A 56,019-nucleotide genomic window follows, 5' to 3' on the forward strand; every position below is an offset into this window, starting at 1 on the left:
TTCACCCGTCGGCGCAGCGGACACAGGTGGTCGCCGCCGGACGGATCTCCAGGCGTTCGGGCGGAATCATCCCGCCGCAGCCTTCGCAGCGCCCGTACCGGCCCTGTTCGAGTCGTTCCAGCGCCCGGTCCAGTTCTTCCAGGTGCTCGCGCGCCTGCGCCATGAGAGCGGCCACGTGGGCCCGTTCGAAGGCGGTGGTGCCACCTTCCGGATCGTGCTCGTCGTCGACGGCGATCAGGGCGTTCGCCGCCACGATCCCGTCGAAGTCGCGGCTGAGCGCGGCCAGGCGCGCGAGCGTGTCCGCACGGTCGGCCGCCAGGCGTGCCCGGATCGCGTCGACCGCCACGGCGTCCTCCCGAAGCGGGCCGGCTCACTCCGAGCCCTTGCCGCCGCCCGGCAGGAATTCCTGGATCTTCGCCTTGATCCCCTGGCGGACCACGGCGCCCCGGTCGCTGTCCCCGTGCAGCACGGCCGAGGCCGCGGCCTTGGCCTGGTCGAACGTGGCGTGCGGCGGGATCGGGGGCACGGCCGGGTCGGTACGGAAGTCGATGACGTAGGGGCGGTCCGCCGCCAGCGCGTTGCGCCAGGCCTGTTCCACACCCTCCGGGGACTCGACCCGCTCGCCCGCCAGCCCGATGTCCACGGCGAAGTCCGCGTACCGCACGTCGGGCAGCGCCTGCGATTCCTCGAACTGCGGCACTCCCTGCATGGCGCGCATCTCCCAGGTGACCTGGTTGAGGTCATGGTTGTTGAGCACGGCGACGACCAGACGCGGATCCGACCACTCCCGGTAGTACTTGGCCACCGTGATCAGCTCCGCCAGGCCGTTCATCTGCATCGCACCGTCGCCGACGAGCGCGATCGCCGGCCGCTCCGGGAACGCGAACTTCGCCCCGATGGCGTACGGGACGCCCGGACCCATCGTGGCCAGGGTCCCGGAGAGCGATCCGCGCATGGAGCCGCGCATCCGCAGGTGCCGCGCGTACCAGTTCGCGGCGGACCCGGAGTCCGCGCACAGGACGGCGTCGTCCGGCAGCAGCGCGTCCAGCGCGTGGACGGCGTACTCGGGATTCACCGGGTCGGCGGGAACCCCGGCCCTGCGCTCCATCACCTCCCACCAGCGCGCGGTGCCCTGCTCGACCGCGTCACGCCAGCTCCGGTCGGTCTTGCGCTCGAGCAGCGGGATCAGGCGCTTGAGGGTCTCCGCCGCGTCGCCGACGACGTTGACCTCGAAGGGGTAGCGCAGACCGACGAGGGACGGATCGACGTCGATCTGCACCCCGCGCGCCTGGCCGAACTCGGGCAGGAACTGGCTGTAGGGGAAGCTGGACCCCACCACGAGCAGGGTGTCGCAGTCACGCATCAGCTCGTACGAGGGCCGGGTGCCCAGCAGCCCGATCGACCCGGTGACGTAAGGCAGGGTGTCGGGCAGCACGTCCTTGCCGAGCAGCGCCTTGGCGACGCCCGCGCCCAGGACTTCGGCCACTTCCTCGACCTCGGCGCGGGCACCCCGGGCGCCCTGGCCGATCAGCATGGCCACCTTGGATCCCGCGTTGAGGACCTCGGCGCACCGGGCGATCTCCCCGTTGGCGGGAACCGGCGAGAAGCGCCCCATGCCCGGGCTCGACGGCACCATCTTGAACGCGTGCCCGGGCGCCTCGTACTCGAGGTCCTGGACGTCCGCGGGGATGATGACCGCCGTCACGGTGCGGCGGGCCGCGGCCACGCGCATGGCCCGGTCGAGGACGCCGGGCAGCTGCTGCGGCACGGTGACCATTTCGCAGAAGTCCGACGCCACGTCCTTGTAGAGGGAGAGCAGGTCCACTTCCTGCTGGTAGGCGCCGCCCATCGCGGAGCGGTCCGTCTGCCCGACGACGGCGACCACGGGAACGTGGTCGAGCTTGGCGTCGTACAGGCCGTTGAGGAGGTGGATCGCGCCGGGGCCGGAGGTCGCGGCGCAGACGCCGGTGCGGTGGGAGAACTTCGCGTACCCGACGGCCTGGAACGCGGCCATCTCCTCGTGGCGGGCCTGGATGAAACGGGGCCTGTCGCCCGCCCGGCTCCAGGCGGCGAGCAGGCCGTTGATGCCGTCCCCGGGGTACGCGAAGACGTACTCCACGTCCCACTGTCGCAGTCGTTCCAGCAGATGGTCCGAGACCTTCATCTTCGCGAACTCCGTCCGCAGCCGAACGTCGGCCCCGTGGGGACCGGGGGCGCGATCCGCGCCCTGTTGCGCGGCTAACCCGTGAGCACGGCGTCAAACCCCTTCGAGGTGACCGCGTGTTCTCGGTCGTCCCCCGGCCCCGGCGAAGCCGATGCTTTTTCGGCCACGCCCGGAGTGCCGAACCGTTCATTCCCCGAATAATCGGCGCAATATCTTCGATCCACCCGCGCAGAAATGCGGAGAACCGAAAATCAGGAACGTTTCCGCAGATGAGAACAACACCGGACGGAGCGTCAACGGGAGCGTGCGCGCAGGTCGGAGCGGCGGCGCTCCACATGGGATAAGGCGAGGTGGGAGAGGCATTCGCGCATCATCGGACGATCACGTTACTGCGCACTTCAGGTGAACGGCCGGGCATTGATTTCGGTTGACCGGTGATCGCTGATATCAATTTCCCTGCGCCCGGATCCGCGCCGAATAACCCCTCTCATTTCGGTCACGCACACAGTGCCCGAGCCCCCTTCGAGAACGGAATCCGCACCATGGGAATCACCTTCCGCAGGACCGTCGCCCTCGCCTCGCTGGCCCTGACCGCCTCGCTGCTGCCGGCGGGTGAGGCGGGAGCGACGGGTGCCGCCCGGGCCGCCGTGCCCGGCCGGTACTGCCTGGCCAACGCCTGGGGGACCGCCAACATCTCCACGAAGCCCTGCGACCCCGCGGACCGCGGCCAGCACTGGACGGTCTCGGGTCACCAGATCGCCCTCACCAACGACCGCAACTACTGTCTGGCCAACGCGTGGGGCACCCAGAGCGTCTCCACCAAGCCCTGCAACCCGACCGACCAGGGTCAGTACTGGAACGTGTCCGGTCAGCAGATCGCCCTGAACTTCGCCCCGGCGTACTGCCTCGCCAACGAGTGGGGCACCCCGAACGTCGGCACGAAGCCGTGCGACGGCGCGGACAAGGGCCAGAAGTGGGTGGTCTTCAACGACCAGATCAGCCTGGCGGCGGTGGGTACCTGATCGGCGGAGCGAGGGGTCCGGGCCCGCCCCGGCCCGGACCGCTCACCGCGTGCCGCCGCTAGACCGCCCGGCCCGCCGGGTGGAAGTTGATGCGTTCACGCACGACGGGGAAGCCGGCCTCGGCGAAGTTCGCGGCCATCGGGAGGTTGGTGCGGTCCGTCGCCGCGCTCACGGACTCCGCGCCCCGCTCGACGAGGAAGTGGGTGCACTCCGCGAGGAGGTCGAAGGCGTAGCCGCGACCGCGCTGCTCGGGGACGACGCCGATGTAGCCGATGATCGGGCCGGAGGGGTTGTGGGCCGGAATGTGGATGCCGGCCAGGTCGCCGTCCGGCGTGTACGCGGTCTGCCACCACTCCCGTGGCGAAGGGCACCAGTGGAAGAAGTCGAGCTCCTCCTGGGCGGCCCGGTCGAGGCCGCCCTCCTCGACGGCCCTGAGCGCGTGGGCGTCCAGGGTGGCGGAGTGGATGCGGCGCAACGCGTCGAAGAACACGGCGTCGTCGGGTTCTTCGCTGAAGTGCAGGCGTCCGGGCCGCTCGGGCAGGCCCCGCTCCGGGGTCCAGCGGTACAGGAAGCGTTCCACCAGGAGCTCGTACCCCGCCGCTCGTGCGGCGGCGAAGCGCGCCTCGGCGGCTGCCCGCAGCTCGGTCTTCTCCCGCCAGCCGCCGGGCAGGTTGATCTCGAGTTCGACCTGCCACGGGGCGGAGCGCAGGAGCTCGGCGCCCGCCTCCTCCTCGCCCTCGGCGACGTCGAACCAGTTGATGTTGACGGGGTGCGGGTCGTCGGGCCCGCCCCACCAGGCGCCGCGCGCGACGACCTCGCCGTCGCGCAGGGCGACGCGCTTCCAGTCGGGTCGGAACCGGGTGAGCCGATGGCCCTCACCGGCGCCCAGAGGGTCGGGGAGTGCGTCGAACAGATGGGCGTCGCTCGCGGAGAGCGCGCGGATGACCGGACCGGTCATGGAATTCCTCCGGGATGCAGGCTGCTTGGAGCGCTCCCCGGTCAGGACGTACGAACCACGCCGGAACAGCGGAAGGGGGAGCGCGCGAAAGGCGTGAACAGCACGGCACTCGCCTCCTTCCGTTCGTCTCGGGGCGTGCAGCCACACGGTACGTGATCCGCCGGGGTCCATCCACGGATTTGCCGGCTCTTCGGAGGCGAGGTGCCGGCCCCGGCTCCGGCGACCGGCGCGGTGGGCGGCGACGGCATCGCCGCCGGGCTGCGGCCGGAGGGGGCCGGTCAGCCGATCGCGGGCTGGTCGTGGGTGGCGCAGTGGATACCGCCGCCGCCCGAGGCGATCGCGTCGATCCTCACCTGGACGATCTCGCGGTCGGGGAAGTGTTCCTTCATGATCTGCTCGGCGCGGTCGTCGGCCCGGGCGTCGCCGAACCGGGGCAGGTAGACGCCCTTTCCGCCGATGTAGAAGTTCATGTACGAGGAGACGAAGGCCTCGCCGCGGCCGGTGATCCGGTCGGGGTCGGGCTGCGAGAGTTCGATGACCTCGATCTTCTTGCCGCGCGCGTCCGTTGCGTCCTTCAGGACGGACTTGGCCTGGTCGGCCGAGCGCGACCACACGTCGGCCGGGGTGCCCGGGAAGGCCTTGTCGAGCAGTACGACGCCGGGCGCGACGAAGCGCATCAGGCAGTCCACGTGCGCGTCGGTGATGTCCTTGCCCTTCACACCCGCCAGCCAGATCACCTTGGTCACGCCGAGGGCCTTCTTCAGCTCCGCCTCGACCCGGTCGCGGCTCATGCCGGGGTTGCGGTTGGCGTTGACCACGGAGCTCTCGGTGAGTACCAGCGTGCCGAGGCCGTCGGTCTCGAAGGAGCCGCCCTCGGCGACGATCGGGGTCCCGATCCGGTCGAGGCCGTACTTCGCCAGCAGCGCCCGGGCGACCTTGGCGTCGTTGCCGTGCTCCTGCTTCTTGCCCCAGCCGCTGAAGTTGAAGTCGACGCCCTTGACCTTGCCGCCCTCCTCGACGAAGACCGGTGCCGTGTCCCGGGCCCACAGGTCGTCGACCGCGAGCGGGATGACCTCCACGTCGTCGCCGCAGGCCTGCTGGGCGGCTTCTTCCTGGTCGGGCCGGGCCATGAGCACCACCGGCTCGCGCGTGCCGATGGCGGTGGCGAGTCCGGCGATGTCCTTGCGCACGTCGTCCAGCTGGTCGCCCCAGACGTCCTCCGACGCGGGCCAGGACATGAACGTACGGGTGTGCTTCTCCCACTCGGCGCCGAGCCGGCGACCGTTCGCCCCGCCCGGCCCGGGGGTCCGGGCGCCGTCCTGCTCCGGGTCGTCGGGCTCGGTACAGGCGGTCAGGCCGAGGGCGAGCACGCTCGCGCCCGCGAGGGTGCGCATCATGGCGCGGCGTGACAGGGCAGGGTTCAGCACGAGGTACTCCGGTGGGTGAGGGGGGAGCGGGGCGGCCGGGTCTGTCGGGACGAGGGTCAGGGCATCGGCTCGTGCATGGTCGAGCAGTGGATGCCACCGCCGCCGCCCATCAGGCGGTCGACGTCCAGCTGCACGACCTCGCGGCCGGGGAAGGCCGCGGCCAGCGCCTGCCGGGCGGCCTCGTCCTTGGCCCGGTCGCCGAACTGCGCGGTGATCACGCCGCCGTTGACGAGGACGAAGTTCAGGTAGGAGTCGACGAAGGCCGGGCTCTTCGAGCGGACGGTGTCGGGGCCGTCCACCCGGATCACCCGGAGTGTGCGGCCGCGCGCGTCGGTCGCGGCGGAGAGGATCGAGAACTGCTCGCGGGCGTCGCGCGCCCACACGTCGTTCCGGCCGGCAGGCGGCAGCTGCACCATCACCACGCCGGGGCGGACGAACCGCGAGGTGACGTCGACGTGGTCGTCGGTGATGTCCTTGCCCCTGATTCCGGGCAGCCAGATCATCTTGTCCGCGCCGTAGGCGTCGAGGACGGCGTGCTCGATCTCGTCGCGGCTCATGCCCCGGTTGCGGTTCTTGTTGACCAGACTGCTCTCGGTCGCCATCACCGTGCCGTCCCCGTCGGACTCCACGGCCCCGCCCTCACCGACCAGGTCGGCGTAGGTGAGGCGCAGGCCGCGGCGGCGGGCGACGCGCTCGGCGACCCGGGCGTCGTCGGTGTGGATCTGCTTGTTGCCCCAGCCGTTGAAGTTGAGGCAGACCGCGTCCAGGGCGCCGTAGCCGTCGCGGCGGAAGACCGGGGCGATGTCGCGCATCCACAGGTCGTCGGTGGGGACCGCGGTGGTCACCTCGGCCCGCGGGCCGCACATGCCGCGCGCCTCCCGGGCGCTGTAGTCGTCGGGCACGCACATCACCACGGGCTCGAACTCGGCGACGGTGCGCGCGATCAGCGCGATGTCCTCCTGGACGCCGCGCAGCTGCCGTCCCCACACCGACTTGCGGGACGGCCAGGACATCCAGGTCCTGGCGTGCGGGACGTCGTCGGCCGGCACCCGGGGGTGTGCTCCGGCCCGCATGGGCTGAGCCGAGGCGGAGGACTCCGTCAGGGCCCCGGCACCGAGGGCGAGGCCGGCCGCCCCCAGCAGGCTCCGGCGGGAGGGCAGGAACCCGAGCAGGTGGTCGGTGAGCGAGCGCTCGCCGCGGTCTTCGGTCATGGCATCTCCAGATCAAGTCGACCATCGCCGGGGCGGCGCCGCCATGGCAGGCATGCGGGCACCCGTCGGCCGGGGCTCCAGCCCTGCGCCCTCTTGCGCCTCACCCTCCCACTGACTGAAAGTTCAGTCAAACTCGTCGGTAGCCGTGAGCCGGGCGGGCCGTCCGCCGGAGGGTCCCCGCGTGCCGTCCTCAGAGTCCTGCCGCGAGCCGCCGCAGCAGGGCCGGGTCCGCTTCCAGGAGGCTGCGCACGACGTGGCGCCCCGGAGCCGGGGGGATGGCGGTGAGGGAGGGTGCGGCCAGCACCGCGCAGCCGGCCGCCTCAGCGGAGGCGACGCCGGCCGGGGTGTCCTCCACGGCCACACAGGCGGACGGGGTCGCGCCGAGCGCGGCCAGGGCCGCCCGGTAGGGATCGGGGTACGGCTTCGTGCGCGGGGTCTCGCCCTCGGCCACGGACGTGCTGAACCGGTGCCGCCCGAGGGCGCCGAGCACGGTGTCCACGACCGGCCGCGGCGAGGCCGACACCAGCGCCGTGGGCACACCCGCGGCGTGCAGCGCGGCGAGGAGCTCCAGGGCCCCGGGCAGGGGAACGACCCGCCCGCGGACGAGTCCGGTGAAGCGGCGCTGGAGCGAGGCACCGAGCCGGTACGGATCGACCCGGGCGGCCGCCCGGGAGGCCAGGTGGGCGGCGGTGTCGGCGATCGCGCGGCCGAGGATGAAGGGCAGGTCCGCGTCCGTGAGCGCGATCCCCAGTCCGAGAGCCTCCTCCTCGACCGCCCGCCGCCACAGCCGCTCGGTGTCGACGAGTGTCCCGTCCATGTCGAAGAGGACGGCCTGGAGTGCGGTGCGCAAGGAGGCTCCCGGGGGATGGGGTGGGGGGCCGGTGGTTCAGTCCTGGGTGGGACCCGGGTCGGGCCGGTCCCGCAGTTCGACGGTGCGTGCCGCGGTGGCGTGGAGTTCGAGGACGGTGATCTCGTTGCGGCCGGGACGGAGCACCGGCGCGGGTACGTACAGGGTCGCCTGGGGGCCCCTGGACCAGTAGCGGCCGAGCGGGAAGCCGTTGATCCAGGCGTGGCCCTTGGTCCAGCCGTCCAGGGCGAGGTGGCCGTCGGCGGGCCGGTCGATGTCGAAGCGGCCGCGGTGGAAGGCCGGCCCGGTCAGGGGTGCGGCGGGGACGAAGGCGATGCCCTCCAGGGAGTCCAGGGGCAGCGGACGGCTGTTCCACGCCGCGAGCTGCTCGCCGTTGACGGTGACCCGGCCGAGCAGGCCCTTGCGGTCGTGGATCCCGGGGCCGTAGTTCACCCGGCCCTGGTTCTCGACGAGGACCGCCAGGCGCGCCCCGGGCCTCGGAGCGGTGAAGGCGAGGGCGTGCTCGTGGTGCTCGCGCTCCAGTACGCCGACGGGCTGTCCGTCGACGAACACCTGGGCGCGGTCGCGGACCTCGTCGATCCGCAGCACGGCCGGGCCGGCGACCGGCAGGTCCGACTCGTACAGCACGAAGCCGAAGGACTGGCCGAGCTGTTCCATGCTCAGGGGACGCCCGGCGCGCACGGTCTCGCCGAAGAGGTGCTCCTGCGCGAACAGGCCCGCGCAGTGGTCCAGTTCGACGGTGGCCGGGGAGATCTTGGGCGCCCGGGCGGGAGCCGGCCCGGCGGGGACCGGGGCGTGGCGGGCGAGGACCTCGCGGAAGGCCGCGTACTTGGGGGTGGGGTCGCCGGCCTCGTCGAGCAGTGCGTCGTAGTCGTAGGAGGTGACGGTGGGGCGGTAGGTGCCCTTGTCGTTGGCTCCGTTGGTGAAGCCGAAGTTGGTGCCGCCGTGCAGCATGTAGATGTTGACGGAGGCCCCGGTGGACAGCAGCCGGTCCAGGTCGGCGGCGGCGTCGGCGGGGTCGCGGGTGGTGTGGGCGGCGCCCCAGCGGTCGAACCAGCCGATCCAGAACTCCGAGCACATCAGCGGCCCGGCCGGCTGGAGCCGCCGCAGCGCGTCGAGGCCGGCTTCGACACGGCTGCCGAAGTTCACCGTGCGCAGCACCCCGTCCAGGCCGCCGCGGGCGAGGTCGCCGGGCTGGTCGCAGGTGAACAGCGGGACGTCCACCCCATGGGTGTGCAGCAGGCCGGCGAGGTCGGCGAGGTAGCCGGCGTCCTCGCCGAAGGCGCCGTACTCGTTCTCCAGCTGCACCGCGATGACCGGCCCGCCCGCGCTGGACAGATAGGGCTTCAGCGGTGGGAGGAGGGCGGCGAGATAGGCGTCAACGGCGGCCAGGAAGCGCGGGTCGCGGCTGCGGAGCTCGATGCCCTCCTCGGCGAGCAGCCACGAGGGCAGGCCGCCGCCCTCCCATTCGGCGCAGATGTACGGGCCGGGCCGCAGGAGGACGTGCAGGCCCTCGGCCGCGGCGAGGCCGAGGAAGCGGGGCAGGTCGAGACCTCCGTCCAGCCGGAACTCGCCGGCCCGGGGGGCGTGCAGGTTCCAGGGGACGTAGGTCTCGACCGTGTTGAGTCCCAGCAGGCGCGCCTTGTGGAGCCGGTCGGCCCACTGCTGCGGGTGGACGCGGAAGTAGTGCAGTCCGCCCGAAAGGATGCGGAACGGTCGGTCGTCGAGGCGGAATCCGTCCTCGGCGATCTCCAGTCGGGGCATGCCGGGGTGCTCCTAGCTGTGCGTGCGGGTGCGGAGGGAGGGATCAGGCGAGCGGGCGGCAGAGCAGGGCGTCCGGGACGCCGTAGTGCAGCCACTTCCAGGTGTAGGCGACCCCGGCGAGGTACTCGTTGTCGGCGCACTGGCCCTTGTAGTAGCCGGGTGCCCAGTCGCTGGCGGTCGAACCTCCGGTGGCGGGCCGGTTGTCACCGTGGTCGAACCAGAGCACGCGTCCGGAGGTGGGCAGGGCGGTCGCGGCCGGGGCGCAGAGCAGCGCGGACATGGCGTTGCCGTTCACGCTGTAGCCGACGGCGAAGGTGCGGTCCGGGCACTGGAGCTTGTTGTAGCCGCCCGCCCAGTCTCCCCCGGTGACGTACCGCTCGTCGGTGACGACGGTCCAGGCGCCGCTGCCCTTCGCGGGCTCGTCGATGTCCGTGCACAGGCCGCGGCTGTCGCTGCGGCCGAGGCCGACGAGGCGCTGGGTGTCGGGGCAGTTGCCCTTGCGGTTGCCGGGCGACCAGTCCGGCTTCGCCAGCATGGTGGCGGAGACGTCGTAGTCGCCGTGGTCGAGGTTGAGCATGTTCCAGCGCGGGGCCGGGGCGACCTGGCCGGTCTTTCCGGAGGCGCCCACGAGCTTGTTCCAGTCGGTGGCGCGCCAGTCGCCGGCGTCCATGACGCCGAGCCGTGTGCCGTCCGCGCGGTAGTTGACCATGGCCCAGTTGTCGTTCGGCGTTCCGTTCGCGTCGCTCCAGCCGACCAGCGGCCAGATGGCGAAGTCGGTGTCGCCCCGCACCATGATGTCGGTGAAGTTGGTGAACCAGGCGCGTTCGCGGGCGTCGGCGTCGCCTCGGCCGGCGGCGCCGAACTCACTGATCCACACGGGTGCGGTGAAGTGCTGCCCGGCCCGGGTGACGAACAGCGCCTGGTCGTCGACGACCTGGGCGAGCTGTTCGGGGGTGAACTCCTCGTAGCGCGGGTCGTGGGTCTCGCCGGTGCCGGTGGCGCCGGTGTGGTTCGGGCCGGTGTAGCCGTAGAAGTGGGCCGAGTAGACGAGCTTGTCGGAGCGGATGAGGGTGTTGGAGAGGGTGGCGACCGGGGTGAGCGTCGGCCGGCCGTGGGGCGTCAGGTCGGTCGGTATGCCCTGCCAGTTGATGCCCTCCATGACGATCAGCATGTCGGGGTCGGCCTGGAGGATCCTGTTGCCGGCCTCTTCCAGGGCCTTGTTGAGGTCGTGGTCGTTGCCCCAGCCCCAGTTGGGGTCGTTCCAGGTGTCGCGGCGGACCTCGTTGCGCAGGTCGGCGCCGACGACCCGCTTGTCGGCCCGGTAGCGCTGGACCAGGAACACCCAGTCGTCGATCCACGCCTGTGTGGACTGGCCGCTGTTCCAGCGCTCGTTGCCGTCCAGGCCGCAGCAGAAGCGGTAGCTGGTGGTGTGGTTGTTGAGGATGACGGCGAAGCCGTCGGCGGTCAGCGCCGCGACGACGGCATCGAACACCTGGAGCGGAGTCTTGCCCTTGAGCTGCGGGTTGGCCGCCACGGCCGGGTCCGGGACCACAGTCGTGTCGTGGACCAGCGCGTTGGCGAACGGCAGCCGGATGCTGTTGAGGCCCATGGCGTGGAAGTCGGCCAGGATCTCGGCGATCGGCTTGCGGTCCAGGCCGAGCGGGAGGTTGTGGGAGTTCTGCCGCGCCTGGTGGTTGGCCACGTCGCCGATGTCCCCGTTGCCCTGCCACGTGCCCTGGGCACCGGCCCAGTTGCCGGACTTGAGTTTGAAGCGGTTGCCGTCGGCGTCGACGACGTACCGGCCCCGGGTGGAGAGCGGGCCGCGCCACGAGGCGGCGAGCTGCTCGCCGGTCAGGGCGGCGGGGGCGGACGCGGCGGCCGGCGCCGGGGCCGCGGCGAGGGCCTGCGCCCCGGGAACGGCCACGGCGGCGGCGAGCAGCCCCGCGGTCGCGAGCAGCGTGCGCAGTCCTCGTGTCACGGACCTCGGTGACCTTGCGGATCTCATGGGGTTTCCCTCCGGACGGAGTGGGGTGAGGGAGCGGGGTGGTGCGGCCCCGGACGGGAGGTCCGGGGAGAACAGGGAGAACGGGGAGGCCGGGCCCGGTCCGGGTCAGCCCTTGAGACCGCTCGTGGCGATGCCCTCGACGATGTAACGCTGGGCGACGAGGAACATGACGACCAGGGGCGTGATGGTGACGACGGCGCCGGCGAAGAGGCCGGGCAGGTTGATGGTCTGCGAGGTGAGGAAGGTGGACAGCGCGATCTGCGCGGTCCAGGCGGTCGGGTCCTGGCCGATGACCAGCGGCCACAGGAAGGAGTTCCAGCTCTCGATGAAGGACAGCGCGCCGAGCGACGCCAGCATCGCGCCGGAGCTGGGCAGGGCGATCCGGCCGTACAGGCCGAGCCAGCCGAGGCCGTCGAGCCGTCCCGCCTCTTCGATCTCGCTCGGGAACTGGAGGTAGAAGTTGCGGAACAGCAGCACGGCGAAGGGGTTGAAGAGGCCCGGCGCGATGATGCCCCAGAGGGTGTTGACCCCGCCCATCGAACCGACGACGACGAAGGTCGGTACGAAGGTGACCGAGCTCGGGATCATCAGCGTGGCCACCACCAGGGCGAGGAGCACCCCGCGCCCCCGGACCGGGATCCGGGCGAGGGCGTAGCCGGCGGCGGATGCCAGCAGCGTGGAGAGCGGCGCGGTCACGGCGGCGATCAGGGCCGAGTTGCCGAGGGCGCGGCCCATGGAGACGGTGGGGTCGGAGAACAGGGCGGTGAAGTTCTCGAAGTGCATCGTCCGGGGCCACCACGTCCAGTCCGGCGCCGTCAGGCTCCGGGAGTCCATGAGGGAGTTGCGGAGCATCAGGTAGAAGGGCGCGAGGAACGCCGCGGTGAGCAGGCCGACGAGCAGACCGCGGGCCAGCAGGCGGGCGGTTCGGGTGGGTCCGGGGAAGGTGATCACTTGCTTCTCACTCTCCGCTCCTGCCGAAACCGGTGAACCGGCCCTGGATCAGGGTCACTCCGACGATGAGGGCGGTCAGGACGAAGGCGCCCGCCGAGCCGAGACCGTAGTTCTGGCTGCCCATGGCGATGTTGTAGAGGTGGACCAGCGGAGTCTGCACCGGGGCGGTTCCGGTGCCCGACAGCCCGCTGTTGAACAGGTTGTAGAACTCGTCGAAGGCCTGGAAGGCGGCGATGAGGAGCAGCATGAGCACGGCGACGGAGGTGTTGCGCAGCATCGGCAGGGTGATCCTGGTCAGCAGGCGACGGCCGGTGGCCCCGTCGAGGGCGGCGGCCTCGTGGACCTCCCTGGGGATGGCCTGCAGTCCGGCGAGGAAGAGCACCATGTAGAAGCCGACCTGGAGCCACAGGCGCAGGGACACGAGCACGATCCAGTACAGCGGGGGCGAGCCGCTCTGCAGCCAGGCGACGGGCTCCGCTCCGAACCATCCGCCGATCGTATTGGCGACGCCTGCCGGGAGGCCGTTGAACAGGCACATCTTCCACAGCAGGGAGGCGGCGACGTACGAGACGGCCGCCGGGACGAGGAAGGTCGTGCGCAGCAGGGCGCGGCCGCGCCGGATCCGGTGGACCAGCAGGGCGAGTCCGAGGGAGGCGGCGAAGGTGACCGGCACGATGAAGGCGGTGAACAGCAGGATCTGGAGCAGCGAGTCGCGGAACGCCGGGTCGGCCAGGAGGGTGCGGTAGTTGTCGAGTCCGACCCAGTGGCCGAGGGCGATGGTGCCCCGGGCGTCGCTGAGGCTGAGCAGGAAACTCCAGCCGATCGCGACGTACTTGAAGACGCCGAGCCCGATCAGCATGGGCGCGGTCAGCAGCACGAAGGCGAGCCGGGCGGACCGGGCGGCGCGAGGCCGCCCCGCCCCGGCCCGGCCGACACCCGAACTGCCGCTCCGGAAAGCACCGTTCCCGGAGCCACCGCCCCGGGACACACCGGCCCCGGAGACGCCGGCCCCCGAAACGCCCGTCCCGGAGACGCCAATCCCCGATACGCCCGCCCCAGTGACGCCAGTCCCCGGGGCGCCGCCCCGAGGCGGGCCGGTTCCCGAGGCGCCGTGCGGGGTGGTCGTGGGCTTTCCCGCTCGCTCGGGTGCCGGCGGGGCGCCGACCGGTGGAGTCACCGCCTGCATCCGTTTCACCGGCCGAGCTGCTTGTCGATCTCGCTCTGCGCCTTCTTCGCGGCTTCGGCCAGGAGGGCCGACGGATCCCCCTGCCCGGCGGTGATCTTCGCCGCGGCGGCGTTGAACGTGCTGCTGACGGCGGTGTCCCAGGTCCCCGGGTAGTGCTTCCCGTACTTCGCCGCCAGCTCCACGGTCTCCTTGGCCGTGCCCGCGGCGAGCTTCTGGGCGGAGGCCGCCACGGACGTGCGCGGCGGGACGTGGAATCCGTAGCTCTCGGCGAAGTCCTTCTGCAGGTCGCTCTGGCCGACCCACAGCCACTGGACGAACTTCTTGGCGGCGTCCACGTTCCTGCCCTTGGCGTTGACGCAGCTGGTCCAGCCGCCGACGCGTACGACGGGAGCCGCGCCCGCCTTGAAGGCGGGCCACGGCAGCACGCCGAAGTCGTCGCCGAGCGCGGCGGAGACGGCGGGCATCGACCACAGGCCGCCCCACTGCATCGGTACGACGCCCTGGGTGAAGGCGGCGGGGTCCCACCAGTCCGTGGTGAACCCGAGGAGCAGGGAGTCTTCGTCGTGCAGGCGCTTGAGCCCGGTCAGCGCTTCGAGGGCCTGGGCGGATCCGAAGGCCACCTTCCCCTCACGGGTCACGAGGTCGCTGCCGTTGGAGAAGGCGGCGATGCTCGGGGAGTCGCCGAGGCCGTCGTTGCCGACGAACAGGCCCTTGTTCTTGTCGGTGGTCAGGGCCTTCGCGGCGGCGACGAGGTCGTCGAAGGTGGCGGGCGGGGTGATCCCGGCCTTGGACAGCGTGCTCCTGCGGTAGTAGAGCATCATGACGTCGTCGATCATCTTGACGCCGTAGAGCTTGCCGTCGACGGTCACCGAGTCCACGGCATTGGTGTTGAAGTCGCTCCTGGTGCTGCCGTACACGTCGTCGAGCGCGGCGATCTGGCCGCGGCGGGCGAGGGCCTCGCTGAAGTCGCCGATCTCGAAGACGTCGGGCGCCGAGTCGGTGAGCAGGGTCGCGTTGACCTTGGCGGCGTAGTCGCCGGGCACCCAGGTCACCTTTACGGCTATGTCCGGGTTGGCCTTGGTGAAGGCGGTGGCGTAGCGGAGCACCGCCTGCTGGGTCCCGGCCTCGCCGTAGGCGTGGTACCAGACGTTGAGGGTGGTCTTGGCGCCGGAGGCGGAACCGCCGGTGGGGTCGGTGCTGCAGGCGGTGGTCAGGACCGTTCCGGCGGCGACGAGCAGCGATCCGGTGAGGAATCCGCGTCGGCTGAGCTCGGGTCTGCGTGCGCTCATGTCGCATGTCCTTCTGTGAGGGGTGCGGGTGCTGGGGGTGCGGAGCGGACGTGCTGTGCTCCCCGGCCGCCCGCCCCGCCCCGGCCGTGCGTGCGGCGGAGGCGGGCGGGGGTCGGGGGCGGGGGGCGGGGGGCAGCGGTCGAGGGGTCGTGCGCGACGGCTGCGGGCGCGGGGTGCCGTGCCCGTCAGCCGGCGCCGAGCGTGGAGGGGGCGGCGGGCTGCGGGAAGAGGGCCTGGATGGCCACCGCGGCGCCGCCGCGGGCCCACTCCTGCCACGGCAGCGGGCGCAGCGACAGGGGGCACCGGGAGGCGGCGCCGAAGGCGTGTGCGGCGTACGCGTCCTGGATGTGGCCGCCGAAGAGGTCGTAGGTGTCGACCCCTTCGCCGCTGACGACGACCCGTTCGGGGCCGACGAGGTTGACCAGTGCGGCGATGCCGACCCCGATGGCCTCGCCGGCGCGGGTGAAGGCCTCGCGTGCCGCGGGCAGGCCTTCGCGGGCCATGCGGACGGCCTCGTCGAAGGTCAGGCGGGGGTTCCCGGTGGACCGGCGGACCGCTTCGACGATGGCGCCCGTCGAGGCGATCGCCTCGACGCAGCCGCGTGCGCCGCAGCGGCAGCGCGGACCGGCCGGGTCGACGCAGATGTGCCCGACCTCGCCCGCGACTCCGTGGGCGCCCCGGAGCAGGTGCCCGTTGACGACGAGCGCGGAGCCGATGCCCGCGCCGATGGTGACCAGCGCGAAGTAGCCGGTGCCGATGCCCTCGCCGAACCAGTGCTCGGCGACGGTCAGGGCCCTGACGTCGTTCTCGACGGTGACCGCCAGGCCCGTGGAGGCGGCGAGCAGTTCGGTGAGCGGGACGTCGCGCCAGCCGAGCAGGCCGGAGTGGCGCAGCCGGCCGCTGTCCCGGTCCACGTCCCCGTTCACGGCGACGCCGAGGTGGCGGGTGCGTTCGCGGAACGCCGGTTCGGAGTCGAGGAGTTCGTCGACCAGCTCCCCGACGAGGGTGGCGACGACGTCCGGGGCGCACACGTCGAGGTGCCGGACGGCGGTGGTCCTGATACCGGCCCGCAGATCGCATACGGCGCCGAAGACCTGGTCGGAGCTGATCTTCAGGCCGACGAAGTACTCCCGGTCGGCGGCGACGGCGAGCGGGTTCACCGGCCGTCCGGCGCCCGGTGCCGTGCGCTCCGGGGGGAGTTCGTACAGGTAGCCGTCGTCGATGAGCGGTCTGGCCGCCTTGGTGACGGCCGTCGAGGAGAGCCCGGTGCGCCGGGCCAGTTCCACTCTGCTGAGCGGTCCCTCCGCGAGGAGCAGGGCGAGGACCGCGGTCTCGGCGGGTGCACTGACCAGAGGCTGGGCTTGTTGTCGGAACACGGGTGAAACGTAGAGCAAATAAATAACTTCTTCCAGTATTGATTTACGAGTGAGGGCCGCCCTACGCTCTGGGCCCAACTCCGCCTGGATCGCTGCCTGTTCCTCTCCGCATGTCAGGGGCCCCATCCGTGCTCGCCACGCTTCCGCTCGTCACCTTCGATCCCGTCCCGGGCCTCGCGGTCCTGCGCACGCCGAACAGCGTGTATGCCCTCCGCGTCGGCGCCGACGGCAGCCCCCGGCACGTGTACTGGGGCGCACCGCTCGACACCGCGGCGGTCTGCGCGCTGCCGGAGGCGGTCTCCCCCGCCGCGAGCAGCTTCGAGGCCGATGCGGCCGCCGACGAACTCGCGCCGCAGACCGGGGCGCGGTTCGGGCCGGCCGGCCTCCAGGTCCGCTTCTCCGACGGCACCCGGGGCGCCCAGTGGCGCTTCGCCGGCCACCGCGTGGAGGGCGGTGAGCTGCGCCTCCGTCTGGAGGACCGGCGCCGCCCGCTGCGCGCCGAACTCTGCTACCGCGTCCGGCCCGGCACCGATGTCATCGAGCGCTGGACGGAACTGACCCACACCGGGACCGCGGAGGACCCGGTGACCGTGGAGCGGCTCGACTCGGCCGCCTGGACCGCTCCCCCGCTGACCGACTACCGGCTCAGTCATCTGGTCGGCGGCTGGAACAGCGAGTTCCAGCTCCAGCGCGACCGACTGCCCGTCGCCGAAACCGTGCTGACGAGCCGTCGGGGGCTCACCGGCCACCACGCCTCGCCCTGGCTCGCCGTCGACGAGGGCACCGCGACGGAGGAGTCGGGCGAGGTGTGGAGCACGGCCCTCGCCTGGAGCGGTAGCTGGCGCGTCACCGTCCACCGCGATCCGGTCGGCCGCACCACCTGGACCGGCGGCTTCGGGCACGAGGGCACCCGCTGGACCCTGCGTCCGGGCCAGAGCCTCAGCACTCCGGTGTACGCGGGCCTCTACACCCCGCACGGCTTCGGGACGGCCAGCCGTGCCTGGCACCACTACGTACGCGAGCACGTGCTGCCGGAGCCCGGCCGGGACCGGCCGGTCCTCTACAACTCGTGGGAGGCCACCGGGTTCGACGTCGGCGAGGCCGGCCAGATGCGACTGGCCCGGCTGGCCGCGGGCCTCGGCGCGGAGCTCTTCGTCCTGGACGACGGATGGTTCGGCTCCCGCCGCGACGACCGGTCCGGGCTCGGCGACTGGACCCCCCGGCCGGAGGCCTTCCCCCGGGGGCTGCGACCCCTGGCCGACGAGGTGCACCGGCTGGGGATGGCGTTCGGGCTGTGGGTGGAGCCCGAAATGGTCAACCGGGACAGCGAGCTGTTCCGCGCCCGTCCCGAGTGGGTCGTCCACTCGCCCCGGCTCGACGCGACCGAACTCCGTCATCAGCTGGTGCTGAACTTCGGGCGGCCCGAGGTCGAGGCGTGGGCCGGGGAGACGCTCGACCGGCTCGTGCGCGAGTACCACGTCGACTGGCTCAAGTGGGACGCCAACCGGGCCTTCACCGAGGCCGGCTGGGACGGCCATCCGGACCCGGACCGGCTGTGGATCGACCACACCCGGGCGGTCCACCGGATCATGGACCGGCTCCGTGCCTCCCATCCCGGTCTGCGCATCGAGGCGTGCGCGGGCGGCGGCGGGCGCGTCGACCTCGGCATGCTCGCCCGCACCGACCAGGCCTGGACCTCCGACAACACCGACCCGGTGGACCGCATCGGCATCCAGCACGGGTTCGGCCAGCTCTTCCCCGCCCAGGCGATGGCCGCCTGGGTCACCGACAGCCCCAACGGCGCCACCGGCCGGCGCACCCCGCTGCGGTTCCGCTTCCATGTCGCCATGGCCGGGGCCCTGGGGCTCGGCGGGGACCTGACGGGCTGGAGCGAGGCGGAGCTCGCCGAGGCCGCCGGGCTCGTGGACCAGTACAAGCGGATCCGCCCGCTCGTCCAGCGGGGGCACCTTTACCGGCTCGCCCCGGCGACGGGCCCCGTGACCGCCGTGCACTACGCGGCGCCGGACGACTCCGAGCACGTGGTCCTCGTATGGCGTCCCACGGCCCGCTTCGGCCATCCGGCCGCCCCGGTGCGGCTGCCCGCCCTCGATCCCGGGGCGCGGTACGCGGACGAGGACCTGGGCCGGGTGCACAGCGGCGCTGTGCTGGTCCGCCACGGCATCGATCCGCGGCTTCCCGAGGGCGACCACGCCAGCAGCCTCATCCGGCTCCGCCGGGTCGCCCCCTGAGCCGTACGCCTCCCGCGCGCCGCCCCCTCTTCCCACCCGCCCACGACACCTCTGGACCGGCCCATGGACGACACCGCACGTAACACCGCCCGCGTACTGGTGGTCGGCATCGACGGGGTTCGCCTCGACCTGCTGCCCGAAGTCGACACCCCCCAACTGGACTCGATCGCCCGGGCCGGTTTCCTGGCCCCCGTCGAGGTGGACGCGGGCACCCCCACGATGTCGGGTCCGTGCTGGGCCACGATCGTCACCGGGGTCGGCGTCGCCAAGCACGGGGTGTGGGGCAACCGCCTCGACGGCAACCGGCTCGACCTGTTCCCCGACTTCACGACCCGCCTCGCCGCCGACTGCGGGCGGCGCACCTTCGCCGTCGGGGGCTGGGAGCCGCTGTTCCTCGCCCGGCAGGGCGGGCCGCTCTTCACCGCGCCCACGCGGCTCGGGTACGTCGCGCCCCGCGCGGACACCCCGGAGGCGTGGGAGGAGGCGGACGAGCGGGTGACCGCCGACGCGGAACACCTCCTCGGTCTGGACGAGGAGCTGCACGCCGGCTTCGTCTATCTGGGCGCGGTCGACGAGACCGCCCACTTCCGGGGCTGCGGCCCCGCCTACCGCCGATCGATCGAGGCGGCGGACCGGCGTCTCGGCCGGCTGCTGGCCGCCGTACGCGGTCGGCCCGGCCACGCGGGCGAGCGGTGGACGGTCATCGTGGTGACGGACCACGGCCACCGCGACGAAGGGGGTCACGGGGGACGCAGCCCGCTGGAGCGCACGGCCTGGATCGCCGCGTGCGGCCCCGGCCTGTCCCCCGCCACGGTCCCGCCGGCCCTCCGCCACGCCGATGTCGCCGCCCACGTGTACACCGCCCTCGGCATCACGCCCGACCCGCACTGGACCCTGGACGGCACGGCTTTCGCATCGGCTCAGACGCCGGCGACGGCCGTGACGGAGCCGTCGGCGACCGCGGCGGTCAGCAGGGCGTGATCCGCGCCGGTCCGGTCGGCGTAGCGCAGCGCGAAGCCGGCGACGGCCCGGTCGAAGGTGTCGGCGTTGCCCAGGTATCCCGCGATGGCGATGCGATCGCCGGAGCGTGCGTGGGCGCGCGCCAGCGCCCGCCCGCACAGCCCGGCGTACTGGCCGAGTACGGCCCGGGACATGGTCGCGACGTCGGCCGATCCCTTCATGTCGCGCAGCTGGCGGCCGTAGAAGTGGCGTCCTTCGGGGCCGGTCGTCCAGCCGAGGAAGATGTCCCCCGTGGCCTGCAGGAGCCGCTGGCCGGCGACGACGCGGTGACCGTGGTGGTCGTGGCCGCCGGGCGGGAGGTGGTCCTGCAGGACCGACGGCCCGGCCTCCTTGATCTGCAGGAAGAGCGGGTCGTCGTCGTCGCGGCCGGTGAGCAGCACGATGTGGCAGCGGGTCCCCACGCTTCCGACGCCGACGACCTTGCGCGCCACGTCGACCAGCCGGTAGCGGTCCAGGAGCAGTCGGCGCTCCTCGGGGAGCGTTCCGCGGTACTCGGCGAAGATCTCGCCGACGGTCCGTGCGTCGGCCGGGCCGATCGGTTCCAGCAGGGGCGGGTCGTGGATGATGCGCCGGCCGCCGTCGCGGACCTCGGTCAGCTTCTCCAGGGCGCGCAGGCTGGTGCGGGTACGGGCGCGCGCGAGGCCGGCCTCGAAGCGGCCGCGCAGCTTGGGCTTGCGGATGAGGGGCAGCAGATCGGCGGTGTCGATCCGGTGGTACCAGACGTCCAGCTCGCCCTGTCCGGCGAGTTCCCTGATGGTCTCCCGGTAGGTGCGGGCCGCCGAGAGGGCCGATTCCCGTGCCCAGTCGTCGCCGTGGCCGTTCTGGCGTGCGGCCACCGCGACGCTCGCGGCGAGCCGTTTCACGTCCCATTCGAAGGGGCCGGGCAGGGTCTCGTCGAAGTCGTTGAGGTCGAAGAGCAGGGCCCGCTCGGGGGAGGCGAACACCCCGAAGTTGAGCAGGTGGGCGTCCCCGCACAGCTGGACGGTCAGCCCCGTGTCCGGCTGGGCGGCCAGGTCCGCCGCCATGACCGCGGCCGCGCCGCGCAGGAACGCGAAGGGGGAGGCCGCCATCCGGCCGTAGCGGATCGGGAGCAGTTCCGGGACCCGGCCGGCCGCCTGCCTGCGCAGCACCTCGACGGGGTCGGGGCGGTCGGGCGACGCGGTCCACTGGCCGTGCGACGCACGGCTGACGCTCTTGCGGACGGCGCGGCCGCGTCGGGACCGCTCGGCCGGACTGGTCATGCTCCGCTCCTTGTCTCCGGTCCCCTCATCCTGGGCGCACCGTGCCCGGCGCGCACGTCACGCCCGCGCGGGCACCCAGGCCCCCGGCACCGCGCCACGTGGATGAATCTTCAACAAGTGTGCACCGCAGGTGAGTTGGCCGGATCCCGCGGTGACCGCCGTTGGGTGCACATGGCATGATCATTCGGACGTTACCTGCGAGTAACGCTTCTTCCTCCCCCACGATCCGAAGGTCACCCCGACGTGCGCACGCTCGCCCGACGCCTCCTGCTCCCCTGTCTGACGACACTGGCGCTCACCGCCACCGCCTGCTCCTCCCCCACCCACACCGGTTCCGCCGACCAGCCGAAGAACCCCGCCGCCTCCGCGTCCGCGGCCGCCGGCTCCGGACAGCTCGACGTCGCCGCCGCGCCCGAGGGGTCCGCCGCGCCGACGGCCGTGGCCCGCGCCCGTGCGGGCCAGGGCCGGCCCGAGAAGTCCGCCCTCAAGGTCGCCTCCTACGACAGGGCGAGCGGGCGCGCCGTCATAGCGCCCACCCCCCAGGAGCACACCGCCTCGCCGAGCCCCGTGGCGGTGGACGACGTCATCGCCAGCGCACCGGCCCCCGGCGCCCCCGACGGCCTGCTCGCGAAGGTCACCGAGGTCGTCGGGAAGAACGACCGCGGCATCGAGGTGAAGACCGCCCCCACCACGCTGGCCGCCGTCCTCAAGGAGGACAAGGCCGACGGCAAGGTCCCGGTCGACCCGGCCTCGGTGACCGTCGAGCCGCTGATGAAGGGCGTCACCTTCTCCTGGGCCAAGGGCCAGGGCGCACGGTTCGGGCCCAAGGGTGCGGAACTGCCCCTCGGCAGCCTGCGCCTCGACGTGAACGCGGCCGTGGACACCGCCGAGGGCGCGCCCGCCTCGGCCGGCGCCTCCGTGTCGGGCTTCGTACAGCTCGCCCCCAAGGTGGAGTTCGCGTACGACGGCACGCCGGGCGGCGCCGCGGGCCCGCACTCCGCCTTCCTCGGGATGAGCGGTGACTGGGCCTCCCGGTGGGAGCTGAAGGGCCGCGCCGCGGCGAGCACGGGGGCGCCCAAGCGGATCCCCTTCGCCACGCTCCGCAGCGCTCCCGTGATCCAGGTCGGCCCCGTACCCGTCGTCGTCAACCTGAGCCTGACCTGCTACGTCCAGGTGGAGGCCGACGGCCGGGTGACCCTCGACGTGGAACAGGACGTCAAGGGCGACTTCCGGGTCGGCGGCGGCTACGCGGCGGGCAAGGGCTGGACCCCGGTCAGCACCTCGGCCGTGAAGAGCTCGCCGGTCAAGGCGTCCGTCACCGCCGCCGGGCGGGTCAAGGGCGCCCTCGGCGCGGAAGCATCCGTCGGTCTGTACGGAGCCGTCGGCGTCAGCGCCGACTTCGCCCCCTACCTGCGCGGCGAGGCCGACGCGAAGGCGGCCGCCTCCACCGACGGCAAGGCCTCGGTGTCCGGCGCGTGGGCCCTGTACGGAGGCTTCGACCTGAGCGGGCAGCTCCACCTCCAGCTCTCCCTCTTCGGTACGCCGGTCCTCGAACGCCGCATCCCGCTCGGCGCCCTGAACCGGGAGTGGCCCCTCGCCGGCGGCGGCACCACCCGGTAACCGGCCGGGACCCGGCAGGACTTCGTGTGCGACGTGGCCCCGTGTGCCCGGATCCGGGGCTACGCTCCACAGGATGGAACGCGCAGAGGTACTCAAGCGAGTGATCGGCATCCTCACCGAGGCCCAGGAGATCCGCCGGGCCGCCGAGACCGGAGAGGACGCCGACGGCCACGACGCCGACCTCGCGGCGGCCCCCGGAGTGGCCACGACGCTCCTGAACGAGATGCTGCCCTCGATCAGCGTCCCGGCCGACGCGTCCCCGCAGCAGGTGGCGACGCTGGTGGCCGCGGCCCTCGGCCCGGCGCTGCACACCATGGTCTCCGGATTCAGCCTGGCGTTCACCAGCCTCGCCATCGCGCACGACAACGGGCGGACGGACGTCTCGGCGATCGAGGTGCTCCAGGAACTCGCCCTCGAGATCGAGGCGGGGACCTACGACGAAGGACCGTAGGTTCCCGCCCGGCTCCGGGGCGGACCCGTGGGCTCGGGCATCAGCTGCCCGGGATGGCGGCGTCGCCGGCGCAACCAGAGGTACAGCAGCAGACAGGGCAGCAGCAGTCCGGCGAGCGTGAAGACGAGGAACGCCGTGAAGCTGCTGATGTGGCCGACCAGCCAGGCGAAGTTCTGCCCGAAGAACCCGACCACGAAGGACAGCGGCAGGAAGACCGACGCGAGGACGGTGAGCCGCTCCATCGTGGCGCTCTGCCGGAGGTTGATCTTGTTCTGCTCGACGGAGATCACCGCGATGTTCGCCTCCAGCACGGTGGTCAGGAGGTCGCGCTGCGCCGCGACCTCCTCGTTGACCAGCAGCAGGTGGTCGTGGACGTCACGGAAGTAGGGGAGCAGCGCGGACGGTGACCTGCCCGGCTGCAGGCGCCGCGCGAGCACGGCGAGCAGGGGGTGCACGGCCCGGTAGAAGTCGGTGGCCTCGCGGCGCAGGGAGTAGATCCGCTCGGTCGGGGCGACCGCTCCGGAGAACACCGTGGCCTCGATCTGCTCGATGTCGCGTTCGAGCTCCCCGACGACCGGTGCGTAGCTGTCCACGACCTGGTCGAGGATGGCCCACAGCGTCGAGGCACTGCCGGTCTTCAGCAGTTCGGGGCGGCTTTCGAGCCGGCTGCGGGCACCGTGCAGCTCACTCGCGATGCCCTGGCGCACGGTGATCACGAAGTGTTCGGCGAGGAAGACGCTGATCTCGCCGGTGTCGATCTCCTCGCGTTCGTCGTCGTAGCGTGCCGTGCGCAGGATGATCAGCTCGGTGCCGTCCTCGTACTGCTCGGCCTTGGGCCGCAGGTGGTAGGCCGTGGCGTCCTCGACCGCGAGTTCGTGCAGCCCGAAGACCTCCCGTACGCGGGCCAGCTCCTCGGGGCCCGGTTCGAAGACGCCCAGCCAGACGAATCCGCCCGTCCCGCAGCGCGCGGCCGCCTCCTCCAGCGGCATCGCGCCCTCGTGCTGGCGACGCCCGTCCCGGTAGTGTGCGCAGTCGACGATCACGGTCTTCCTCCCTCATGATCGCGGTGCGGTCCCGGCGGTTCAGGCAACCTCGGGGACGAAGGGGAAGTAGTCGTCCCCGGAGTCCGACGGGATGACCGCGTAACTGGCTTCGGGGAGCTCGTTCCAGACACCGGGCAGGTCTCCCAGCGGCTCGGAGACGACGATGCGGGAGGAGTCCGACACGTTGTTCAGGTAGTCCAGTTCCGGGTACAGACGCCGTACGGTCTCGGCCTTGCTGCTGTAGAACAAGGACCGCGTCTTGCCCTGGCTCGAGTACCGGAAGGCCCATACGCGGGTGCCGTCGCTGACCGCCACCGTCATCTGCAGGGGGTCGGCGACGCCGTGCTGGGCGCCGAGCCGCTCCACGAGGCCCGCCATCCTGGCGACCGCGCCCGGAACGTCCTGGTCCAGCCCGAAGGTGACCGCGAGGTAGAACATCACCTCCGAGTCGGTGGAGCCCTCGATGGACGGGAACAGCGCCGGGTCGACCGCCATGTACAGGTCACGCTGCAGCCGCTCGAACTCCGAGATGGCGCCGTTGTGCATCCACAGCCACCGGCCGTGGCGGAACGGATGGCAGTTGGTCTGCTGGATGGCCGAGCCCGTCGAGGCGCGCACGTGGGCGAAGAAGAGGGGCGAGCGCACGTGCGCCGCGAGTTCCTGCAGGTTGCGGTTGTTCCAGGCGGGTCCCACGTCCCGGAAGATCGCCGGTGTCCTGTCTCCGTCCGCGGTGTACCAGCCGATTCCGAAGCCGTCGCCGTTCGTGGATTCCACGCCCATCCGGGCGCGCAGGCTCTGGTTGATCAACGAGTGCTCCGGGCGGTACAGCAGGGTGTCGAGGAGCACCGGCGAGCCGTAGAAGGCCAGCCAGCGACACATGCGCATCACCTCTTTCGTGGCCGGATTCGAGCCTAACCCCGCATGCGCTCACCCCGCCGCAGGCACGGCCCCGGCCGCGCGGTCCAGGTGATCACCCCGCATCCCGTGTACGTACGGTGGGCAGCCCGCACCCGGCCCCGGGCGCAGGGGCCCGGGGCCGGGGTGGTGGTGCGCGGTCCCGCCCGGTTCAGCCGTGCTTCGGGCCCACCCAGCGCGTCCCCTGCCCGTCCTCCTCCTCGGCCTGCTGCGGGCGGTCGAGGCGGCTGGCCTCGTCCGTGTCGGCGGCCGCCGTGCGCCGGTCGTCCCGGCGGTCGACGTGCGGCTTGCGGTGCCGGGCCTGCTCATCCTCGTCGTGCAGCGGTACCCCTCCTGCTCCGCCCTGCTCGTCCATCGTGGACCTCCTCCCGTTCCGGACCCCCGCGAGGCGGCTGCCCGGCTCCGGTCCCGCGAAACCCGGCGGGGACGGGGTCACGCCGCGGTCCTGGCCCGGATCGCACGCAGCACGGTGCCCACGGACACGGGCCGGTCCGGTGCGGCTAGCATCGACGGGTTCCGTCAGGCGTGAGAGGCAGTGATGACGCAGTCCAAGGGCCTCGTGCTGATCGTCGAGGACGAGCGCCACATCTCCGATGTCCAGCGGCTGTACCTGGCGCGCGAGGGTTTCGGTGTCCACGTCGAGGCGGACGGGGCCGACGGGCTGGCGGCCGCGCGCCGGATGCGGCCGGTGGCGATCGTGCTGGACATCGGCCTGCCGGGCATGGACGGCATCGCCTTCTGCCGTGCGCTGCGCGACGCGGGCGACTGGACGCCGGTGCTGCTGGTGACCGCGCGCGGGGAGGAGGCCGACCGGATCCTCGGCCTCGAACTGGGCGCGGACGACTACCTGACGAAGCCGTTCTCGCCGCGCGAGCTGGTCGCCCGGGTGAAGACCGTACTGCGCCGGGCGGCGGGCCCTCCGGGCCGGGCGCCGGAGCCGGTCGGGCGGCTCGGCCTGGACCCGGTCAGCCGCACCGTGCGGCGCGACGGCGAGCCGGTCGAGCTCACCGCCACGGAGTTCAACCTGCTCGAACACCTGCTGACGCACGTGGGGCAGGTCTTCACCCGTGAGCAGCTGCTCAGTCAGGTGTGGGGGTACGCCGGCTACCGCGACACCCGGATGGTCGACGTGTTCGTCTCGCAGCTGCGCGCCAAGCTCGGCGACGCGAGCCCGATCCGTACGGTCCGGGGCGTCGGGTACAGCGCGACGGCTCCCGGCGCGTGAACGCCTCCCTCCCCGACGAGCGGCACCGGGGCTCCCTCGCACGGAACATCGTGGTGCTGACCACGGTGGTGGCGGCGCTCGCGGTGGCGCTGACCGGGCTGATCGCCTGGCAGACGGCGGCGCACGGTGCGGAGCAGCGCGAACGGGACCGCCTGACGCGTCAGGCGGCCGTGCTGAGCCGGCTGCCGGCCCTGTCCGAGGCGCTGTTCCACGGCGCGCAGGTGCTCGGCGGGCCGAACGAGGTGCAGCTCGCGGTGATCGCCCCGGACGGCACGGTGAGCGGCAGCGCCGGCCCGGCCGTCGACCGGGTGTCGAAATCGGCGCTGCTGGCCGGGAAGCCGGTCTCCACGACGGGCATCCTGGCCGGCCGCGAGGTCCTGCTGGTGGGGCAGCCGGGGGTGCGCGGGGGCGCGGTGGTGCTGACCGAGCCGTACACGGTCGTCACCGACAACACGAGCCGGATCCGCCGCAACGTGGTGGTCCCGCTGATCGCCGGCATGGTCGGCGCGGCGCTGGCCGGAGCGCTCCTGGCCCGCCGTATCGCCCGCCCGCTGGTGACGGCCGCGCAGATCGCGCACCGGCTGGCCGACGGCGAACGGGGCGTCCCGGCCCCGGTGGACGGCCCCCGGGAGGCGGCGGACATCGGGCGCGCCCTGAACGTGCTGGACGGGGCGCTGGCGCGCAGCGAGAACCGGCAGCGGGAGTTCCTGCTGTCCGTCTCCCACGAGCTGCGCACTCCGCTGACCGCGGTGCGGGGCTACGCCGAGGCACTCGCCGACGGGCTGATCGAACCGGACCGGGTGCCCGAGGTCGGCGGGATCCTGGCCGACGAGACCCGCCGTCTGGACCGGTTCCTGGGCGATCTGCTGGACCTGGCCCGGCTGGAGGCGGACGAGTTCCGCCTCGACGTGGCCCCGGCCGATCTCGGCATGGTCCTCGCCGAGGCCGCCGCCTTCTGGGAGGGCCCCTGCGCACGCCACGGTGTCGGGCTGCGCCTGGAGCGGCCCGAGGGGGCCGTCGTCGTCGACACGGACGCCTTCCGGGTGCGCCAGGTGGTCGACGGCCTCGTACAGAACGCCCTGCGGGTCGCACCGGAGGGAGCGCCCCTGGTCCTCGCCGTACGGGCGGCGGCCGGCGGCGGGGCCGAGGTGCAGGTCCGCGACGGCGGGCCCGGTCTGACCGAGGACGACGTACGCGTCGCCTTCGATCCCGGGGCCCTGCACGAGCGCTACCGGGGCAGCCGCCCCGTCGGCAGTGGTCTGGGGCTGGCCATCGCCCGCCGGCTGACCGGCCGCCTCGGCGGCACCCTCGGCGTCGAGGGGCACGGCCCGGAGGGCGGGGCCTGCTTCACCGTCGCCCTCCCGCCCGCGCCAGGGAGCGGTGAGGGGACCCCGCCGGGACCGTGAGCCCGTACATTCCCCGAACATTGCGCCAACGTTCCCCTTACCGGCGCCGCGCACAGTGGGGCCCATGAACTCTCCATCGGCCGTACGTCCCGGCCTCCTCCACCGCAGCGGGCGCTGGTGCGCACGGCACGCCTGGCGCGTCGTCGCCCTGTGGGTGCTGCTCCTCGTCGGCCTCGGACTGGCGAGCCGCGCGTGGGGCGGCGCCTTCGCCGACGGCTTCTCGCTGCCCGGGACCCGTACCCAGACCGGGGCCGACCTGCTCCAGGCCCACACCACCGGTTCCGGCGGGACGGCCGCCCCCATCGTGCTCCGGTCGGACCAGGGGTCCGTCACGGGGCACCGCGCCGCGATCGAATCGGCGGTCGGCGACCTGGGCCGCCTGCCGGACGTCCTGTCCGTGTCCGATCCGCTCTCCACCCCCGGCGCGGTGTCCGCGAAGGGCGACATCGCGCAGGTGACCGTCCGCTTCGACGGCAATCCCGCCTCCTTCGGCTCCTCGTACCTCGCCGGGGTGGACGAGGCCGTCGAGCCGCTGCGCGCCGACGGCGTCACCGTCGAGTACGGTGCCCCGCTCGGGCAGCTGGCCACGCCGAAGTCCGCGGACCGCGCCTCGGAGGCCATCGGCCTGGCCGTCGCCGTGCTCGTGCTGCTGATCGGCTTCGGGAGCGTCGCCGCCACCGGACTGCCGCTGGTGACGGCCGTGCTCGGACTCGCCGTCAGCCTGGCCGGTCTCGGACTGCTCGCCGGGCACTTCGACTTCGGGCAGGCGGCCCCGACCCTGGCGTCGATGATGGGCCTGGGCGTCGGCATCGACTACGCGCTGTTCCTCGCCACCCGCCACCGGGCCCTGCTGCAGGCCGGAGCCGATCCCGCCGAGGCGGTCGGGCGTACGGTCGCCACCAGCGGCCGCGCCGTGCTGGTGGCCGCGGCCACGGTCGCCATGGCCCTGGCCGGGCTGTGCGTGTCCGGCGTGGGCTTCATCGGTTCGCTCGGTGTCGCGGCCGGGCTCAGCGTCGTCGTGGCCGCCGCCGCGTCCGTGACGCTGACTCCGGCGCTGCTGGGCCTGCTCGGGCACCGTATCGACCGCTTCCGCGTGCGCACCCCCGTCACCGAGCCCACCGGCGAGTCGGACGTGTGGCACCGCTGGGCCGTCCTGGTCAGCCGCCGCCCCTGGGTGTTCCTGGCCTGCGGCATGCTGGTGCTCGCCGTGCTGGCGGTGCCGTTCGCCTCGATGCGGCTCGGGCACGTCGACGCCGGTGCGCAGTCCGCCGCCCGCACCGACCGCCGTGCCTACGACCTGATCACCGAGGGCTTCGGCCCGGGCGCCAACGGCCCCCTCACCGTCGTCACGCAGCTCGACAGCCGGCAGGTCGCCGACGAGGCGCAGCGCCGGGAGCTCGCCGCCTCGCTGCGCGGCGGTCTGGAGGCCGTCCCCGGGGTCGCCTCCGTGACGGCTCCCGTCGCCAGCCCCGACCACGTCCTGCTCATCACCACGGTCATCCCCGGGACAGGCCCGCAGGACGCGGCCACCGGCGAGCTGATCCGCACCGTGCAGGACGAGACCCTGCCGCGGGCGCTGGCGGGCACCGGGGCCACCGGCTACGTCACCGGCGGCGCGGCCTCCGCGCAGACCTTCACCGACACCCTCGCCGCCAAACTGCCCCTGATCATCGGGGTGGTGGTCGCCGCCGCGTTCCTGCTGCTGCTCACCGTCTTCCGCAGCCCGCTCATCGCCCTCAAGGCCGCCGTGCTCAACCTGTTCTCGATCGCCGCCGCCTACGGCGTGGTCGTCGCGGTCTTCCAGTGGGGCTGGGGCGGTGCGCTGCTCGGGGTCACCGAGAAGGTGCCCGTCGAGTCGTACGTGCCGATGATGATGTTCGCGATCGTCTTCGGACTCTCCATGGACTACGAGGTGTTCCTGCTCTCCCGGATCCGCGAGACCTGGCTGCACGGGAAGGACAACCACCTCGCCGTGGCCACCGGCCTCGCAGCCACGGCCCGCGTCATCACCTGCGCGGCACTGATCATGACGAGTGTGTTCCTGGCGTTCCTGCTCTCCACGAACGTCGCCGTCAAGATGCTGGCGCTGGGTCTGGGCGTCAGCGTGATCATCGACGCCACCGTGGTCCGGCTGCTCCTCGTACCGGCGTCCATGTACCTGTTCGGGCGCGCCAACTGGTGGATCCCCGGGTGGCTGGACCGTCTCCTTCCGCATCTCGACCCGGAGGGGCCGGCCACCCCGGCCGCGCCGGCGCCCGCCCCTGTCCTGGAACCCGCCGGGGGTGACCGCCGGTGAAGCGGCGGACGGCGAAGATCCGGGCGGTGCTGCGCCGCCGCCTCGCCCTCACCGTCGCGGCGGCCCTGGTCCTGGTGACCGTTCTCGGCGCGGCAGCGGCCGAGTTCACCGCCCGCAGCCTGGTCCGGGACCGGGTCGCCGCGGGGGCGCCCGCGCTCGGCGAGGACGTGGAGGTCGGTGCGGACGGCGGCTGGCTCCTGTGGGGACTGCTGCGCGAACGCATCCCCCGGCTCGACGTCAGCAGTGACGACGCGGGCGCAGGGAGGCTCGACCACCTCCGGGTCCGGGCGCGGCTCGACGACGTCCGCCTCGGCGGGGAGTCCACCGTCGGCGCCTGCCACGCCTGGGTGACCGCTCCCACCGCGTCCGTCGCGGCCGCCATCCGCGCCGCCGCGCCCTCCGTACCGGTGGGCGCGGTCACCACGGATCCGGCGCGGGGCACCGTGATCGCCTCCGTGGGCCCGGGCGGCGCCGGGCAGCTGACGCTGCGTCCCGTACTCGCCGACGGCAGGGTCACCCTCGCCGTCGACGGGCTCACCCTGTTCGGCCGGCCGGTCCCGGCCGGCCGGCTCGGGGCGGGGGACGGCGCGTTCGGTGCGGGGCCGGGAGCGCCGAAGGAGTACCCGCTGGGGCTGATGGCCACGTCCGTACGCGTCGAAGCCGACGGCCTGCACGTGGACCTCGCGGGCGGCCCCGTCCGCCTAGTCTGAGCGGCCGCGCCGCCAGCCCGTGCGCCGCCGGGAGCTGCGCGGCCCGCGCCCGGCCGGCACGGCGGTGGCGAGTTCGAAGGACACGGAGATGTGCGCGCCCCCGCGGGGGCCGCGGGTGATCTGCGTCGAGCCGCCCGTGACCGCCGCCGCCCGGCGGGCGATGTCGAGGCCGAGGCCGGAGGATCCCGTGCTGCTCCCGCGGGAGAGGGCCCGGTCCGGTTCGGGGATGCCCGGACCGGCGTCCTCCACGACCAGTTCCACGGCGAGGGCGGTGCGCACGACGCGGACGCCGAAGGGGGTGCCGGAGGGGGTGTGCCGGAAGACGTTGCCGATGAGCGCGTCCACCACGGCGGCGAGGTCGTCGTCGGACAGGGCGACGGGCGTGGGCTCCTGGGTGATGTCGAGGGTGCAGGGCCGGTCCTGCTGCTCGGCCAGGACCGCCCAGAAGGCGGTCCGGCGGCGGACGACCTCGGCCGCCTCGCAGCGGGGTCCGGACGCTGCCGCGCCCGTGGTGGGATGGCCCGCGCCCGCTTCCGTACCGAGCAGGCCCTGGCCCATCGGGCCCACGGAGAGGGGGGTGCGCGCCGCCGCGATGATGGCCTGGAGTTCGGTCTCCAGCTCGCAGACCGCCGCCTCGACCCTGGCCGACTCCAGGGAGCCGCCCATCCGTTCCGATGCCAGGTGCAGGGCGGTCAGGGGGGTGCGCAGCCGGTGGGACAGGTCGGCGACCAGTTCGCGTTCGACGGCGAGCAGTTCGGTCATCCGGTGGGCCATGGCGTTGAAGGCGAGGCCCGCGTCGCGCAGTTCCCTGGGTCCCATGGGTTCCACGCGGGCGTCCAGATTGCCCTGTCCCAGCGCGTGGGAGGCGTGGGCGAGCCGCTTGGAGGACCGGACGACCTTGGCGCCGAGGCGGTCGGCGACCAGCACGGAACCGCCGACCAGACCCACGGCGAGGAGCAGCATGACCGCCCAGGAGGCCTTGACCCCGCGGGTCAGCTCCTGTTCCGGGACGAAGTTCTCGACGACGGCGACCCGGTCGCCGGGCAGCACCACGGGCTGCAGGCAGATCCAGCCGCCGGGGACCGCCTGCGAGATGGACTCGCGCCCCCGCTCGGCCCGTTCGAGCAGGGCGGCGGGGGCCCGGGAGGTGCCGAGGGCGGGGGCGTCCGGCAGGTGCACGACGAGGCGGTCGGTCGCGTCGAGGCTCGCGGCGGATTCCCGCAGGGCGTCCGGGTCCGTCGTCAGCGTCAGTACGGGGGCCAGGGCGGCGGCCCGCTGCTCGGCCGCGGTGACGCTCTGCTCCTTGACCAGCGACATCACCAGGGCCGCCAGCGGTATGAGGAAGGAGAGGGCGACCATGGAGGTGACGGCCAGTGCCACCCCGGCCAGGGAGCGCCTCACCTCGGCTCCACCAGCTTGATGCCGACGCCGCGGACGGTCAGCAGGTAGCGCGGGGTCGCCGCCCGTTCGCCGAGCTTGCGGCGCAGGGACGACAGGTGCACGTCGACGGTCTGGTCGTCCACGTACGGCTCGCGCCAGACCTCGGTCAGCAGGCGCCGTTTGGAGACGACCTGCCCGCTGTGGTGGGCGAGGAAGGCCAGAAGGTCGAACTCGCGGCGGGTGAGGCGGAGCTCCCGGCCGGCGAGGTGGGCGGTGCGCGCTCCGGGGTCGACCACCAACTCGCCTACGACGGCGGCGCGCAGCGGTTCGGCGGCCGGGGCGGGCCACGCACCCTGCGGGGCGTGCGGTGCGGCACGGCCGGAGGGGACGTGGCCGGTGCGCCGCAGGACGGCGGTGAGGCGGGCGATGAGCTGTCCCCCGGAGAAGGGCTTGACGAGGTAGTCGTCGGCGCCCGCGTTGAGGATGCGGATGATTTCCGTCTCGTCGTCGCGGGCGGTGGCCACGATGACGGGGACGGAGGATATGCCCCGGATCATGCGCAGTGCGTCCCCTCCGTCCAGGTCGGGCAGCCCCAGGTCGAGGACGACCGCGTCGACGGGCGTCTGGGTGACCTCCCGCAGGGCGCCGAACCCGTCGCCCACGCTGCGTACGGCATACCCGTGTTCCGCCAGGACCTCTATGAGGGACTGGCGGATGCTGGGGTCGTCTTCCACGACCAGGACGCTCGGCATGCGCACACCTTAGGTGAACGGCCGTTCCTACCGGGCACCGAAGGCAGGGCCGTCGTCGGTGACGTGCAGGTGTACGGGGCGGTCGGAGACGGGGATGGTGCAGCCCTCCTCGGAACTGCAGCTCGCGTAGCCGAGCAGTACCGTCGCCTCGCCGTTGCCGTCCGCGCGGATGGGCAGCGTGGTGGTGACGGGCCCGTCGGGGTAGACGGGGACCGGGGCCTCGACGCCGGGCACGCTGATGGTCCGTACGTCGGCCGAGGCCTTGAGCTTGCCGTCCGCCCGCAGGGCCCCGGTGACGTCCACCGCGGTCGGCCGGCCCACGCCCTCGATCCCGGCGGCCGGCAGGTCGGTGCTGTAGAGGTGGAACCCCTTCTCCTCGGGGGTGAAGACCGCGGTCAGGGTGCCGTTCGGGGCGTGCCACTCGGAGACCGTGAGCGTGACGGTGACCCCGTTCTCGGTGAAGCGCGTCGTGGGCGCGGCGGCGCCGCCGGCCTTCGAGGGCTGCCCGCCGCAGGCCGCGAGGGCGGCCAGGGGGATCAGGGCGGCCGCGATCCGGGCCTTGCGGGAGTGCCGGAGGTACTCGGAAATGTTCATCGGTGGATCTGCCTCTGCGCGTTCGGTTGAAGAAGGGGGGTCCTAAAGGGCCGCGGTGAAGTCGGCGCTCCACAACTGCAGCCGGTAGACGAGGTCGTTCCACACTCCGGTGGCCAGCAGCACGCCGACGAGCACGAGCATCCCGCCGCCGAGCCGCAGGACCCACTGGTAGTGGCGTTTGACCAGGCCGAAGGCGCCCAGGGCCCGGCGGAAGGCCAGCGCGGCCAGTACGAAGGGCAGGCCCAGCCCGAGGCAGTAGGCCGCCATCAGCAGGGCGCCGCGTGCCGCGCTCGCCTCGCTCCAGGCCAGCGCCTGTACGGCGGCCAGCGTCGGGCCGATGCACGGCGTCCACCCGACCGCGAACACCGCGCCCAGGAGGGGCGCGCCCGCCAGGCCGAGCACGGGCCGCCGGTGGCTGCGGAACTCCCGCTGCGTGAAGCCGGGCAGGAGTCCCATGAAGGACAGCCCCATCAGCACGGTGAAGACGCCGAGCACCTGGGTGACCACGTCCTGGTGGGCGAGCAGCGCACGGCCGAAGTATCCGAACAGGGCGCCCCCGGAGACGAGGACGGCCGTGAATCCGAGGACGAACAGGGCCGCCCCGGCCGCCATCCGGCTGCGCTGCCCGCCTCGGGCGTCCGCCAGGTCGGCGACCGACAGGCTCGTGACGTAGCTGAGGTAGCCCGGCACGAGCGGCAGTACGCACGGCGAGAGGAAGGAGACGAGCCCCGCGAAGAACGCCACGGGGCCGGCGACGGCCAGTGTCCCGTGGAGCAGGGACGGCGCGTCCGCGGCGGCGAGGGTCACGCCCGTGGGGGCCGTCATGGCGCCTCCTGAGCCACGCGCGCGACCAGCGGCCCCAGTTCCTCGTCGGTGACCGCGCCCCCGATGCTGACGGCGATGCGTCCGCGGCGGTCGATCACGAGGGTCGAGGGGATGGTCTGCGGGTTGAGGAGCGCGGGTGGGAAGCGGAGCAGGAGCTCGCCGCCGGGATCGTGGAGGCTGGGGAACCCGATGCCGTGGGCGCGTACGAAGGACCGCGCTGCCGCGCGGTCCCGGTCACGGGTGTTGATCCCGAGGAAGCGGACCCCCTGGGCCCTGGTCCGCTCGCCGAGCCGCGCGAGGTCGTCGGCCTCCGCCCGGCACGGTCCGCACCAGGACCCCCAGACGTTGAGCACGACGACCTGGCCGTGGAACCCGTCCAGGCTGACCGGCTTTCCGTCCAGGTCCTCGCCCGCCAGGGCGGGGGCGGCCGGCCTGGCGCCGGGCGCTACGACCCCGGCCGCGGCGGCGGCGCCGAGCGCGCCGCCGCCGTCGGTCCCGCCGGAGTGTGCACCGCTCCCGGTGGCCGCGAAGAGACACCCCGCGGCCGCCACGGCCAGCCCGCCGACCGCGAGGGCGGCGGGCCGCAGAACGGTTCTTCTCATGACGCCCACTGGCGCAGGAAGGAGTTGATCCCCTCCGAGGTGAGGCTGGGGTTGCCGGTGGCGTGGGTGTCGACCTTCACCGTTCCGGACGGGCTGACGACGACCAGGACGGGCATCTTGTAAGTGCCGCCCGAGGGGCTGTACTTGCGCAGCAGCGCGGAGTTGGCGGAGCTGCTGCCGCCGATGTCGATCTTGACGAGGTGGTAGGAGGCACCGAGGAGCGCCGCCGTCTGCGACTGGCCGAACACCTTGTCGGCCGCCTTGCAGTTGCCGCACCAGTTGGCGCCGAAGTCGAGCAGCACCATCCTCCCGTCGGCCTTGGCCGAGGCCAGGGCGGCGTTGATCAGCTGCTGCGCATCGGCCGAACTGTCGTAGCCGGGGCCGGGGACCTTCGCCGGGGCCGCCGCGGCTGACGTGCGGGAGGGCTTGGGCGCGGCGGCCTGGGTCTGGGCGCGCGAGGGGCTCGGCGACGTGCCGGCCGGGGCACTGGCCGACGGCGACGGGGAGGCCGAGGTGCTCGGGGAGGGGGACGCGGACGCGGAGGCCGGGGCCGTGCCGTCGGTGGCGAGGGCGTCCGACGGCTGACCCGCCGCGGCCGGCGCCGAGGCTCCCGCGGGCTGGGAGGAGGGCCCGCACGCCGCGGTCAGCCCGACGGCGACCATGGCGGCGGTGACGAGAGCGGGTCGGAGTATGCGAGAACTCATGGCGAAGCACCCCAAGGCACGGTTCGGACTGCGGGAAGGCCGGAACGCCTCCCGGATCGGTGAAGCCGGCGGCCCGTCGCATCGCCGGGGCGTCACGCCCGGGCGCCGAGGGCCACTCGGCTGACGCGAGCATAGGACCGCTCCGGGCCCGCGGAACCGGATGGGCGCGATCTTGAGATTCCCCTAAGGAAGAGCTCAGGTTCCGCTTCGCCGGACGTGGGAGATGAGTGCATACGGAGGGGTGAAACCCCCGAAAGGGAGCGGGAGGGATCAGAACGACGTCTCACGGACACTGGCCTTCGCCATCGGCTCGGTCGTCGCCGTGATGACCGAACGGTGGTCCGCGCCGGTGAAGGTGACCGTCAGGGTGTCGTCCGCGGTCTGGGAGGTGGTGGCCTTGAATCCGGGACCGGGGATCGCGGAGATCAGGCACACGCCGCGGCTGCCGTACCGCACGGTGACCTTGCCGCCCTCGGAGGGGACGGTGTGCAGCCCCGGTCCTCCGTCGCAGTCCACGGAGGGCTTCGGCGCCGTCGTACGGGGTGTTCCGGTCGAGGCCTTCACCGGGGTCGGCGCCGGAGCCGGGGTGGAGGGCCGTCCCGTCCCGGTGGGCGACCCGGAGGCGGACGCGCTCGGGGACTGCGGGCTCGGCGACCCGCCCTGCCCCGCCTGCCACGCCGGCGGCGAGTCGAAGACCAAGGGGGCGGACTGCGCGACCGGCGGCGTATGCCTGGTCGACCCGACCACGAACTGGACCGTGCCGAGCACGGCGGTCACGCTGGCGGCCGTGCAGGACAGCCATATGAGCAGGTAGCGCGGGATTCTTGGCACGGCCCCATAGTGGCCGACGCGCCGGGGCGCCCGTCACCCCTCCCCCGGCCCCGGACGCCCGGCCCGGGGCCGGGTGGGGGAACGCCGAAGTCCTCCCGACCCGCGTACGGGTCAGGAGGACGGGGGCCGCCCGGCTGCGGGGAAGCGGGGCCGGTGCGGCGGACTGTTGCCTCGGCGCCTGCCGGGGTGCCTACTTGGGCGCTCCGAAGTCCTGCGTCCACCAGGGACCGCCGTCGCCCTTGTGGACACCTATGCCGATCTCCTTGAAGCCGCAGTTGAGGATGTTGGCCCGGTGGCCGGGGCTGTTCATCCACGCGTCCATGACGGCGGCGGCGTCCGCCTGACCGCGGGCTATGTTCTCGCCGAGGCGGGACCAGCCGTACCCGGCGTCCTCCACCCGGGAGGTCAACGTGGACCCGTCGGGTCCGGTGTGGGACATGACACCGCTGCGGGCCATGGTGTCGCTGTACGCCCGCGCGGCGGCGCTCAGCTTGGCGTTGGTGGTCAGCGGACCGCATCCGGCCGCGGCGCGCTCCTTGTTGACCAGGGCGAGGACGGCCGACTCGGACTCGGACGCCCCGGAGGAACCACCCGAACCACCGGAACCGCCCGAACCACCGGAACCGCCGCCGGTGGTGGCGGGCGGCCGCGACGCGGGCTTGCCGGCCGGCGCCGGCGCCGAGGTGACCGGCCGGCTCTCCTGCGCCCCGGGCGTCGCGGGGGCGGCGGACGCCGTGGCGTCGGCACCGGGGGTCCCGGACGGTGTCGCCGCACCGGTCGCGGAGGCCGAGCCGCTGGGCAGGGGGGCGGTGGGGGTCGCCGTCGCGCCCGCCGCCCCGGTGTCCGCCGCTCCGGAGTGCGCCTTCCCCGCGGCATCGGCGTTCCGGTCCGCGCGACCGCCACCGTCGGAGTCGGCCACCGCGACCCCGACCGCGACCGCCGCGGCCGCCGCGGTGAGGGACAGCACGACGCGCGTGCGCACCTTCTTCTTCCGCCGCGCCCCGGCGCGGGACGGTGTTACGGGAGTTCGGCTGCGGCTCATGCGTGTGGCACCTCAGGGGGGAGGGGATGGACGGGTCCGACCGAGCCTAGGGCTGTGACCAGCCAGAAGAGCCACCCGGAGGCGTTCTTCAAGGTCTCTTAAGGAAGCCCGCAGGATCGGCTCAGGAACGAACCGGACCAATCACTCACGTCACTGTGTGGACCGCGCTTGACTGCCGGGCGGCGCGACGGGTAGGGAGAGCCTGTTCAGTGCTCAACGTGTGAAACGGGGAACCCATGAAGCCGCTCGAAGCGGGCGATCCCACCTCGGTCGGCGAGGGCCGCTACCGACTGCTGGGACGGCTCGGGCAGGGGGGCATGGGTGTGGTCTACATGGGCCGGTCCCGGTCCGGCCGCGCGGTCGCGGTCAAGGTCGTACGCCCGGAGCTGTGCAACGAGCCGGGCTTCAAGCGGCGGTTCGCCGACGAGGTGGCGGCGTCCCGGCGGGTCGGCGGCTTCCACACCGCGCCGGTCGTCGACGCCGACCCGGACGGGGATCCGGCCTGGCTGGTGACCGCCTTCGTACCCGGACCCACCCTCCAGGCGGTGCTCGCGCGCGTGGGCTCGCTGCCCCTGGACACCCTCACCGTCCTGGCGGCCGGCCTGGCCGAGGCCCTGGAGGCGATCCACCGGGTGGGAGTCATCCACCGCGACCTCAAGCCGGCGAACATCATCGTCGCGGAGGACGGACCGCGCGTGATCGACTTCGGCATCGCACGGGCGCTGGACGGTACGGCCCTGACGCAGACGGGACTGCAGATCGGCACGCCGGGGTTCCTGGCACCCGAGCAGCTGACCGGCGGCACCGTGACCCCCGCGGTGGACATGTTCGCGCTGGGAGTGGTGCTCACCCAGGCGGCGGGCGGCTCCCCCTTCGGTGACGGCCCGTCCGCGGCACGGCACTACATGGTCGTCCACGAGGAGCCGGACCTGACCGCCGTCCCCGGTGAACTCCGCGGGCTCATCGGCGCCTGCCTGTCCAAGGACCCGGACGACCGGCCCACACCCACCGGTTTCCTGAGCAGCCTGACCGTCCGTCACCCGGCCGGTGACGGCTGGCTGCCGGACGAGGCCTCGCGACTGCTCCCCCGGCAGGAACCGGCCATTCCGGCCCCCGTTCCGGAACGCACCACACCGGACACCCCGGCCCCGAACACCCCCGCCCTGGCCGCACCGGACGGGAACACCCCGGTCATGGACCCCCCGGCCCCGGACGCCCAGGTCCGGAGCACTCCCGCGCCGGACCCCCGGGTCCGGAACGCACCGGCACCGGACGGCCCGGCCGCGGGCACCCCGGCCCTGGACACCCCGGCGCTGGACACCTCTGCCCTGGACACCCCGGCGCCGGACGCCCCTGCCCTGGACACCCCAGCCCCCCGACCCGCGCCCCGCGAGGTCACGGCACCGGACCCGGCCCGCCCCCTCGGCGACGCCGCTGCAGCCCGTACGGAGCAGCCGGTCACCGTGACCGGGCCCACGCATCCGCTCTCCCCCGCACCCACGGCGGTGCCGGGGCCGGGCGACGCGCACCGGTCCCGGCGACGGCGCGCGGTGGTCGCGGCGGCGCTCGTGCTCGCCCTCGCGGGCGCGGGCCTGTTCGTGTGGCAGCCCTGGGACGGTCCCGGTTCCGGCGGTGACGGCGGCAAGTCCGGAGCCACCCCGCCCAGCGGCTCGCCCTCCGGCCCCGCCCCGCTCCCGACCGACGCCCTGCTCATCCGGCAGGACACCGCTCCGGGCTGGCCCGGGACCTGTCACGGCGTCATCGCCCGCCGCGACCCCGCCACGGACACCCCCGTACGACTCGTCACGGGGAGCAGCTGCGACATGCTCCCCCAGTGGTCCCCCGACCGCAGGTCGTTCGCGTTCACCCGCTCCACCTCCGAGGGTACGGCCGTCTGGACCGCCGAAGCCGACGGATCGAACGCCCGGCGGCTCGGCCCCATCGCGGGCGGCAGGGTGTCCTGGTCGCCGGACGGCAGCCGGCTCGCCGTGCTGCGCAAGAAGGACGGCGTGCAGCAGCTGTTCTCGGTCGACGTCGCCGACGGCACCGCCCGGCAGCTCACCTTCGGAACCGGCCAGGTCGAGGACCCCGCCTGGTCGCCCGACGGCAAGCACATCGCCGTCTGCATGCAGACCGCGCCCGAGAACTGGCAGGTCCACCTCGTCGACCCCGCCGCCGCCGAGCGCGCACCGGAGCAGGTGACCCGGCTGCCGCATCCGGCGCTCGACCCGGTGTGGTCGCCGGACGGCAGGACCTTCGCCTACACGGCCGGGACCTACGGCAAGGGCACCCAGGGCGACATCCGCCTCGTCGACGCCGACGGCACGAACGACCGTGAACTGGTGGCCACCGGCGCCCACGAGATGGACCCCAGCTGGTCCGCGGACGGCACCTGGGTGGCCTTCGTCCGGGGCCCGTACGAGAATCCGGTGATCTGGGCCGTACGCGCGGACGGGACCGGCGGGCGCATGCTCACCACCGGATCCTCCGGCGAGGGCCATCCCTCCTGGCACTGAGGAGCGGAACATTCCGGTGGTCGTTACGACGGGCGCGGCGGCCCGGGGACTGCAGGTGACCCGGGTGGGTGACCGATGGCGGGTCACCCGGCCCTGGCCCGCTCCGCTGCGCCCGGTCCTGCACAGCTACGCCGGCTACTGGGAGGACGCGGCCTCGCCCTACCGGGTGCGCCTGGTACCCACGGGCCGCGCAGTCGTCGTGATCAGCCTGGGCGAGCCGTTCGCCCGGATCAGCCGGCTCGGCGAGACGAGCCCGTCCGGCCAGGTGACCGGCTCGCTGGTCGCGGGCCTGGAGGACGGCTACCGGGTGTGCGACCACCCCGGCGGGCAGGAGGCGATCCGGCTGGAGCTGACCCCACTCGGGGCCTACCGGCTGTTCGCCGTGCCGATGGGCGAGCTGACCAACAGGGTGGTGGAGCTGCGCGATGTCCTCGGCCCCGAATCCGGCTTACTGGTCGAGCGGTTGGCGGCCACCCGTGACTGGTCCGCCCGGTTCGACCTGCTCGACACCGCACTGGCGGCCCGGCTCGCCCGCGGCCCGCTCCCCGCGCCCGAGGTGGGCCGCGCGTGGCGGCTGCTGTCCGGGGCCGGCGGGGCGGTCCCCGTCGGCCGGCTCGCGGCCGAAGTGGGCTGGAGCCAGGGCCATCTGGTACGCCGCTTCACCGAACAGGTGGGTCTGACGCCGAAGACGTCCGCGCGGGTACTGCGCTTCCACCGGGCGGTCGGGCTGCTGGCGCACGGGGGCGCGACCCCCACCGAGGTGACCGCCGCCTGTGGTTTCTACGACCAGGCCCATCTCAACCGGGAGTTCCGTGCCCTGGCCGGCACCACCCCCGGCCGGCTGGCCGCCGGGCGCCTTGCGGAGGGTGCCCTCGCCCTGTGAGCCCGTGAGCCCAGTGAGCCCCGTGAGGGGCGAGCGCAGATTTGTCCAAGCCAGGACCCTCCGCCCCTCGCTAGTGTCCCGGTGAATCCGACTCAGAGGGGAACCGTCCGATGGAGAACTTCCTGCGCATCCTCGTGTCCGGCGCCATCACGGGTGGCCTGATCGGCTTGGCGGGGGCACTCGGCGCGCGCCGCCGCCGGCGCCGCGAGGGCGGTGAGGCGAACGGCAGCTGACGCCTGGTCAGGCAGCGCTCCAGCCGCCGTCGACCGGGATGGACGCCCCCGTGATGTAGCCGGTGTGCGGTCCGCAGAGCCATACGGCCACGTCGGCGACCTCCTCCGGTTCGATCAGCCGCTTGATCGAGGAGCGGCTGAGCATCACCTCCCCGACCACCTGCTCCGGGTCGATGCCGTGCGCCGCGGCCTGGGCGGCGATCTGGCGCTCGACCAGCGGCGTCCGGACGTATCCGGGGTTGACGCAGTTGCTGGTGACCCCGTGCGGGGCGCCTTCGAGGGCAGCGACCTTGCTGAGCCCCTCCACGGCGTGCTTGGCCGTGACGTAACCGGACTTGAACGCGCTGGCGCGCAGGCCGTGCACGCTGGAGATGTTGACGATGCGGCCCCAGCCGCGTGCGTACATGTGCGGCAGGGACCGGCGGATCAGGAGGAACGGGGCCTGGACCATGACCCGCTGGAGGAGTTCGAACCGCTCCACGGGGAATGCGTCGAGGGGTGCGACGTGCTGGAGTCCCGCGTTGTTGACGAGGATGTCGACGCCGGTGGGGAGCTGCTCCAGCAGCCGGCCGTCGGCGAGGTCGACGACGTGGGCGCTCCCCCCGATGGAGTCGGCGACCGATGCGGCCGCCCCGGCGTCGAGGTCGATCACGTGGACGAGCGCGCCGGCGGCGGCGAGCGCCCGGGCACAGGCCCGGCCGATCCCGCTGCCGGCGCCCGTCACCATGGCGGTACGTCCCGTGAGGTCGACGCCCGCCGCCGCGTCGGACGGGGGTGTGAATCCGCTTGTCATGCCGGGAATCATGCGCGACGGGCGGGTGCCGCTCCCATGTGTCTGCCCTCCACAGTCGTGACCGGCACGGTGGTGGAGCCCACCAGTGGATGTTCAGGCGGTGAGCGGACAGCTCTTCAGCAGTTCTCCTGGGCCGGCGGAGTCGGGCCGGGGGATCGTCCGGCCGGGCGGCGGCTGCACGCCGCGGCCGGTCCAGTCCTCCAGGGCCGCGAACGCGGCGCGGTGGCACGGGAGGAGGGGCCGGAGCCGGTCGGGGAAGGCGTCGAACAGCGAGTCGACGTGGGTGCCGCCTTCGACCCGGTAGTAGCGGAAGAGCCGGCCGCGGCCGGCGTCGGCCACCATGCGGGCGTAGACGTCGGAGTCCTGGCTGATCGGCAGGAGCACGTCGAGGGTGCCGTGCACGGTGATGAGGGGTTTGCCGATGCGGCCGGTGAGGGCGATCCCGGAGACCGCTTCGCGGACCCCGGCGGGCCGGGAGGCGTAGGCGTAGTCGGCGTCGCAGTCGGGGGTTCCGGGGGCGCAGAAGGGCCGGCCGGCCTCCAGCGGGCCGTCGTAGTCCGGGTCGAGCTCCTCGCGGTAGATGCGCTGGGTCAGGTCCCAGTAGTACTGGTGGTGGAACGGCCACAGGAACTCCGAGCCGGCGGGAAAGCCCGCGGCGGTCATCCTCCGGTGGGCCTCCCCGGCGCCCTCGCCCCCGGCCGCCCAGGCGGGGTACGCGGCGAGGGCCGGCGGCAGGAAGGTCAGCAGGTTCGGGCCCTCCTCGCGCCAGAGGGTGCCTTCCCAGTCGACGCCGCCGTCGTAGAGCTCGGGACGGTTCTCCAGCTGCCAGCGCACCAGGTATCCGCCGTTGGACATGCCGGTGGCGAGCGTCCGCGCGGGGGGCCGTGCGTAGCGCTGGGCGACGACGGCCCGGGCGGCGCGGGTGAGCTGGGTGACGCGGCTGTTCCATTCGGCGATCGCGTCGCCCGGGGTGCGGCCGTCGCGGTGGAACGCGGCGCCGGTGTTGCCCTTGTCGGTCGAGGCGAACGCGTACCCGCGGGCCAGCACCCAGTCCCCGATGGCCCGGTCGTTGGCGTACTGCTCCCGGACCCCCGGCGAACCGGCGACGACCAGGCCGCCGTTCCACCGGTCGGGCAGGCGGATCACGAACTGCGCGTCGTGCTGCCATCCGTGGTTGGTGTTGGTCGTCGAGGTGTCGGGGAAGTACCCGTCGATCTGGATGCCGGGGACGCCGCTCGGTACGGAGAGCCCGGCAGGCGTCAGCCCGGCCCAGTCGGCCGGGTCGGTGTGGCCGGAGGCGACGGTCCCGGCCGTGGTGAGCTCGGCGAGGCAGGCCTTCTCCTGGCGTTCGGCGCCCGGCACCCTCAGCCACGGGAGCCGTGCGCAGTGCGCCGTCGCACTCCGGGCGGCGCCGTCCGGGTCCTCCTGGGCGGCGGCCGCGGGGACGGCGGCGAGGGTGACGAGTGCCGCCGCGGCTGCGACGGCCCTGCGCAGGGTGGTGCTGCGGGGCGGGTGCACGGATACCTCCGGTGGAAGGTCTGTGGGCGGGAAGGGAAGGGTGGTTCGCCGATGTCAGGGGCAGGCGCCGTCGGCGATGACGTGGTAACCGGCCGGTGACTCCTTCAGCGTGTGCACGACGAAGGTGTTGTAGAGGCCCATGTTCTGGTGGGAGCCCTGGGCGTAGACGTAGCCGCCGGCGGTCGTGGCGCGGCCCGCCTGCACGTGCTGGTAGTTGTTCGCGGTCCAGCACCTGGGCGCGGCGCCCGTGGTGGTGACGCGCACCTCCGCCGAGCGCGGGCCTTCCGTACCGGCGCCGTCCCGGGCTGCCACGGCGTAGGAGTGGGTGGTGCCGGGGCCCAGTCCGGTGTCCGTGTACGGGGACCCGTCCGGGGTGGCGATACGGGATCCGTCGCGGTAGACGGCGTACGAGGCGGCCCCGCCGACGGCGTTCCACCCGAGGGTGACGGCGGTGTCGGTGGTCGCGGTCACGGCGAGGCCCGTGGGTGCGGGCGGGCCGCCCGGGTCCGGCGCGGAGCCGTCCAGGCCGAAGAAGCCGGTGATCCAGTAGCTGGAGCAGACCGAGCGGATGAAGTGGGCGGTGCCGGTGGCGCCGCACTGCTGCGGTCCGGTGCCCGGGTCCACCGGGGTGCCGTGCCCGATGGAGGGGACGCGGTCCACCTCCACGGCGACGCTGCCGTCCGCCGCCAGGTACTGCTCCCTGCGGGTGCCGTCCGGCCCGATCGTGGAGGTGCGGTCCGGGCTCTGGCCGAGGCCGTGGAGGGCCGTCCACTGGTCGCGCAGTCCGTCCGCGTTCCGCGGGACGACCTTGGTGTCGTCGTCGCCGTGCCAGACGGCGACCCTCGGCCAGGGTCCGCCGTAGCCGGGATTCGCGTCGCGGACGCTCCGGGCCCAGGCCGAGGGCGCCCGGTCGACGCCGGGGCTCATACAGGAGTAGGCGGTGACCACGGAGTTCGCGCAGGCGTAGGGGATTCCGGCGATGACCGCGCCCGCCTGGAACACCTCGGGGTACGCGGCGAGCATCGCCGAGGTCATGGCCCCGCCGGCCGACAGACCGGTGATGAACACGCGTGCCGGGTCTGCGCCGTAGGCGGCCCGGGCCTGCGTGACCATCTGCCTGATCGAGGCGGCCTCACCCTGTCCCCTCCCGGTGTCGCCGGGCTCGAACCAGTTGAAGCACTGGCTGCTGTTGTTCGCGGTGGTCGTCTCGGGGAGGACGAGCAGGAATCCGTACCGGTCGGCGAACTCGGTCAGCCCCGAGTTGTCGGCGTAGACCTGGGCGCTCTGGGTGCAGCCGTGCAGCGCGACCACCACGGCCGGAGCCGCCGGCATGCCGACGGGCCGGTACACGTACATGTTCAGTGCGCCCGGGTTGGCCCCGAAGTCCCCGATCCTCTGGAGGGGAACGGCGGCCCGTGCGGCGGGGGCGGGCGAGAAGAGCGCCGCCCCCGCGACCAGGGCCATGACCGCGGCCGTCCGGCCGAGCGCGCGGCGCAGGCGTCCCTTCGTACGCGCTGGACGTGTTGCCGGGGCGGTGGAGGGGAGTGGCTGAGGGGGTGCTGCGGCGGGGGGCATGGCGGCTCCTGTACGGCGCACCGGCCGGGGCGGCCGGACGGGCTGGGGTGCGGGCAACCGTAGGATCCGGGGAGCCGGATCCAGAACGGTGCTGCGCACCACAGCCGGCCGAAATGCAGGGGGACCGTGCCCCGTTGACCGACGACGGAAGCCCTGCTAATGGTCCTGAGCCCGGCCGCACCCGGTCAGGCGCACCCGGTCAGGCGCGGCCGGGCCAGGCGCGGCCGGGCCAGGCGCGGCCGGGCCAGGCGCGGCCGGGCCAGGTCAGGCAGAGCCGGGGCAGGCAGAGCCGGGGCAGGCGCGCACGGTGAGGTCGCTCGCGACGGCAAGTTCCGCGCCGGTGGCGGCGCGGACCTCGTCCAGGCCCACCCCGGGGGCGAGTTCGCGCAGCAGCAGACCCGACCCGGTGACGTCGATCACCGCGAGATCCGTGACGACCCGGTCCACCACGCCCCGGCCGGTCATCGGAAGGGTGCATTCCGGCACGAGCTTGTGGGAGCCGTCGCGCGCCGTGTGCTCCATCAGCACGATCACCCGCCGGGCTCCGTGCACCAGGTCCATGGCGCCGCCCATCCCCTTGACCAGCTTCCCGGGGATCATCCAGTTCGCCAGGTCGCCGGAGGCGGAGACCTGCATGGCCCCCAGCACCGCCGTGTCGATGTGCCCGCCGCGGATCATGCCGAAGGAGAGCGCGGAATCGAAGTAGGAGGCGCCGGCGGCGGTGGTCACGGTCTCCTTGCCCGCGTTGATCAGATCCGGGTCGACCTGCTCCTCCCCCGGGTAGGGTCCGACGCCGAGGATCCCGTTCTCCGAGTGGAGGACCACCTCGATGCCGTCGGGCAGGTGGCCGGGGATCAGGGTGGGCAGCCCGATGCCCAGGTTGACGTACGAGCCGTCGGTCAGTTCCCGGGCGGCCCGGGCCGCCATCTGCTCCCGTGTCAGGGCCATCAGTACGCCTCCTGGACCCGCGGGCGGGTCGTGCGCCGCTCGATGCGCTTGGCGGCCGCGGGATCGCCGGGGGCGACGCGCACGACCCGCTGGACGAAGACGCCGGGCAGGTGGACCCGGCCGGGCGGGATCTCCCCCGGCGCGACCAGTTCCTCCACCTCGGCGACGGTGACGCGGCCGGCCATCGCGGCGAGGGGGTTGAAGTTTCGGGCGGAGGCGTGGAAGACGAGGTTGCCGTGACGGTCGCCGACGGCCGCCCGGACGAGGGCGAAGTCGGTGGTGATGCCCTCCTCCAGCAGGTACTCGCGGTCACCGAAGGCCCGGGTCTCCTTCGCCGGTGAGGCCACCGCGACCGTGCCGTCCGGGCGGTACCGCCAGGGCAGCCCGCCGTCCGCGATCCGGGTGCCCGCCCCTGCTGGGGTGTAGAAGGCGGGTATCCCGGCGCCGCCCGCCCGCAGCCGTTCCGCCAGGGTTCCCTGCGCGACGAGCTCCACCTCCAGTTCGCCGCCGAGGTACTGGCGGGCGAACTCCTTGTTCTCGCCGACGTACGAGCTGGTCATCCGGGCGATCCGGCCCTCACGCAGCAGGAGTCCGAGACCCCAGTCGTCCACACCGCAGTTGTTGGACACCACTCTCAGTCCGCCGATGCCGCGCTGCCGCAGGGCTTCGATGAGCACCCCGGGGATCCCGCAGAGTCCGAAGCCCCCGACCGCGAGGGAGGCGCCCTCCGCTATGTCGGCGACCGCTTCGGCGCAGTCCCCGACCACCTTGTCCACACCCATCCACCGCTCCCTTTCCCTGTTCTCGCGGAACCGGACTCCGGCGAGCCTAGGAAGGCGGGGCGGGGTGCACGATGGCGGAATTCCCCACAACCCGCAGCCGTCGGATGTACGGCGGCACACGGTGCGCTTGACGAGTTTCCCGTCCGCGCCGATCGCGTGGCGCCCCCGGTGAGCGGCGTACCGGCGAGGAGCCTCGCGTCCGCGCCCCAACCCGCCGCAGCCCCGGGGGCGATGAGGGCGGCCCAGACGGCCACGTACTCGGCGGAGCAGTTGCTCGCGCCGGGCTGGTCCAGGATCGGGCCGAGCGCGGAGTCGGCGACCCGCACGGACACCGCCTCGGCGGGCTTGTGGTCCCCAGGCGCCGCGGAACCTCCGCCGCCGCAGGCCGTCAGGGCCAGCAGGGCGGCCGGGGCGGCGACCGGGGCGAGCACGGCGGCGGTCGGCGGGCGCCACCGTGCCGACGAGGGCCACGGCGGGCACGGGGGCCGCGGCTCCTCGCCGCCCGGCCGGCTTCTACGTCAACCTGCACGGCGCCGAATTCCCCGGCGGAGCGGCCCGGGGCCGGCTGACCCCCCTCGACCGGCCCGTCAGCCCGCGTGGCGTCCCGGGGCCGGCTGTTCCGCTGCCACGGCCGCCCGCCGCACCTGAGGGGCGCGGCGGGCAACGGGGCCGGTCCGCGACATCAGGACACCGCGGATCCGAACCACTTCGGCAGGTGCCCGAGCAGGTCCTGCTGGTCCTCACCCGCCCAGGCCACGTGCCCGTCCGGACGCAACAGCACGGCGGGCACGTCGAGTTCCTCGCTGCCGTCGACGACGTGGTCCACCCGGTCGGACCAGCCGTCCACCGAGAGCCGGCCCGTCCGGTCGAGCAGCAGCCCGCGGCCTTCGTGCATCAGGCCGTACAGGCGTCCCCGCTTCAGCTCCACGTCCCGCATCCGCAGCCCGAGCAGTTCGTGGCCCTCGCCGAAGTCGTAGCGGACGCCGATCGCGATGATCTTCTCGGTCAGGTACCGGTTCACCTCCTCGAACTCCATCAGCTCCGTGAGCAGCCGGCGTACCGCCTGCGCTCCCGGTTCGAGGGACATCAGCTCCCACTGCGCGCGGGTGTTGTCCAGGACGTCCGCGGCCACCGGGTGCCGTTCGGCGTGGTAGCTGTCCAGCAGCCCGTCCGGTGCCCAGCCGGCCACCTCGGCGGCCAGTTTCCATCCGAGGTTGAAGGCGTCCTGGATACCGAGGTTGAGGCCCTGCCCGCCGGCCGGCGTGTGGATGTGCGCCGCGTCTCCGGCGAGCAGCACGCGGCCGGTGCGGTAGCGCTCGGCCAGCCGCGTCGCGTCGCCGAAGCGGGACAGCCAGCGCGGCGAGTGCGCGCCGAAGTCGGTCCCGGCGGTGGCCCGGAGCTGCCGCTTCAGCTCGTCCAGGGTCGGCGGGACCCTGCGGTCATCGGCCAGCCCCTCGGCGGGCGCGACCACGCGGTACAGCCCGTCGCCGAGCGGCCCGGCACCGAACCGCAGCTGGGTCTTGCGGACTTCGGCCATCACAGCGGCGATCTCCTCCGGCGGTGCGGTCAGCTCCACCTCGCCCAGCAGCGTCTCGACCCGGCTGGGCTCGCCGGGAAAGCCGATGCCCGCCAGCTTGCGGACCGTGCTGCGGCCGCCGTCGCAGCCGACGAGGTAGCGCGAGCGCAGCCGTGTGCCGTCGGCGAGTTCCGCGGTCACCCCGTTCTCGTCCTGGTCCACGGCGACGAGTTCGCTGCCGCGCCGGATGTCGGCCCCGAGTTCGGTGGCGCGCTCGGTCAGCAGGCGGTCGGTGACGGGCTGCGGAATGCCGAGGGTGTAGGGATGCGCCGTGTCCAGGTGGGCCGGCGAGGCTTTGGGGATGCCGGCGAAGAACCCCCCGACCGGGTACTGCTTGCCGAGGGCGAGGAACCGGTCCAGCAGCCCGCGCTGGTCCATCACCTCGATGCTGCGGGCGTGCAGGCCGAGGGCGCGGACGATCCTGGTCGGCTCCGCGTCCCTCTCCAGCACGACCACCCGCACGTCGTGCAGCCGCAGTTCGGCGGCGAGCATCAGGCCGGTGGGGCCCGCGCCCACCACGATCACGTCAATCATCAGGACCACATTTCCGCAGGTTTCCGGGTGAGGCCGACGATTCTGCGACAGGAAGGGGGCCTTGCCACAAGCCCCCCGGTGCGCTATAGGTTGATAGTGGCGAGGAGAGCGAGCAGCTCCTCGTCCTTCTTTTTGCGGTCACCGGCTGTGCGCGGGCTCAGCCCCGCTCGCGCAGGTACGTCTCCAGTTCCGCCGCACCGGCCAGCATCGCCCGCCCGCGCGCCGACAGCCGCTCGCGCCAGCCCGCCAGTACGGCTTCCAGGGGCTCCAGCCCGCCCGCCGAACGCACTTGGGCGATCAGCGGGGCGATCTGCTCCAGGAGGTGGCCGCCCCGCCTGAGCTGGTGGGCCAGCCTGGCGTCCCGTACGTCGGCCTCGTCGTACACGCGGTAGCCGGTGAGCGGGTCGCGGCGCGGGCGCACCAGCCCGGCGCGCTCCCACTTCCGCAGGGTCGCGGGCCGGATCCCGAGCTCTGCCGCCAGCGCCCCCACGAACGTGCCGCGGATGCCGCCCGGCGCCGGGCCGGGTGCGGAACCGGCGGCGGTGGTGACGGCGCCGGCGGTGGCAGTGGCGGTGGCCGGCGGCAGGGCGCGCAGGGCGCGCTCCACCGCCTGGAGGGTCCGCCGGTCGTCGAGCAGCTGGGCGTGACTCTCGTCGATGAGACGGAGCGCCTCGTCGGTCTCGCCCCGGTTCACGGCCCGCATGACCGACGTCGCCGTGCCGTGGCCGTGGCCGGGCACCAGGGCGAGGAACGCGTCCAGGGCCCGTGCGTGCAGCGGCGTGTAGGTGCGGTAGCCGTTCGGTGCGCGGTCGGCGGCCGGAAGGATGCCGGCGTCTTCGTAGTTCCTGACGGCCTGGGTGGACAGACCGTGCCCGCGCGCCAGATCGACCGGCCGGAGCCGCCTGCCGTTTTGAGGGTTCCGCATCACAGGCCTGCCCGTACAGCCGGAAAGTTTCAACCGAAGGTTCAACGATAGCGTTGAAGGCATGGTCAAAGACATCCAGGACACCGTCCGTCCCTTCGATGCCGGCTCCGTCATGCGGCTGCTCCCCTCCCGGCCCCGGGTGCTCGCCCTGGGCGAGCCCACGCACGGCGAGGACAGCCTCCTCGAACTGCGCAACGCGCTCTTCCGGCAGCTCGTCGAGGAGGAGGGCTACGGGACGGTCGCGATCGAGAGCGACTGCATGATGGGCCTGGTCGTGGACGAGTACGTCACCTCCGGCACGGGCACCCTCGACGAGGTCATGGAGCGGGGCATCAGCCACGGCTGGGGCGCCTCCGCCGCCAACCGCGAGCTGGTGCGCTGGATGCGCTCCCACAACGAGGGCCTCCCCGCCTCGGAGCGGATCCGTTTCGCCGGGGTCGACGGCCCGCTCGAGATGACCGGCGCCGCGAGTCCCCGGCAGGCCCTCCTCGGGCTCCACGGCTACCTCTCCGCCCACGTCGGCCCGGAGCTGCTGCCCTGCTCCGCGGACGCCCTGGACCGCCTGCTCGGCGCCGACGACCGGTGGACCGAGCCCGCCGCGATGATGGACCCGGCCCGGTCCGCGGGGCGGTCTCCCGAGGCGGCGGAGCTGCGGCTGCTCGCCGACGATCTGGTGGCCCTCTTCGACGAGCAGACGCCGCACCTGCTCGCGGCGACATCGCGGGACGACTGGGACCGCGCGTGCCTGTACGGGCGCACCGCGACCGGCCTGCTGCTCTACCACCACTGGACGGCCGACACCTCACCCGCCCGCCTGAGCCGCCTCGTGGGCCTGCGGGGCCGGATGATGGCCCGCAACCTCCTCGCCCTCGCCGAGCGGGGCCCGGTGCTCGTCCACGCCCACAACTCCCATCTGCAGCGGGAGAAGAGCAGCATGCGGCTGGGCGGCATGCCGCTGGAGTGGTGGAGCGCCGGGGCCGTCGCGAGCGCGTACCTGGGCGGGGAGTACGCCTTCGTGGCCACGGCCCTGGGCACGATCCGGCACCGGGGAGTGGACGCGCCTGCGCCCGGCACCGTCGAAGGGCTCCTGTACGCACTCCCGGAGGACCGCTGCGTCGTCGACGCCCGCCGGCTGGCCGCCGCCCTGGGAGACACACCGCCCGCGACCCGCGTGTCCGAGTGGTTCGGCTACGCCCCGCTCGACCCGGCCCACTTGGCGGCCGGCGACGGCATCGTGTTCGTCAAGGACCTGCCGCAGCTCCAGGGCCGTCCGGCAGCTGGGTAGGCTTCCGAAGTGAACGACGACACCACGCATGACCAGCGCATACGGATCAGACAGGGCGGGCCGTCCGACGTACCGGCCGTACTCGGCATGCTCGACGCCGCGGTCGCCTGGATGAACGGCCGCGGCAACACGGAGCAGTGGGGCACGACGCCGTACTCGCGGCAGCCCGGCGCGGTCGAGCGGGTCGAGCGGTACACGACCGAGAACATGCCGTTCGTCGCCGAGCTGGACGGAGTACCCGTCGGAGCCCTCGTGCTGGACACGCGGCCCAGCCCGCAGCTGCCGATCGCGCCGGCCGGGGAACCCGAGCGGTACGTCCGGCTGCTGGTCTCCGACCGCCGGTACGCCGGCCTGGGCGTCGGATCGGCGCTGCTCGCCCATGCCGTCGAGGAGACCCGGCGGGCGGGCGTGGCACTGCTCCGCGTGGACTGCTGGGCGGGCGGCGGGGGCGAGCTGGTCGCGTACTACGAGCGCAACGGCTTCACCCGCACCGAGCGGTTCCTCGACGGGAGCCGGCCGGGGCAGGTGCTGGCCCGCCGGATCGGATGAGGGCGGGGAGGGAACCGGCCGCCGGTCAGGCGGCGGGGGTCAGGAGCTCCGGGCCGTTGTTGCGGACGCTGTTGACCGCGGTCGAGACCGCCGTCACGGCGAGGCGGCCGCCGCCCGGGGTGTGAAGGAGGGCACGCAGGTCGGCCGTGTCCTGGTGGGCGGGATCGAGCCAGATGTCGTAGTCCTCCGGGTCGAGGGCCAGCGGCATGCGGGGGTGGACGCGGCCGGCCGCGTCGGTGGCCTCGGTGGTGATGATGGTGGCCGTGGTCAGCCAGGCCGCCGGGTCGTCGTCGTCCTCGACGGCGGGGTCGCGCCAGAACTCGTACAGGCCGGCCATGGCCATCACGGCCGTGTCCTCGGGGCGGATGAAGTACGGCTGCTTGTAGGCCTTGGCCGAGCCGGTGGCGGGCACGGCGACCCATTCGTAGAAGCCGTCCGCGGGCAGCAGGCACCGCCGCCGGGTGAACGCCCGACGGTACGCGGGCTTCTCGTGGACGGTCTCCACCCGCGCGTTGATCATCCGCGACCCGACTCCGGGGTCCTTCGCCCACGAGGGGACCAGCCCCCACCGCACCGGCCGCAGCAGCCGGGCCACTTCGCCGGTGGCGCGGTCGGCCCGCTCGAGGACGGCCCACACGTCGTCGGTCGGGGCCACGTTCCACGAGGGCCCGAGCTCGCGGGCGGCGGGATCCCGCTCGGCGTCGAAGAGACCCGCGAGGTCTTCCGGGGCCCGGGAGGAGGCATATCGACCGCACATGCCTCCACCCTGCCACCCCTGCGGGGGAAACGGGCCGGAACACACCCGCCGCAGGACGCGGCGGCCGGTCCGGGGCGTGAAGCGCGGCCCCTTGGGGTACACCTCGGTCACGGTGGGCAAGCACCGCCTCGCCCTGAGTGGCGGTGCTGGTCACGGTCGTTGCCCGAAGGCGGTTCGTCGTGAGTCCTGACGCGGTCGTACGGCATTCCCCGGCGCGGTCGGGGCGCCCGCCGCGGCAACCCGGCGTGCGACATACGGATTCACTCCCGTTCCAGGGGTTCACGGCAGAACCGGGGACGCCCTGCCGCTCGTTCTCCAGGCACGGCGGACGACGCCGCCGCCGTTCCCGTTCCGTGCTTCAGCCGTCTCACATCCCGAGGAGCCCTCGTGGCCGTGCTCACCACGATCGCCGTGGTCCTCGGCGCCTGGTGCGCCGCCGGCGTCCTGACCGCCGTCCTGTACGCCGTCGTACGCGGCCGCCGCGTCCGCCGCCAGCGGGCGATGGCGGCGGCGCTGGAGGGACCCGCCGTCGCCCCCGGCCGGACACCGCCCGCCGAGACCGCGCCGGTTGCCCCTGCCTCGGAGGAGCCCGCGCAGGCCGCGGACGCCACGGATGCCCCGCAGGCCGCGGACGCCGCGGACGCCGCGCAGCCGGATGATCTGAGCACCTCCGCCTGACCCCCGGCCCGCGGGCGGGGCCGGGTCACGGTGCGGCGGGCTTCGCCAGGAGCCGTCGGAGCCAGCGCGTCCTGGCGTGGCCCGCGTCGTGGGTGAGGGCCGCGTGCGGCGCCATGCCGTCGAAGCCGTGTTGGGCGCCGGGCCACACGTGCAGTTCCGCCTGGCCGCCCGCCTGCCAGATCGCGTTCGCGTACGCCACGCCCTCGTCCCGGAACATGTCCGCCGACCCGGTGTCGACGTAGGCCGGTGGCAGGCCTGAGAGGTCGGTGGCACGGGCGGGGGCCGCGTAGGGCGACAGGTCCGCGGCGCCGTGGCGGTCGCCCAGCAGTGCCTTCCACGCGGTCTCGTTGGAGGTGAGGTCCCACACGCCGAGGCCGGACATCTGGCGGCTGGAGAAGGTGGTGCCCCGGTCGTCGAGCATCGGGGAGAGCAGCAGTTGACCCAGGACCGCGGGGCCGCCGCGGTCCCGGGCGAGCAGGGCCAGGGCCGCGGCGAGTCCGCCGCCCGCGCTCTTCCCGCCGATCACGATGCGGTCGGGGTCGACGTCCAGTTCGGCCCCGTGCCGGGCCGCCCATCCGAGTCCGGCGTAGCAGTCCTCCAGCGGTCCGGGGTACTCGGTGTGCGGCGCCAGCCGGTACTCGACCGAGATGACGGCCAGCTCCAGCGGGAGGGCCCACTCGCGCAGGATCCGCGGCAGCACGGACCAGGCGTTGCCCATGATCATGGCGCCGCCGTGCATGTAGTACAGCAGGGGCAGCGGTCCCGTGAGCCCGGCCGGCCGGGCGCTCACGAGCGTGACGTCCGGTCCGTCCGGCGGCCCCGGGACTCGGAGCTCCGTCACCGCGAACCGCCCGTCCGCACACAGCTGTTCGGCCGTCGGCCGGGGTCTGGCGGACGCGTCCCGCTGCTGCCTGGCGCGGAGGTTGTCCGGGGTGATCGGCTCCCGCGCCGTCAGCCCGGAGGCCGCGAGGACGACGGCCAGTTCGGGGTCGAGGGGAGGCGCCGGGGCGGGTGCCGGGAAGGCGACGGGCTCCTGGGGCGTGCTGAGGCCGCTCATGGCCCTCACACTAAGCCGTCGCCGTGGGTACCCGGTGCGACCGGGGAAGGCCGGCGGCTTCTCACGGCGAGGCGTTCACTCCCGGGCAACTGGTCGGGTTCGCCCTCGCCCTGGTCGCCCTGCCCGCCGGTCAGCTGGATCCCGGGCGGCCGGTGACGGTCCGTGAGGTGCGGAAAGTGCGGCGGTAGGTGTCCGGCGGGACGCCGAGGGTGCGGTTGAAGTGGCGGCGCAGTGATGCGGCGGTGCCCATGCCGGTGGCCGTCGCGATGGCGTCGATGCTGTCGCCGGTGGTCTCCAGCAGCTCCTGGGCGCGCCGGATCCGCTGCGTCAGCAGCCACTGCAGCGGGGTGGTGCCGGTGACCGACCTGAAGTGGCGGCTCAGGTGGCGCGAGCTGATGTTCGCACGGCGGGCCAGGTCCTCCACCGTCAGTGGCCGGTCGAGGCGTTCGACCGCCCAGGGCAGGAGGCGGACGAGGGGATGACCGTCCCGGGCGGGAACGGGGGCGGGGACGAACTGGGCCTGGCCGCCCGCCCGGTGCGGGGGCACGACGAGCCGGCGGGCGATGGCGTTGGCGACCGCCGAGCCGTGGTCGAGGCGGACCAGGTGCAGGCACAGGTCCATGGCGGCTGCCTTGCCCGCGGAGGTGAGCACGCTGCCGTTGTCCACGTAGAGCACGTCCGGGTCGACCTCGACGAGGGGATGGCGCTCGGCCAGGGCGCCGGTGTGCGCCCAGTGGGTGGTGGCGCGCCGGCCGTCCAGCAGGCCGGCGGCGGCCAGCACGAACGCGCCCGTGCACAGGGAGGCCACGCGTGCGCCCGCCTCGTGGGCGGCACGGACCGCTTCGACCAGGTCTGCGGGCGGATCCACGTCGATGTCGGCCCAGCCGGGGACGATGACCAGGTCGGCGGAGACGAGGCCGTCGAGCCCGCTGTCGGGCTCCGTCCGGAACCGTCCGACCCGCACGGCCCCCGGCCCGCAGAGAGTGAAGTCGTACCAGGGGTCGACGATGTGCGACAGGTCGGCGCCGAAGACCTCGCAGGCCAGGGACAGTTCGAAGTGGAGCATCCCGTCGGTGACGGCCAGCGCGACAGAACTCATGTCCGGAAGTGTACGGGCCATGTCGTTCCGGACACTCGTACCGGTCCCCAACTCCCCGCATGCTGTTCGTAGTTCAACGTCGAAGAGCGCGGGAGAAGCTGATGAGTGCAGGTCAGAGGGTTGCGGTGTTCGGTGCCTACGGGCACACGGGGCGTTTCGTGGTGGCGGAACTGCTGGAGCGCGGGTTCGTCCCGATCGCGTCCGGACGCGACGCGGGCAGGCTGCGGGAGCTCGCCGCCTCCCACCCCGGGCTCGACGTCCGGCCGGCCTCGGTCGACGACCCGGCCTCCCTGGACCGCGCCCTCGTGGGGGCGGCCGCCGTCATCAACACCGCCGGGCCCTTCGCCACGACCGGCGCCCCCGTGATCGAGGCGGCCCTGCGCGCCGGGATCCCGTACGTGGACGTGGCGGCCGAGATCGAGGCCAACGCGGACGCCTTCGAGCGGTTCGCGGACGCGGCCAGGGCCGCCGGGACCGTGGTGGTCCCCGCGATGGCCTTCTTCGGCGGCCTCGGCGACCTGCTGGTCACCGCGGCGATGGGCGACTGGACGCGGGCCGACGAGGTGCATGTCGCGTACGGGCTGAGCGGCTGGCACCCCACCGCCGGAACCCGCGCCGCCGGCAAGGTCTCCGGGGAGCGCCGCAACGGCCGGCGCGTCCGCTACAGCCAGGGGCGGCTGCAGTACCACGACGACGCGCTGCCGACCCTGAAGTGGGCCTTCCCCGAGCCGCTGGGCGCCCGCGAGGTGATCGGCGGGTTCACGATGGCCGACGTGGTCACCGTCCCCAGTCACCTGGACGTCCCCGAGGTCCGCACCTACATGACGGTCGAGGCGGCGGGCGAGCTGGCGGCCCCGGACACCCCGGCGCCGACCGCGGTCGACGGGCGCGGCCGGTCCGCGCAGTCCTTCCTCGTCGACGTCCTCGTACGCTCCGGCGACGAGGAGCGGCGGGCCACCGCGAGCGGGCAGGACATCTACGCCGTCAGCGCGCCCCTGGCGGTGGAGGCCGTCCAGCGCGTCCTGTCGGGCCGGACCACGGCCCCCGCCGGGGTACTGTCCGCCGGAGCGGCCTTCGACGCGGCCGGGTTCCTGGGCGCGCTGTCCGCGCACCTCTCGCTCGGCCCGCGCCGATAGCCGCACCGGCGGCCCGCGCCGTCAGGCGCCCACGTACTGCGCCAGGTG

Annotated in this window: 51 protein-coding genes (1 of these 51 running past the window's edge); 16 read left to right on the forward strand and 35 right to left on the reverse strand. The window is 73.5% G+C overall.

What is annotated here, in order from left to right:
* Position 1: 1 nt before the first annotated feature.
* Both ACZ6Y1_RS03555 and ACZ6Y1_RS03560 read right to left on the reverse strand, forming a co-directional pair.
* Complete coding sequence (locus ACZ6Y1_RS03555) at positions 2-346, reverse strand: TraR/DksA family transcriptional regulator (RefSeq protein ID WP_469622095.1); 345 nt, start codon at positions 344-346, stop codon at positions 2-4.
* A gap of 24 nt (positions 347-370) precedes the next feature.
* On the reverse strand, positions 371-2,164 hold the full coding sequence (locus tag ACZ6Y1_RS03560; protein ID WP_469622098.1) for a thiamine pyrophosphate-requiring protein: 1,794 nt from the start codon (positions 2,162-2,164) through the stop codon (positions 371-373).
* Between the two features lie 542 nt (positions 2,165-2,706).
* Here ACZ6Y1_RS03560 and ACZ6Y1_RS03565 point away from each other — a divergent pair.
* Positions 2,707-3,186: an RICIN domain-containing protein gene (locus ACZ6Y1_RS03565; RefSeq protein WP_469622101.1), complete on the forward strand. Its 480-nt coding sequence runs from the start codon at positions 2,707-2,709 to the stop codon at positions 3,184-3,186.
* 58 nt (positions 3,187-3,244) lie between these two features.
* Here the strand turns inward: ACZ6Y1_RS03565 and ACZ6Y1_RS03570 are convergent, their stop codons facing one another.
* The 10 genes from ACZ6Y1_RS03570 to ACZ6Y1_RS03615 form a co-directional block, all read right to left on the reverse strand.
* On the reverse strand, positions 3,245-4,144 hold the full coding sequence (locus ACZ6Y1_RS03570; protein ID WP_469622107.1) for a GNAT family N-acetyltransferase: 900 nt from the start codon (positions 4,142-4,144) through the stop codon (positions 3,245-3,247).
* Between the two features lie 278 nt (positions 4,145-4,422).
* Entirely contained in the window at positions 4,423-5,538 is a 1,116-nt protein-coding gene (locus ACZ6Y1_RS03575) for an agmatine deiminase family protein (protein WP_469623658.1), read from the reverse strand.
* An 89-nt stretch (positions 5,539-5,627) separates the two neighbouring features.
* The gene (locus tag ACZ6Y1_RS03580; RefSeq protein ID WP_469622109.1) at positions 5,628-6,782 is read right to left on the reverse strand and encodes an agmatine deiminase family protein; all 1,155 of its coding nucleotides are present in this window, start codon (positions 6,780-6,782) and stop codon (positions 5,628-5,630) included.
* Between the two features lie 190 nt (positions 6,783-6,972).
* Positions 6,973-7,632, reverse strand: coding sequence for an HAD family hydrolase (locus tag ACZ6Y1_RS03585; protein WP_469622115.1), 660 nt, complete (start codon positions 7,630-7,632; stop codon positions 6,973-6,975).
* A gap of 36 nt (positions 7,633-7,668) precedes the next feature.
* Positions 7,669-9,414 (reverse strand): beta-galactosidase, encoded by a 1,746-nt coding sequence (locus tag ACZ6Y1_RS03590; protein ID WP_469622118.1) that lies wholly within the window; start codon positions 9,412-9,414, stop codon positions 7,669-7,671.
* A gap of 43 nt (positions 9,415-9,457) precedes the next feature.
* On the reverse strand, positions 9,458-11,419 hold the full coding sequence (locus ACZ6Y1_RS03595) for a glycoside hydrolase family 5 protein (protein ID WP_469622122.1): 1,962 nt from the start codon (positions 11,417-11,419) through the stop codon (positions 9,458-9,460).
* A gap of 105 nt (positions 11,420-11,524) precedes the next feature.
* Positions 11,525-12,370, reverse strand: a complete 846-nt coding sequence (locus tag ACZ6Y1_RS03600; protein WP_469622125.1) for a carbohydrate ABC transporter permease — start codon at positions 12,368-12,370, stop codon at positions 11,525-11,527.
* A 7-nt stretch (positions 12,371-12,377) separates the two neighbouring features.
* Positions 12,378-13,247, reverse strand: a complete 870-nt coding sequence (locus tag ACZ6Y1_RS03605; protein ID WP_469622129.1) for a carbohydrate ABC transporter permease — start codon at positions 13,245-13,247, stop codon at positions 12,378-12,380.
* A gap of 314 nt (positions 13,248-13,561) precedes the next feature.
* Positions 13,562-14,845: an ABC transporter substrate-binding protein gene (locus tag ACZ6Y1_RS03610; RefSeq protein WP_469622132.1), complete on the reverse strand. Its 1,284-nt coding sequence runs from the start codon at positions 14,843-14,845 to the stop codon at positions 13,562-13,564.
* Positions 14,846-15,030: 185 nt separating this feature from the next.
* Entirely contained in the window at positions 15,031-16,221 is a 1,191-nt protein-coding gene (locus ACZ6Y1_RS03615; protein WP_469622135.1) for an ROK family protein, read from the reverse strand.
* A 128-nt stretch (positions 16,222-16,349) separates the two neighbouring features.
* On the opposite strand from ACZ6Y1_RS03615, the gene ACZ6Y1_RS03620 reads away from it, so the two are divergent.
* Complete coding sequence (locus ACZ6Y1_RS03620) at positions 16,350-18,470, forward strand: alpha-galactosidase (protein WP_469622140.1); 2,121 nt, start codon at positions 16,350-16,352, stop codon at positions 18,468-18,470.
* A gap of 63 nt (positions 18,471-18,533) precedes the next feature.
* Positions 18,534-19,451 carry an alkaline phosphatase family protein gene (locus tag ACZ6Y1_RS03625; RefSeq protein WP_469622145.1) on the forward strand — a complete coding sequence of 306 codons (918 nt, stop codon included), beginning with the start codon at positions 18,534-18,536 and terminating at the stop codon, positions 19,449-19,451.
* Here the strand turns inward: ACZ6Y1_RS03625 and ACZ6Y1_RS03630 are convergent.
* A complete protein-coding gene (locus ACZ6Y1_RS03630; protein ID WP_469622148.1) occupies positions 19,391-20,731 on the reverse strand; it encodes a DUF2252 domain-containing protein in 1,341 nt (446 codons plus the stop codon). The two genes, ACZ6Y1_RS03625 and ACZ6Y1_RS03630, sit on opposite strands and share 61 nt — an antisense overlap.
* Positions 20,732-20,974: 243 nt before the next feature.
* Between ACZ6Y1_RS03630 and ACZ6Y1_RS03635 the strand changes: the two genes are divergently transcribed.
* Positions 20,975-22,351, forward strand: a complete 1,377-nt coding sequence (locus ACZ6Y1_RS03635) for a hypothetical protein (RefSeq protein WP_469622151.1) — start codon at positions 20,975-20,977, stop codon at positions 22,349-22,351.
* A gap of 73 nt (positions 22,352-22,424) precedes the next feature.
* On the forward strand, positions 22,425-22,802 hold the full coding sequence (locus ACZ6Y1_RS03640; RefSeq protein ID WP_469622155.1) for a hypothetical protein: 378 nt from the start codon (positions 22,425-22,427) through the stop codon (positions 22,800-22,802).
* Here the strand turns inward: ACZ6Y1_RS03640 and ACZ6Y1_RS03645 are convergent.
* The 3 genes from ACZ6Y1_RS03645 to ACZ6Y1_RS03655 form a co-directional block, all read right to left on the reverse strand.
* On the reverse strand, positions 22,784-23,845 hold the full coding sequence (locus ACZ6Y1_RS03645) for a magnesium and cobalt transport protein CorA (RefSeq protein WP_469622158.1): 1,062 nt from the start codon (positions 23,843-23,845) through the stop codon (positions 22,784-22,786). The two genes, ACZ6Y1_RS03640 and ACZ6Y1_RS03645, sit on opposite strands and share 19 nt — an antisense overlap.
* A gap of 39 nt (positions 23,846-23,884) precedes the next feature.
* Positions 23,885-24,724 (reverse strand): class II glutamine amidotransferase, encoded by an 840-nt coding sequence (locus ACZ6Y1_RS03650; RefSeq protein WP_469622161.1) that lies wholly within the window; start codon positions 24,722-24,724, stop codon positions 23,885-23,887.
* A 187-nt stretch (positions 24,725-24,911) separates the two neighbouring features.
* Positions 24,912-25,115 (reverse strand): hypothetical protein, encoded by a 204-nt coding sequence (locus ACZ6Y1_RS03655; protein ID WP_469622165.1) that lies wholly within the window; start codon positions 25,113-25,115, stop codon positions 24,912-24,914.
* Between the two features lie 183 nt (positions 25,116-25,298).
* Between ACZ6Y1_RS03655 and ACZ6Y1_RS03660 the strand changes: the two genes are divergently transcribed.
* The 4 genes from ACZ6Y1_RS03660 to ACZ6Y1_RS03675 all read left to right on the forward strand — a co-directional run bounded on the left by ACZ6Y1_RS03660 (position 25,299) and on the right by ACZ6Y1_RS03675 (position 30,397).
* Positions 25,299-25,985: a response regulator transcription factor gene (locus ACZ6Y1_RS03660; protein ID WP_469622168.1), complete on the forward strand. Its 687-nt coding sequence runs from the start codon at positions 25,299-25,301 to the stop codon at positions 25,983-25,985.
* Positions 25,982-27,391: a HAMP domain-containing sensor histidine kinase gene (locus tag ACZ6Y1_RS03665; protein WP_469622173.1), complete on the forward strand. Its 1,410-nt coding sequence runs from the start codon at positions 25,982-25,984 to the stop codon at positions 27,389-27,391. The genes ACZ6Y1_RS03660 and ACZ6Y1_RS03665 overlap by 4 nt, the downstream gene beginning before the upstream one ends.
* Before the next feature lie 64 nt (positions 27,392-27,455).
* Positions 27,456-29,687, forward strand: coding sequence for an MMPL family transporter (locus tag ACZ6Y1_RS03670; RefSeq protein ID WP_469622176.1), 2,232 nt, complete (start codon positions 27,456-27,458; stop codon positions 29,685-29,687).
* The gene (locus ACZ6Y1_RS03675) at positions 29,684-30,397 is read left to right on the forward strand and encodes an LmeA family phospholipid-binding protein (RefSeq protein WP_469622179.1); all 714 of its coding nucleotides are present in this window, start codon (positions 29,684-29,686) and stop codon (positions 30,395-30,397) included. The genes ACZ6Y1_RS03670 and ACZ6Y1_RS03675 overlap by 4 nt, the downstream gene beginning before the upstream one ends.
* On the opposite strand, the gene ACZ6Y1_RS03680 is transcribed toward ACZ6Y1_RS03675, so the two are convergent.
* The 8 genes from ACZ6Y1_RS03680 to ACZ6Y1_RS03715 all read right to left on the reverse strand — a co-directional run bounded on the left by ACZ6Y1_RS03680 (position 30,389) and on the right by ACZ6Y1_RS03715 (position 37,127).
* Positions 30,389-31,798, reverse strand: a complete 1,410-nt coding sequence (locus tag ACZ6Y1_RS03680) for a sensor histidine kinase (RefSeq protein ID WP_469622183.1) — start codon at positions 31,796-31,798, stop codon at positions 30,389-30,391. The genes ACZ6Y1_RS03675 and ACZ6Y1_RS03680 overlap by 9 nt on opposite strands.
* On the reverse strand, positions 31,795-32,529 hold the full coding sequence (locus ACZ6Y1_RS03685) for a response regulator transcription factor (protein ID WP_469622186.1): 735 nt from the start codon (positions 32,527-32,529) through the stop codon (positions 31,795-31,797). The genes ACZ6Y1_RS03680 and ACZ6Y1_RS03685 overlap by 4 nt, the downstream gene beginning before the upstream one ends.
* Before the next feature lie 27 nt (positions 32,530-32,556).
* Positions 32,557-33,123: a hypothetical protein gene (locus ACZ6Y1_RS03690; RefSeq protein WP_469622189.1), complete on the reverse strand. Its 567-nt coding sequence runs from the start codon at positions 33,121-33,123 to the stop codon at positions 32,557-32,559.
* Between the two features lie 42 nt (positions 33,124-33,165).
* A complete protein-coding gene (locus ACZ6Y1_RS03695; protein ID WP_469622192.1) occupies positions 33,166-33,948 on the reverse strand; it encodes a cytochrome c biogenesis CcdA family protein in 783 nt (260 codons plus the stop codon).
* Positions 33,945-34,550 (reverse strand): TlpA disulfide reductase family protein, encoded by a 606-nt coding sequence (locus ACZ6Y1_RS03700; RefSeq protein WP_469622197.1) that lies wholly within the window; start codon positions 34,548-34,550, stop codon positions 33,945-33,947. Before ACZ6Y1_RS03700 ends, ACZ6Y1_RS03695 begins: the two co-directional genes overlap by 4 nt.
* Positions 34,547-35,254: a thioredoxin family protein gene (locus tag ACZ6Y1_RS03705; protein WP_469622200.1), complete on the reverse strand. Its 708-nt coding sequence runs from the start codon at positions 35,252-35,254 to the stop codon at positions 34,547-34,549. Before ACZ6Y1_RS03705 ends, ACZ6Y1_RS03700 begins: the two co-directional genes overlap by 4 nt.
* A 270-nt stretch (positions 35,255-35,524) precedes the next feature.
* Positions 35,525-36,085, reverse strand: coding sequence for a hypothetical protein (locus tag ACZ6Y1_RS03710; protein WP_469622204.1), 561 nt, complete (start codon positions 36,083-36,085; stop codon positions 35,525-35,527).
* Between the two features lie 190 nt (positions 36,086-36,275).
* Positions 36,276-37,127, reverse strand: a complete 852-nt coding sequence (locus ACZ6Y1_RS03715) for a CAP domain-containing protein (protein ID WP_469622209.1) — start codon at positions 37,125-37,127, stop codon at positions 36,276-36,278.
* Positions 37,128-37,363: 236 nt separating this feature from the next.
* Here ACZ6Y1_RS03715 and ACZ6Y1_RS03720 point away from each other — a divergent pair, with 236 nt between their 5' ends.
* The 3 genes from ACZ6Y1_RS03720 (at position 37,364) to ACZ6Y1_RS03730 (ending at position 40,759) form a co-directional block, all read left to right on the forward strand.
* The gene (locus ACZ6Y1_RS03720; protein ID WP_469622212.1) at positions 37,364-39,643 is read left to right on the forward strand and encodes a protein kinase domain-containing protein; all 2,280 of its coding nucleotides are present in this window, start codon (positions 37,364-37,366) and stop codon (positions 39,641-39,643) included.
* 64 nt (positions 39,644-39,707) lie between these two features.
* On the forward strand, positions 39,708-40,526 hold the full coding sequence (locus tag ACZ6Y1_RS03725) for a helix-turn-helix domain-containing protein (protein ID WP_469622216.1): 819 nt from the start codon (positions 39,708-39,710) through the stop codon (positions 40,524-40,526).
* A gap of 110 nt (positions 40,527-40,636) precedes the next feature.
* Entirely contained in the window at positions 40,637-40,759 is a 123-nt protein-coding gene (locus ACZ6Y1_RS03730; RefSeq protein ID WP_469622222.1) for a hypothetical protein, read from the forward strand.
* 7 nt (positions 40,760-40,766) lie between these two features.
* Here the strand turns inward: ACZ6Y1_RS03730 and ACZ6Y1_RS03735 are convergent, their stop codons facing one another.
* The 7 genes from ACZ6Y1_RS03735 to ACZ6Y1_RS03765 all read right to left on the reverse strand — a co-directional run bounded on the left by ACZ6Y1_RS03735 (position 40,767) and on the right by ACZ6Y1_RS03765 (position 49,413).
* A complete protein-coding gene (locus ACZ6Y1_RS03735) occupies positions 40,767-41,552 on the reverse strand; it encodes a 3-hydroxybutyrate dehydrogenase (RefSeq protein WP_469622227.1) in 786 nt (261 codons plus the stop codon).
* 93 nt (positions 41,553-41,645) lie between these two features.
* Entirely contained in the window at positions 41,646-43,070 is a 1,425-nt protein-coding gene (locus ACZ6Y1_RS03740) for a 3-hydroxybutyrate oligomer hydrolase family protein (RefSeq protein ID WP_469622230.1), read from the reverse strand.
* Positions 43,071-43,124: 54 nt separating this feature from the next.
* Positions 43,125-44,534 carry an extracellular catalytic domain type 1 short-chain-length polyhydroxyalkanoate depolymerase gene (locus tag ACZ6Y1_RS03745; RefSeq protein WP_469622235.1) on the reverse strand — a complete coding sequence of 470 codons (1,410 nt, stop codon included), beginning with the start codon at positions 44,532-44,534 and terminating at the stop codon, positions 43,125-43,127.
* A 375-nt stretch (positions 44,535-44,909) separates the two neighbouring features.
* On the reverse strand, positions 44,910-45,593 hold the full coding sequence (locus ACZ6Y1_RS03750) for a CoA transferase subunit B (RefSeq protein ID WP_469622238.1): 684 nt from the start codon (positions 45,591-45,593) through the stop codon (positions 44,910-44,912).
* The gene (locus tag ACZ6Y1_RS03755; protein ID WP_469622241.1) at positions 45,593-46,375 is read right to left on the reverse strand and encodes a CoA transferase subunit A; all 783 of its coding nucleotides are present in this window, start codon (positions 46,373-46,375) and stop codon (positions 45,593-45,595) included. Before ACZ6Y1_RS03755 ends, ACZ6Y1_RS03750 begins: the two co-directional genes overlap by 1 nt.
* Before the next feature lie 682 nt (positions 46,376-47,057).
* Positions 47,058-48,485, reverse strand: a complete 1,428-nt coding sequence (gene rox, locus ACZ6Y1_RS03760) for a rifampin monooxygenase (protein WP_469622244.1) — start codon at positions 48,483-48,485, stop codon at positions 47,058-47,060.
* 157 nt (positions 48,486-48,642) lie between these two features.
* Positions 48,643-49,413 (reverse strand): TioE family transcriptional regulator, encoded by a 771-nt coding sequence (locus tag ACZ6Y1_RS03765; RefSeq protein WP_469622247.1) that lies wholly within the window; start codon positions 49,411-49,413, stop codon positions 48,643-48,645.
* A 58-nt stretch (positions 49,414-49,471) separates the two neighbouring features.
* Here ACZ6Y1_RS03765 and ACZ6Y1_RS03770 point away from each other — a divergent pair, with 58 nt between their 5' ends.
* Positions 49,472-50,695 carry an erythromycin esterase family protein gene (locus ACZ6Y1_RS03770; RefSeq protein ID WP_469622250.1) on the forward strand — a complete coding sequence of 408 codons (1,224 nt, stop codon included), beginning with the start codon at positions 49,472-49,474 and terminating at the stop codon, positions 50,693-50,695.
* Positions 50,696-50,704: 9 nt separating this feature from the next.
* A complete protein-coding gene (locus ACZ6Y1_RS03775; protein WP_469622253.1) occupies positions 50,705-51,244 on the forward strand; it encodes a GNAT family N-acetyltransferase in 540 nt (179 codons plus the stop codon).
* A gap of 25 nt (positions 51,245-51,269) precedes the next feature.
* Here the strand turns inward: ACZ6Y1_RS03775 and ACZ6Y1_RS03780 are convergent, their stop codons facing one another.
* Positions 51,270-52,001: an SOS response-associated peptidase gene (locus ACZ6Y1_RS03780; protein ID WP_469622256.1), complete on the reverse strand. Its 732-nt coding sequence runs from the start codon at positions 51,999-52,001 to the stop codon at positions 51,270-51,272.
* A gap of 387 nt (positions 52,002-52,388) precedes the next feature.
* Here ACZ6Y1_RS03780 and ACZ6Y1_RS03785 point away from each other — a divergent pair, with 387 nt between their 5' ends.
* Complete coding sequence (locus ACZ6Y1_RS03785; protein ID WP_469622259.1) at positions 52,389-52,679, forward strand: hypothetical protein; 291 nt, start codon at positions 52,389-52,391, stop codon at positions 52,677-52,679.
* A gap of 25 nt (positions 52,680-52,704) precedes the next feature.
* On the opposite strand, the gene ACZ6Y1_RS03790 is transcribed toward ACZ6Y1_RS03785, so the two are convergent.
* A complete protein-coding gene (locus tag ACZ6Y1_RS03790) occupies positions 52,705-53,736 on the reverse strand; it encodes an alpha/beta hydrolase (RefSeq protein WP_469622262.1) in 1,032 nt (343 codons plus the stop codon).
* A 130-nt stretch (positions 53,737-53,866) separates the two neighbouring features.
* Positions 53,867-54,835: a helix-turn-helix domain-containing protein gene (locus tag ACZ6Y1_RS03795; protein WP_469622264.1), complete on the reverse strand. Its 969-nt coding sequence runs from the start codon at positions 54,833-54,835 to the stop codon at positions 53,867-53,869.
* Between the two features lie 101 nt (positions 54,836-54,936).
* On the opposite strand from ACZ6Y1_RS03795, the gene ACZ6Y1_RS03800 reads away from it, so the two are divergent.
* Positions 54,937-55,971: a saccharopine dehydrogenase family protein gene (locus ACZ6Y1_RS03800; RefSeq protein ID WP_469622268.1), complete on the forward strand. Its 1,035-nt coding sequence runs from the start codon at positions 54,937-54,939 to the stop codon at positions 55,969-55,971.
* A 21-nt stretch (positions 55,972-55,992) separates the two neighbouring features.
* Here ACZ6Y1_RS03800 and ACZ6Y1_RS03805 read toward each other — a convergent pair whose 3' ends face one another.
* A protein-coding gene (locus ACZ6Y1_RS03805) for an ATP-binding cassette domain-containing protein (RefSeq protein WP_469622271.1) crosses the window boundary here: on the reverse strand, positions 55,993-56,019 show its final stretch. The gene runs 2,379 nt beyond the window's last position; the window shows 27 of its 2,406 coding nt (coding positions 2,380-2,406); the start codon falls outside the window, past its right edge — the gene reads right to left on this strand; the stop codon is at positions 55,993-55,995.

The sequence above is a fragment of the Streptomyces sp. NPDC053432 genome (assembly GCF_055585365.1).

Bases quoted from the DNA above. Each gene is read 5' to 3' on its own strand.
- ACZ6Y1_RS03655 (WP_469622165.1), bottom strand. From the start codon at position 25,115: ATGGACGAGCAGGGCGGAGCAGGAGGGGTACCGCTGCACGACGAGGAT.
- ACZ6Y1_RS03595 (WP_469622122.1), bottom strand. From the start codon at position 11,419: ATGAGATCCGCAAGGTCACCGAGGTCCGTGACACGAGGACTGCGCACG.
- ACZ6Y1_RS03780 (WP_469622256.1), bottom strand. From the start codon at position 52,001: ATGTGCGGTCGATATGCCTCCTCCCGGGCCCCGGAAGACCTCGCGGGT.
- ACZ6Y1_RS03580 (WP_469622109.1), bottom strand. From the start codon at position 6,782: ATGACCGAAGACCGCGGCGAGCGCTCGCTCACCGACCACCTGCTCGGG.
- ACZ6Y1_RS03735 (WP_469622227.1), bottom strand. From the start codon at position 41,552: ATGACAAGCGGATTCACACCCCCGTCCGACGCGGCGGCGGGCGTCGAC.
- ACZ6Y1_RS03790 (WP_469622262.1), bottom strand. From the start codon at position 53,736: ATGAGCGGCCTCAGCACGCCCCAGGAGCCCGTCGCCTTCCCGGCACCC.
- ACZ6Y1_RS03750 (WP_469622238.1), bottom strand. From the start codon at position 45,593: ATGGCCCTGACACGGGAGCAGATGGCGGCCCGGGCCGCCCGGGAACTG.
- ACZ6Y1_RS03660 (WP_469622168.1), top strand. From the start codon at position 25,299: ATGACGCAGTCCAAGGGCCTCGTGCTGATCGTCGAGGACGAGCGCCAC.
- ACZ6Y1_RS03630 (WP_469622148.1), bottom strand. From the start codon at position 20,731: ATGACCAGTCCGGCCGAGCGGTCCCGACGCGGCCGCGCCGTCCGCAAG.
- ACZ6Y1_RS03650 (WP_469622161.1), bottom strand. From the start codon at position 24,724: ATGTGTCGCTGGCTGGCCTTCTACGGCTCGCCGGTGCTCCTCGACACC.
- ACZ6Y1_RS03625 (WP_469622145.1), top strand. From the start codon at position 18,534: ATGGACGACACCGCACGTAACACCGCCCGCGTACTGGTGGTCGGCATC.
- ACZ6Y1_RS03565 (WP_469622101.1), top strand. From the start codon at position 2,707: ATGGGAATCACCTTCCGCAGGACCGTCGCCCTCGCCTCGCTGGCCCTG.
- ACZ6Y1_RS03800 (WP_469622268.1), top strand. From the start codon at position 54,937: ATGAGTGCAGGTCAGAGGGTTGCGGTGTTCGGTGCCTACGGGCACACG.
- ACZ6Y1_RS03715 (WP_469622209.1), bottom strand. From the start codon at position 37,127: ATGAGCCGCAGCCGAACTCCCGTAACACCGTCCCGCGCCGGGGCGCGG.
- ACZ6Y1_RS03730 (WP_469622222.1), top strand. From the start codon at position 40,637: ATGGAGAACTTCCTGCGCATCCTCGTGTCCGGCGCCATCACGGGTGGC.
- ACZ6Y1_RS03560 (WP_469622098.1), bottom strand. From the start codon at position 2,164: ATGAAGGTCTCGGACCATCTGCTGGAACGACTGCGACAGTGGGACGTG.
- ACZ6Y1_RS03575 (WP_469623658.1), bottom strand. From the start codon at position 5,538: ATGCGCACCCTCGCGGGCGCGAGCGTGCTCGCCCTCGGCCTGACCGCC.
- ACZ6Y1_RS03700 (WP_469622197.1), bottom strand. From the start codon at position 34,550: ATGAGAAGAACCGTTCTGCGGCCCGCCGCCCTCGCGGTCGGCGGGCTG.
- ACZ6Y1_RS03640 (WP_469622155.1), top strand. From the start codon at position 22,425: ATGGAACGCGCAGAGGTACTCAAGCGAGTGATCGGCATCCTCACCGAG.
- ACZ6Y1_RS03690 (WP_469622189.1), bottom strand. From the start codon at position 33,123: ATGAACATTTCCGAGTACCTCCGGCACTCCCGCAAGGCCCGGATCGCG.
- ACZ6Y1_RS03670 (WP_469622176.1), top strand. From the start codon at position 27,456: ATGAACTCTCCATCGGCCGTACGTCCCGGCCTCCTCCACCGCAGCGGG.
- ACZ6Y1_RS03590 (WP_469622118.1), bottom strand. From the start codon at position 9,414: ATGCCCCGACTGGAGATCGCCGAGGACGGATTCCGCCTCGACGACCGA.
- rox (WP_469622244.1), bottom strand. From the start codon at position 48,485: ATGATTGACGTGATCGTGGTGGGCGCGGGCCCCACCGGCCTGATGCTC.
- ACZ6Y1_RS03795 (WP_469622264.1), bottom strand. From the start codon at position 54,835: ATGAGTTCTGTCGCGCTGGCCGTCACCGACGGGATGCTCCACTTCGAA.
- ACZ6Y1_RS03695 (WP_469622192.1), bottom strand. From the start codon at position 33,948: ATGACGGCCCCCACGGGCGTGACCCTCGCCGCCGCGGACGCGCCGTCC.
- ACZ6Y1_RS03770 (WP_469622250.1), top strand. From the start codon at position 49,472: ATGGTCAAAGACATCCAGGACACCGTCCGTCCCTTCGATGCCGGCTCC.
- ACZ6Y1_RS03720 (WP_469622212.1), top strand. From the start codon at position 37,364: ATGAAGCCGCTCGAAGCGGGCGATCCCACCTCGGTCGGCGAGGGCCGC.
- ACZ6Y1_RS03685 (WP_469622186.1), bottom strand. From the start codon at position 32,529: ATGCCGAGCGTCCTGGTCGTGGAAGACGACCCCAGCATCCGCCAGTCC.
- ACZ6Y1_RS03610 (WP_469622132.1), bottom strand. From the start codon at position 14,845: ATGAGCGCACGCAGACCCGAGCTCAGCCGACGCGGATTCCTCACCGGA.
- ACZ6Y1_RS03705 (WP_469622200.1), bottom strand. From the start codon at position 35,254: ATGAGTTCTCGCATACTCCGACCCGCTCTCGTCACCGCCGCCATGGTC.
- ACZ6Y1_RS03745 (WP_469622235.1), bottom strand. From the start codon at position 44,534: ATGGCCCTGGTCGCGGGGGCGGCGCTCTTCTCGCCCGCCCCCGCCGCA.
- ACZ6Y1_RS03755 (WP_469622241.1), bottom strand. From the start codon at position 46,375: ATGGGTGTGGACAAGGTGGTCGGGGACTGCGCCGAAGCGGTCGCCGAC.
- ACZ6Y1_RS03570 (WP_469622107.1), bottom strand. From the start codon at position 4,144: ATGACCGGTCCGGTCATCCGCGCGCTCTCCGCGAGCGACGCCCATCTG.